Source organism: Aliiroseovarius sp. Z3 (assembly GCF_029105185.1).
GTDB lineage: Bacteria > Pseudomonadota > Alphaproteobacteria > Rhodobacterales > Rhodobacteraceae > Aliiroseovarius.
In genome coordinates this window covers 1-57,671 of the sequence record NZ_JAFMZK010000009.1, presented here as the reverse complement: position 1 = coordinate 57,671, position 57,671 = coordinate 1, and the positions used below count along the sequence as shown (strand labels likewise).

55 protein-coding genes and 2 tRNA genes (1 of these 57 running past the window's edge) are annotated in these 57,671 nt (G+C 59.3%); 29 read left to right on the top strand and 28 right to left on the bottom strand.

The genetic code is table 11. The features are described 5' to 3' along the window. The 10 genes from J3R80_RS14910 to J3R80_RS14865 form a co-directional block, all read left to right on the top strand. Window positions 1-659: the 3' portion of a glycosyltransferase family 2 protein gene (locus tag J3R80_RS14910; protein WP_275394590.1), read on the top strand. The gene continues 388 nt to the left of window position 1, outside the view; 659 of the gene's 1,047 nt are visible here — the last part of the coding sequence; its start codon lies beyond the left edge, outside the window; its stop codon occupies window positions 657-659. 110 nt (window positions 660-769) lie between these two features. Beyond that, the gene (locus J3R80_RS14905) at window positions 770-1,741 is read left to right on the top strand and encodes a phosphoadenosine phosphosulfate reductase (protein WP_275394589.1); all 972 of its coding nucleotides are present in this window, start codon (window positions 770-772) and stop codon (window positions 1,739-1,741) included. A 125-nt stretch (window positions 1,742-1,866) separates the two neighbouring features. Continuing rightward, window positions 1,867-2,907: a dihydroorotase gene (pyrC, locus tag J3R80_RS14900; protein WP_275394588.1), complete on the top strand. Its 1,041-nt coding sequence runs from the start codon at window positions 1,867-1,869 to the stop codon at window positions 2,905-2,907. Window positions 2,908-2,927: 20 nt separating this feature from the next. Continuing rightward, complete coding sequence (locus tag J3R80_RS14895; RefSeq protein WP_275394587.1) at window positions 2,928-3,608, top strand: orotate phosphoribosyltransferase; 681 nt, start codon at window positions 2,928-2,930, stop codon at window positions 3,606-3,608. A gap of 156 nt (window positions 3,609-3,764) precedes the next feature. Next, window positions 3,765-5,261 carry a replicative DNA helicase gene (locus J3R80_RS14890; RefSeq protein WP_275394586.1) on the top strand — a complete coding sequence of 499 codons (1,497 nt, stop codon included), beginning with the start codon at window positions 3,765-3,767 and terminating at the stop codon, window positions 5,259-5,261. Beyond that, entirely contained in the window at window positions 5,261-5,668 is a 408-nt protein-coding gene (locus J3R80_RS14885) for a VOC family protein (protein ID WP_275394585.1), read from the top strand. The genes J3R80_RS14890 and J3R80_RS14885 overlap by 1 nt, the downstream gene beginning before the upstream one ends. A 142-nt stretch (window positions 5,669-5,810) precedes the next feature. Further along, on the top strand, window positions 5,811-7,118 hold the full coding sequence (gene purB / locus J3R80_RS14880) for an adenylosuccinate lyase (RefSeq protein ID WP_275394584.1): 1,308 nt from the start codon (window positions 5,811-5,813) through the stop codon (window positions 7,116-7,118). A gap of 76 nt (window positions 7,119-7,194) precedes the next feature. Then, the gene (locus J3R80_RS14875; protein ID WP_275394583.1) at window positions 7,195-7,356 is read left to right on the top strand and encodes a hypothetical protein; all 162 of its coding nucleotides are present in this window, start codon (window positions 7,195-7,197) and stop codon (window positions 7,354-7,356) included. A 34-nt stretch (window positions 7,357-7,390) separates the two neighbouring features. Beyond that, the gene (locus J3R80_RS14870; RefSeq protein WP_275394582.1) at window positions 7,391-8,545 is read left to right on the top strand and encodes a FliG C-terminal domain-containing protein; all 1,155 of its coding nucleotides are present in this window, start codon (window positions 7,391-7,393) and stop codon (window positions 8,543-8,545) included. Between the two features lie 49 nt (window positions 8,546-8,594). Then, window positions 8,595-9,542 carry a lauroyl acyltransferase gene (locus J3R80_RS14865; protein ID WP_275394580.1) on the top strand — a complete coding sequence of 316 codons (948 nt, stop codon included), beginning with the start codon at window positions 8,595-8,597 and terminating at the stop codon, window positions 9,540-9,542. Window positions 9,543-9,569: 27 nt separating this feature from the next. Here J3R80_RS14865 and J3R80_RS14860 read toward each other — a convergent pair whose 3' ends face one another. Continuing rightward, the gene (locus J3R80_RS14860) at window positions 9,570-10,304 is read right to left on the bottom strand and encodes a DUF1223 domain-containing protein (RefSeq protein WP_275394579.1); all 735 of its coding nucleotides are present in this window, start codon (window positions 10,302-10,304) and stop codon (window positions 9,570-9,572) included. 230 nt (window positions 10,305-10,534) lie between these two features. Here J3R80_RS14860 and acnA point away from each other — a divergent pair, with 230 nt between their 5' ends. Further along, window positions 10,535-13,285: an aconitate hydratase AcnA gene (acnA, locus tag J3R80_RS14855; protein WP_275394577.1), complete on the top strand. Its 2,751-nt coding sequence runs from the start codon at window positions 10,535-10,537 to the stop codon at window positions 13,283-13,285. A gap of 485 nt (window positions 13,286-13,770) precedes the next feature. Here the strand turns inward: acnA and J3R80_RS14850 are convergent, their stop codons facing one another. From J3R80_RS14850 to yajC, 9 genes are all read right to left on the bottom strand, one after another. Continuing rightward, a complete protein-coding gene (locus J3R80_RS14850; RefSeq protein ID WP_275394576.1) occupies window positions 13,771-14,340 on the bottom strand; it encodes a DsbE family thiol:disulfide interchange protein in 570 nt (189 codons plus the stop codon). Next, window positions 14,333-14,488: a heme exporter protein CcmD gene (ccmD, locus tag J3R80_RS14845; protein WP_275394574.1), complete on the bottom strand. Its 156-nt coding sequence runs from the start codon at window positions 14,486-14,488 to the stop codon at window positions 14,333-14,335. The genes J3R80_RS14850 and ccmD overlap by 8 nt, the downstream gene beginning before the upstream one ends. Beyond that, on the bottom strand, window positions 14,481-15,215 hold the full coding sequence (locus J3R80_RS14840; RefSeq protein WP_275394573.1) for a heme ABC transporter permease: 735 nt from the start codon (window positions 15,213-15,215) through the stop codon (window positions 14,481-14,483). Before J3R80_RS14840 ends, ccmD begins: the two co-directional genes overlap by 8 nt. Before the next feature lie 67 nt (window positions 15,216-15,282). Further along, entirely contained in the window at window positions 15,283-15,939 is a 657-nt protein-coding gene (ccmB, locus tag J3R80_RS14835) for a heme exporter protein CcmB (RefSeq protein ID WP_275394572.1), read from the bottom strand. Then, window positions 15,936-16,577 (bottom strand): heme ABC exporter ATP-binding protein CcmA, encoded by a 642-nt coding sequence (ccmA, locus tag J3R80_RS14830; protein WP_275394571.1) that lies wholly within the window; start codon window positions 16,575-16,577, stop codon window positions 15,936-15,938. The genes ccmB and ccmA overlap by 4 nt, the downstream gene beginning before the upstream one ends. A 10-nt stretch (window positions 16,578-16,587) precedes the next feature. Then, window positions 16,588-16,941, bottom strand: coding sequence for an Mth938-like domain-containing protein (locus J3R80_RS14825; RefSeq protein ID WP_275394570.1), 354 nt, complete (start codon window positions 16,939-16,941; stop codon window positions 16,588-16,590). A 21-nt stretch (window positions 16,942-16,962) separates the two neighbouring features. Continuing rightward, the gene (locus J3R80_RS14820) at window positions 16,963-17,718 is read right to left on the bottom strand and encodes a sulfite exporter TauE/SafE family protein (protein ID WP_275394569.1); all 756 of its coding nucleotides are present in this window, start codon (window positions 17,716-17,718) and stop codon (window positions 16,963-16,965) included. After that, window positions 17,711-20,341 carry a protein translocase subunit SecD gene (gene secD, locus J3R80_RS14815; protein WP_275394568.1) on the bottom strand — a complete coding sequence of 877 codons (2,631 nt, stop codon included), beginning with the start codon at window positions 20,339-20,341 and terminating at the stop codon, window positions 17,711-17,713. The genes J3R80_RS14820 and secD overlap by 8 nt, the downstream gene beginning before the upstream one ends. Before the next feature lie 60 nt (window positions 20,342-20,401). Continuing rightward, window positions 20,402-20,731: a preprotein translocase subunit YajC gene (yajC, locus tag J3R80_RS14810; RefSeq protein WP_275394567.1), complete on the bottom strand. Its 330-nt coding sequence runs from the start codon at window positions 20,729-20,731 to the stop codon at window positions 20,402-20,404. Window positions 20,732-20,886: 155 nt separating this feature from the next. On the opposite strand from yajC, the gene serS reads away from it, so the two are divergent. Beyond that, entirely contained in the window at window positions 20,887-22,179 is a 1,293-nt protein-coding gene (gene serS, locus J3R80_RS14805; RefSeq protein WP_275394565.1) for a serine--tRNA ligase, read from the top strand. A gap of 128 nt (window positions 22,180-22,307) precedes the next feature. On the opposite strand, the gene J3R80_RS14800 is transcribed toward serS, so the two are convergent. The 5 genes from J3R80_RS14800 to J3R80_RS14780 form a co-directional block, all read right to left on the bottom strand. Next, on the bottom strand, window positions 22,308-23,153 hold the full coding sequence (locus J3R80_RS14800) for an ATP-binding protein (RefSeq protein ID WP_275394564.1): 846 nt from the start codon (window positions 23,151-23,153) through the stop codon (window positions 22,308-22,310). Next, on the bottom strand, window positions 23,150-24,055 hold the full coding sequence (gene tatC, locus J3R80_RS14795) for a twin-arginine translocase subunit TatC (RefSeq protein ID WP_275394563.1): 906 nt from the start codon (window positions 24,053-24,055) through the stop codon (window positions 23,150-23,152). Before tatC ends, J3R80_RS14800 begins: the two co-directional genes overlap by 4 nt. Continuing rightward, window positions 24,052-24,729, bottom strand: coding sequence for a Sec-independent protein translocase protein TatB (gene tatB / locus J3R80_RS14790; RefSeq protein WP_275394562.1), 678 nt, complete (start codon window positions 24,727-24,729; stop codon window positions 24,052-24,054). Before tatB ends, tatC begins: the two co-directional genes overlap by 4 nt. Window positions 24,730-24,754: 25 nt before the next feature. Then, on the bottom strand, window positions 24,755-24,976 hold the full coding sequence (locus J3R80_RS14785; protein WP_275394561.1) for a twin-arginine translocase TatA/TatE family subunit: 222 nt from the start codon (window positions 24,974-24,976) through the stop codon (window positions 24,755-24,757). A 208-nt stretch (window positions 24,977-25,184) separates the two neighbouring features. Then, complete coding sequence (locus J3R80_RS14780; RefSeq protein WP_275394708.1) at window positions 25,185-26,306, bottom strand: ABC transporter ATP-binding protein; 1,122 nt, start codon at window positions 26,304-26,306, stop codon at window positions 25,185-25,187. Between the two features lie 216 nt (window positions 26,307-26,522). Here J3R80_RS14780 and J3R80_RS14775 point away from each other — a divergent pair, with 216 nt between their 5' ends. The 5 genes from J3R80_RS14775 (at window position 26,523) to J3R80_RS14755 (ending at window position 32,080) form a co-directional block, all read left to right on the top strand. After that, entirely contained in the window at window positions 26,523-27,746 is a 1,224-nt protein-coding gene (locus J3R80_RS14775; protein WP_275394560.1) for an MFS transporter, read from the top strand. A 103-nt stretch (window positions 27,747-27,849) separates the two neighbouring features. Further along, window positions 27,850-29,568 carry a methionine--tRNA ligase gene (metG, locus tag J3R80_RS14770; protein WP_275394559.1) on the top strand — a complete coding sequence of 573 codons (1,719 nt, stop codon included), beginning with the start codon at window positions 27,850-27,852 and terminating at the stop codon, window positions 29,566-29,568. A 160-nt stretch (window positions 29,569-29,728) separates the two neighbouring features. Further along, window positions 29,729-30,208: an NUDIX hydrolase gene (locus tag J3R80_RS14765; protein ID WP_275394558.1), complete on the top strand. Its 480-nt coding sequence runs from the start codon at window positions 29,729-29,731 to the stop codon at window positions 30,206-30,208. Window positions 30,209-30,291: 83 nt separating this feature from the next. Continuing rightward, the gene (locus J3R80_RS14760; protein ID WP_275394557.1) at window positions 30,292-30,744 is read left to right on the top strand and encodes a DUF1178 family protein; all 453 of its coding nucleotides are present in this window, start codon (window positions 30,292-30,294) and stop codon (window positions 30,742-30,744) included. A 100-nt stretch (window positions 30,745-30,844) separates the two neighbouring features. Then, complete coding sequence (locus tag J3R80_RS14755; protein WP_275394556.1) at window positions 30,845-32,080, top strand: aspartate kinase; 1,236 nt, start codon at window positions 30,845-30,847, stop codon at window positions 32,078-32,080. Between the two features lie 256 nt (window positions 32,081-32,336). Here J3R80_RS14755 and J3R80_RS14750 read toward each other — a convergent pair whose 3' ends face one another. Next, window positions 32,337-33,311, bottom strand: coding sequence for a hypothetical protein (locus tag J3R80_RS14750; protein ID WP_275394555.1), 975 nt, complete (start codon window positions 33,309-33,311; stop codon window positions 32,337-32,339). 280 nt (window positions 33,312-33,591) lie between these two features. Here J3R80_RS14750 and J3R80_RS14745 point away from each other — a divergent pair, with 280 nt between their 5' ends. From J3R80_RS14745 to J3R80_RS14735, 3 genes are all read left to right on the top strand, one after another. Next, window positions 33,592-33,720, top strand: coding sequence for a hypothetical protein (locus tag J3R80_RS14745; protein WP_275394554.1), 129 nt, complete (start codon window positions 33,592-33,594; stop codon window positions 33,718-33,720). 140 nt (window positions 33,721-33,860) lie between these two features. After that, the gene (ptsP, locus tag J3R80_RS14740; protein WP_275394553.1) at window positions 33,861-36,128 is read left to right on the top strand and encodes a phosphoenolpyruvate--protein phosphotransferase; all 2,268 of its coding nucleotides are present in this window, start codon (window positions 33,861-33,863) and stop codon (window positions 36,126-36,128) included. Between the two features lie 79 nt (window positions 36,129-36,207). Then, window positions 36,208-36,486, top strand: a complete 279-nt coding sequence (locus J3R80_RS14735; protein WP_275394552.1) for a hypothetical protein — start codon at window positions 36,208-36,210, stop codon at window positions 36,484-36,486. Here the strand turns inward: J3R80_RS14735 and J3R80_RS14730 are convergent. Continuing rightward, window positions 36,458-36,976, bottom strand: a complete 519-nt coding sequence (locus J3R80_RS14730; protein WP_275394551.1) for an N-acetyltransferase — start codon at window positions 36,974-36,976, stop codon at window positions 36,458-36,460. The genes J3R80_RS14735 and J3R80_RS14730 overlap by 29 nt on opposite strands. A 71-nt stretch (window positions 36,977-37,047) precedes the next feature. On the opposite strand from J3R80_RS14730, the gene J3R80_RS14725 reads away from it, so the two are divergent. Further along, a complete protein-coding gene (locus J3R80_RS14725) occupies window positions 37,048-37,653 on the top strand; it encodes a flavin reductase family protein (RefSeq protein WP_275394550.1) in 606 nt (201 codons plus the stop codon). A gap of 99 nt (window positions 37,654-37,752) precedes the next feature. Then, a complete protein-coding gene (locus J3R80_RS14720; protein WP_275394549.1) occupies window positions 37,753-38,409 on the top strand; it encodes a CatB-related O-acetyltransferase in 657 nt (218 codons plus the stop codon). Here the strand turns inward: J3R80_RS14720 and J3R80_RS14715 are convergent. Continuing rightward, window positions 38,406-40,040, bottom strand: a complete 1,635-nt coding sequence (locus tag J3R80_RS14715; protein WP_275394548.1) for a SulP family inorganic anion transporter — start codon at window positions 40,038-40,040, stop codon at window positions 38,406-38,408. The genes J3R80_RS14720 and J3R80_RS14715 overlap by 4 nt on opposite strands. Window positions 40,041-40,198: 158 nt before the next feature. Between J3R80_RS14715 and J3R80_RS14710 the strand changes: the two genes are divergently transcribed. Further along, a complete protein-coding gene (locus tag J3R80_RS14710) occupies window positions 40,199-41,068 on the top strand; it encodes an S-methyl-5'-thioadenosine phosphorylase (RefSeq protein WP_275394547.1) in 870 nt (289 codons plus the stop codon). Between the two features lie 71 nt (window positions 41,069-41,139). Further along, window positions 41,140-41,679, top strand: coding sequence for an adenine phosphoribosyltransferase (locus J3R80_RS14705; protein WP_275394546.1), 540 nt, complete (start codon window positions 41,140-41,142; stop codon window positions 41,677-41,679). A 149-nt stretch (window positions 41,680-41,828) separates the two neighbouring features. Here J3R80_RS14705 and J3R80_RS14700 read toward each other — a convergent pair whose 3' ends face one another. The 10 genes from J3R80_RS14700 to coxB all read right to left on the bottom strand — a co-directional run bounded on the left by J3R80_RS14700 (window position 41,829) and on the right by coxB (window position 50,742). Then, the gene (locus J3R80_RS14700; protein ID WP_275394545.1) at window positions 41,829-43,241 is read right to left on the bottom strand and encodes an FAD-binding oxidoreductase; all 1,413 of its coding nucleotides are present in this window, start codon (window positions 43,239-43,241) and stop codon (window positions 41,829-41,831) included. An 18-nt stretch (window positions 43,242-43,259) separates the two neighbouring features. Beyond that, window positions 43,260-43,844: a GNAT family protein gene (locus J3R80_RS14695; RefSeq protein ID WP_275394544.1), complete on the bottom strand. Its 585-nt coding sequence runs from the start codon at window positions 43,842-43,844 to the stop codon at window positions 43,260-43,262. Continuing rightward, window positions 43,844-45,106 carry a pitrilysin family protein gene (locus tag J3R80_RS14690; protein WP_275394543.1) on the bottom strand — a complete coding sequence of 421 codons (1,263 nt, stop codon included), beginning with the start codon at window positions 45,104-45,106 and terminating at the stop codon, window positions 43,844-43,846. Before J3R80_RS14690 ends, J3R80_RS14695 begins: the two co-directional genes overlap by 1 nt. After that, entirely contained in the window at window positions 45,103-46,500 is a 1,398-nt protein-coding gene (gene thrC / locus J3R80_RS14685) for a threonine synthase (RefSeq protein ID WP_275394542.1), read from the bottom strand. Before thrC ends, J3R80_RS14690 begins: the two co-directional genes overlap by 4 nt. Window position 46,501: 1 nt before the next feature. Further along, window positions 46,502-47,200: an SURF1 family protein gene (locus J3R80_RS14680; protein ID WP_275394541.1), complete on the bottom strand. Its 699-nt coding sequence runs from the start codon at window positions 47,198-47,200 to the stop codon at window positions 46,502-46,504. 82 nt (window positions 47,201-47,282) lie between these two features. Continuing rightward, entirely contained in the window at window positions 47,283-48,083 is an 801-nt protein-coding gene (locus tag J3R80_RS14675; RefSeq protein ID WP_275394540.1) for a cytochrome c oxidase subunit 3, read from the bottom strand. A gap of 26 nt (window positions 48,084-48,109) precedes the next feature. Next, window positions 48,110-48,685: a cytochrome c oxidase assembly protein gene (locus J3R80_RS14670; protein ID WP_275394539.1), complete on the bottom strand. Its 576-nt coding sequence runs from the start codon at window positions 48,683-48,685 to the stop codon at window positions 48,110-48,112. Then, complete coding sequence (locus J3R80_RS14665; RefSeq protein ID WP_247034744.1) at window positions 48,682-48,846, bottom strand: hypothetical protein; 165 nt, start codon at window positions 48,844-48,846, stop codon at window positions 48,682-48,684. Before J3R80_RS14665 ends, J3R80_RS14670 begins: the two co-directional genes overlap by 4 nt. Beyond that, window positions 48,846-49,787 carry a heme o synthase gene (cyoE, locus tag J3R80_RS14660; RefSeq protein ID WP_275394538.1) on the bottom strand — a complete coding sequence of 314 codons (942 nt, stop codon included), beginning with the start codon at window positions 49,785-49,787 and terminating at the stop codon, window positions 48,846-48,848. Before cyoE ends, J3R80_RS14665 begins: the two co-directional genes overlap by 1 nt. A 97-nt stretch (window positions 49,788-49,884) precedes the next feature. Beyond that, window positions 49,885-50,742, bottom strand: coding sequence for a cytochrome c oxidase subunit II (gene coxB / locus J3R80_RS14655; protein WP_275394707.1), 858 nt, complete (start codon window positions 50,740-50,742; stop codon window positions 49,885-49,887). Window positions 50,743-50,951: 209 nt separating this feature from the next. Here coxB and tldD point away from each other — a divergent pair, with 209 nt between their 5' ends. The 5 genes from tldD to J3R80_RS14630 all read left to right on the top strand — a co-directional run bounded on the left by tldD (window position 50,952) and on the right by J3R80_RS14630 (window position 57,624). Further along, window positions 50,952-52,376 carry a metalloprotease TldD gene (tldD, locus tag J3R80_RS14650; RefSeq protein WP_275394537.1) on the top strand — a complete coding sequence of 475 codons (1,425 nt, stop codon included), beginning with the start codon at window positions 50,952-50,954 and terminating at the stop codon, window positions 52,374-52,376. An 88-nt stretch (window positions 52,377-52,464) separates the two neighbouring features. After that, window positions 52,465-53,643 (top strand): DNA-processing protein DprA, encoded by a 1,179-nt coding sequence (dprA, locus tag J3R80_RS14645; RefSeq protein ID WP_275394706.1) that lies wholly within the window; start codon window positions 52,465-52,467, stop codon window positions 53,641-53,643. Between the two features lie 154 nt (window positions 53,644-53,797). Continuing rightward, window positions 53,798-57,238 carry a pyruvate carboxylase gene (locus J3R80_RS14640; RefSeq protein WP_275394536.1) on the top strand — a complete coding sequence of 1,147 codons (3,441 nt, stop codon included), beginning with the start codon at window positions 53,798-53,800 and terminating at the stop codon, window positions 57,236-57,238. Window positions 57,239-57,427: 189 nt separating this feature from the next. Beyond that, window positions 57,428-57,502: transfer RNA gene (locus J3R80_RS14635), tRNA-Gly, on the top strand. A 47-nt stretch (window positions 57,503-57,549) separates the two neighbouring features. Next, a tRNA-Gly gene (locus J3R80_RS14630) sits at window positions 57,550-57,624 on the top strand. The last annotated feature ends 47 nt before the right edge of the window (window positions 57,625-57,671 follow it).

Below are 57,671 nucleotides of genomic sequence, written 5' to 3'. Positions count from 1 at the left end.
ACGGAGTGACCGATTATCTCGATCAACCCATTACCCGGCAGTTCACCCGTGCTGCGCCCGAGGTGATGACCTGGCCGTGGCGGGCGTTCCTGTTCAAAACGCTCTATCGCAATCGCGGGGCGTATCGAAAACTCGGGGTTCACCGTCCCCGGTCTCCGGTCGACGGGGTCGCCGAGACCACGCGATGGTACGACGGAAGCGGCCGCGAACTGGATGACAAATTTCAACGCAGCCGGATCTTCTCGGCCTTCAATCAGCCAAATTATGGATTGGTCCAACTGAACCATTATCCACTGGGCGCGATGGAGAGCTTCATTCTGAAATCTGATCGGGGACGCGTGAACCGGTCAGACAGCCCCATCGGAATGGATTACTGGTGCGAGCGAAACTGGTGCGAGGTCGAAGATTCTTCGATCCGGCAGACGGAAGCCCCGCGCCAAGCCCTGATTGCGGAATTCATGTCGGACCCGAAAGTGGCAGACCTTCATTACGCGGCGGTCAAGTGGCGCAAACAGCGCTTTCGTGACCTCATGCAGGACGAACCAAACCGCGCCCTTTTCGGGCGGCTTTTGATGACCCCACCTGCCCGTCCGATCCCCTTGGATGATGCGCAAAGAATATACAATTTCGCGCAAATCTCACGTGTTGCGGACGATTAAAATCCACCCGGAAACAATAGACTGATCTCTTTACCACTCTCCCCTTTATTGCCGCATTCCGCGCCAAAATCCGCCCGCTTTCGCACTGAAAGACAACAGTGGATGGAGCAATGAGTACCGAGGTGTGTGTGATGCAGGATGACCTGTCAGCGGGTAATTCAAAAGCCGATCGTGTCGGCATGCCTGATGACGCATGGCTTTCACAGCTTGAAGAGATTGGGGACGAACGGGGATATTTCGAACCGCTCGGGGCGGAACACTCGGCAATCCTGACAGACGAGGGGCGGACGCTTCTGGTCACGTTTGAAACGGTCCGCGATGTCCGCGACACCTCGCCCCTGCAGGAACCGCTGGGCTGGTCGCTCGTGCGGCAAAACGGCTGGTCCAACCTGTGTATTCTGGCGCATACGGACAGCTGGTTCCGTGACCGCGCCGTTTACGGATATTTCGACCGCCTGATCGAAGATGGATTCTTTGAAGAGTTCGACAAGGTGATCTTTTACGGTGCGGGCATGTGCGGCTATGCGGCGGCCGCGTTTTCTGTTGTGGCACCCGAGGTTATGGTGATCGCGGTCCAACCGCAGGCCACCCTTGACCCGAGCCGCGCCGAGTTTGACCGCCGTTTCCCCAAAGCGCGACGGCGCGACTTCACAAACCGCTATCACTACGCCCCCGAGATGGTCGAAATGGCACGCGGTGTATTCCTGTTTTTCGACCCAGCAATCACCGAGGACACCGTCCACGCGGCGATGTTCACCGGCGCACATATTCACCCCATCCACTGTCGTCATTTTGGCAGCACACTGCCGCAAGCGTTGTTTGACATGGGTGTCCTGCAGGACCTGATCGAGCACGCCGCGCAGGATACGATTACGTCGGTGGGCTGTTATCACGCATTGCGGGTCCGACGGCTGTACCGCCCCTACCTGCGCAGATTGCTGGCATCGGTCGAGGCACGGGGCAAGCCGCTGTTGGTCAAATGGTTGGCGGCGTTCGTGTCCTCGGGCCAACACGCCCCAAGGTTTCAACAAGCGCTGGAGCGTGCCGAGCAAGCATTGGCTGAGGGTTCGTTAACAAGCTAGACACGGCGCAGCGATCCGCGTGCAGCCGTTCTCGCGCAGCTTTGCGCGTCGCGTCGTCGATTAGCGAACAGGTTTCATCCGAATCATCTGGCACCATGTCCGATGCTGCGTTATGCCCTGTGCCGATGACCCAGACACTTACGATCCGCCGCCCCGACGACTGGCACCTTCATCTGCGCGACGGCGAGATGTTGAAAACCGTCCTGCCCGAAACCGCGCGCCATTTTGCCCGTGCCATTATCATGCCCAACCTTGTGCCCCCGGTTGTGACCAGTGCCGACGCGAAGGCGTATCGTGAGCGTATCATGGCAGCCCTGCCCGATGGCATGTCGTTCCAACCCCTGATGACGCTCTATCTGACCGAGGACACGGACCCCGAAGATCTGGCCGCCGCCCACGCATCGGGCCTGATCACTTCGGTGAAACTGTATCCGGCGGGGGCCACGACGAACTCTTCCAGCGGCGTGCAGGATTTCGACAAGGTGCGCCCTGTGCTGGAAAAGATGGCCGAGATCGGCTGCCCCCTCTGTGTCCACGGCGAAGTCACCGACCGTGACATCGACATTTTCGACCGCGAGGCTGTGTTCATCGACCGCGTGCTGGACCCGATCCGCCGCGCCACGCCCGAGCTGCGTGTGGTGATGGAGCACATCACCACCAAGGACGGCGCCGATTACGTCAAAGCGAACGAGACTAAATTGGGCGCGACCATCACCGTCCAGCACCTGATCCTTGACCGCAATGACATGCTGGTCGGCGGGATGCGCCCGCATTATTATTGCCTGCCGATCCTGAAGCGCGGCGAACACCGCGAGGCGCTGATGGCGGCAGCCACATCGGGCGATCCGCGCTATTTCCTTGGGACGGACAGTGCACCACACCCCACCCACGCCAAGGAAAGCGAATGCTGCTCGGCGGGCTGCTTCACCGCGCCGAACGCCCTGTCGATCCTTGCCGAAACATTCGAGGCCGACGGCGCGCTGGACAAGCTGGAAGGCTTCACCTCGCTGCACGGTCCCGCTTTCTATGGCCTCCCGGTGAACCAGGACACGATCACGCTCACCAAGGGCGACCCAATCACCTATCCTGCGACATTGCAGGCAGGCGAACATACTGTCACCACCTTCGACCCCGGCTTTCCGCTGCATTGGCGGGTTGACGCATAACAAGAACAAGGACGCTGCCCATGATCCCTTCGACCTTCCCCACCAAGGATGAAATTGCCCGCCTGACCGCGCGGATGCTTCTGGAAATCAAGGCTGTGAACTTCAACACGGACGAGCCGTACACGCTCGCCTCGGGCCTGCCCAGCCCATCCTATATCGACTGCCGCAAGCTGATCAGCTTCCCGCGCATCCGATCGACCCTGATGGATTTCATGGCGGTCGAAATCATGCGCGAAGCGGGTTTTGAGGCGTTTGACAACATCGCGGGCGGCGAAACGGCCGGCATCCCCTTTGCCGCCATGGTCGCCGAGCGTCTGGCCCTGCCCATGACCTATGTCCGCAAGAAGCCGAAGGGGTATGGCCGCAATGCCCGCATCGAAGGCGCGATGAGCGAAGGCCAGCGGGTGCTGCTGGTCGAAGACCTGACCACCGATGGCGGATCCAAGCTCAGCTTCGTCGACGCGATTCGTGACACCGGCGCGACCTGTGGGGCAACCGCCGTGATCTTTTATTACGACATCTTCCCCGAGACCGAAAAAACCCTGTCCGATCATGGCGTTCAACTGATCCACCTGTGCACATGGTGGGATGTTCTGGCCGAAGCCAAAGCTCAGGGCGCGTTTTCGACCGAAACATTGGACGAGGTGGAACGCTTCCTGAAGGATCCCCGCGCCTGGCAAAAAGCGCGTATGCAGGGCTGACGCCCCACCATCTATAGGTACCATTTTGCGGGATACCACCAAATCTGGTAGTATCCCGTGTGGTCTTCGACTTATCCACACGATAGCCACAAAAACATACATTTTGCCTTGGCCCCGCCCAAGGCGCTAAACACTCCCCAAAAGGGGCAGGCAGTCATGAACGAGATCAGCAGTATTCCGCAGGGCGCACAATCGGACGGTGCCGAAGGTGTGCAGGACTCCCTGCCCCATCACATCGAAGCCGAACAGCAGCTTCTGGGCGCAATCCTGACGAATAATGACGTCTATGACCGGGTCGCCTCGATCATCAACGCGGGTCATTTCTATGAACCCGTGCACGCCCGTATCTGGGAAATCGCCGCCAGCCGGATTTCGAAAAACGCGCTGGCCAGCCCCGTGACGCTGAAAGCATTCATGGAAGATGACGAGGGGCTGAAAGAACTTGGCGGCCCCGCCTATTTGGCGCGTCTGGCAGGGGCAGCAATTTCCAGCTTTGCTGCGCGTGACTACGCCCAGATGATCTACGACCTCGCCATTCGGCGCGAGTTGATCCAGCTCGGTCAGGACATTTCGTCCAAGGCACAAAAGGTCGACATCTCGTCCGAGCCGAAAGAACAGATCGTCGAGGCCGAACAGGCGCTTTATAAGCTGGGCGAAGCCGGGCAGACCGACAGCGGGTTTCAGAGTTTCCTGAAAGCCGTGACCGATGCGGTGCAGGTCGCCAACGCGGCCTATCAGCGTGAAGGGGGGTTGGCGGGCGTATCCACCGGGCTCGCGGACCTCGACAACAAACTGGGGGGGCTACACCCGTCTGACTTGCTGATCCTTGCGGGGCGCCCGTCAATGGGGAAGACCTCGCTCGCCACCAACATCGCCTTCAACGTCGCCAAAGCCTATAAGAAAGGCACGCGCCCTGATGGCAGCGAAGGCGCAATCGACGGCGGAGTTGTCGGGTTCTTCTCGCTTGAGATGTCGGCAGAACAGTTGGCTGGCCGTATTCTGGCCGAAGCGTCAGAAATCTCGTCCCACAAGATCCGCCAGGGCGACATGGACGAAGGCGAGTTTCGCCGCTTTGTCGACGCCGCAAAAGATTTGGAAAGCTGCCCGCTGTTCATCGACGACACGCCTGCGCTTCCGATCAGCCAATTGGCCGCCCGCGCCCGGCGCCTGAAACGCACCCATGGGCTGGACCTTCTGATCATCGACTATCTGCAACTTTGCCGCGGCACCGCCGAAAACCGGGTGAACGAGATTGCCGAGATTTCGATGGGCATGAAAGCCATCGCCAAAGAGCTGAACATCCCCGTCATCGCCTTGTCCCAGCTCTCGCGTCAGGTGGAAAGCCGCGACGACAAACGCCCGCAGCTGTCCGACCTGCGCGAATCCGGCTCGATCGAGCAGGACGCCGACGTCGTCATGTTCGTGTTCCGGGAAGAATACTATAAAGAACGGGAAAAACCCGGTGATCACGAGCTGGACAAGATGGCCGCCTGGCAGGACGAAATGTCCAACCTGCACGGCAAGGCCGAGGTTATCATCGGCAAGCAACGTCACGGCCCGATCGGTACGGTCGAGCTGTCCTTCGAAGCCCAGTTCACCCGCTTTGGCAACCTTGTGCAGAAATGGCAACAAGGGTCAGATGGCGGGTTCTGATGGCGATCACGGGGGTGAACCACATCACCCTTGCGGTGTCTGACCTTTCGCAGTCCGTTCAATTCTATACCGACATTCTAAGGGGACGTCTGCGCGCCGATTGGTCAGGCGGGGCTTATCTGGAACTGGGTGAATTGTGGCTTTGCCTCACCCTGTCCGACGATCCGATTGCGCCACGCGAAGACTATTCCCACATCGCCCTGTCCTGCGAACCAGATCAATTTCCCGCGCTTGCCTCCCGGATCAGCGATGCAACGACCCTTTGGCAAGAAAACGCGTCCGAAGGCGCATCTATCTATTTCCTCGACCCGGACGGTCACAAAATTGAACTGCATGACGGTGATCTCGCTGCCCGCCTTGGCCACTACCGTGCCCACCCAGAAAAGGGCGTCCAAATTTACGAGTGACCCCGGCTTCTTCTGGCCAAAAATATCCTGGGGTGAATGCGCGCATGCGCAGAGGGGCAACGCCCCTGCCCCTTTCTCTTGTTCGCTGCAACGCGGCAGTCTATGAAAGCGGCGACTGCTCTAAACCGAAAAAGGTCTGCCGATGATCCCTCGTTATGCCCGCCCCGATATGGTCGCCATCTGGTCGCCCGAAACCAAGTTCAAAATCTGGTACGAGATCGAGGCACATGCCTGCGACGCCATGGCCGACTTGGGCGTGATCCCGCGCGAAAACGCGGACGCCGTGTGGAAGGCCAAAGACGTCGAGTTCGACGTGGCCCGCATTGACGAGATCGAAGCCATCACCAAGCATGACGTCATCGCTTTTCTGACCCATCTGGCCGAACATGTGGGCTCGGAAGAAGCCCGTTTTGTCCATCAAGGCATGACCTCGTCCGACGTGCTGGACACCTGCCTGAACGTGCAGCTGGTTCGCGCCGCCGACCTGCTGCTGGAGGGTATGAACAAGGTTCTGGCCGCCCTGAAAAAACGCGCGTTCGAGCACAAGGACACCGTTCGCGTCGGCCGCAGCCACGGCATCCACGCCGAACCCACCACGATGGGCCTGACCTTCGCGCGCTTCTATGCCGAGATGGACCGCAACAAGAACCGTCTGGAAAAGGCCCGCTGGGAGGTCGCCACCGGCGCAATCTCGGGCGCGGTTGGCACTTTCGCCAATATCGACCCGGCCGTTGAAGAACACGTCTGCAAGAAGCTGGGCCTGCGCCCCGAGCCGATCAGCACGCAGGTGATCCCGCGTGACCGTCACGCCATGTTCTTCGCCACGCTGGGCGTCATCGCTTCGTCGATTGAAAACATTGCCGTTGAAATCCGCCACATGCAGCGCACCGAGGTTCTGGAAGGCGCCGAGTTCTTCTCGATGGGTCAGAAAGGCTCGTCGGCGATGCCGCACAAGAAGAACCCGGTTCTGACCGAAAACCTGACGGGTCTGGCCCGTCTGGTCCGCATGACCGTGATCCCCGCGATGGAAAACGTGGCGCTTTGGCACGAACGTGACATCTCGCATTCCTCGGTCGAGCGCGGCATCGGCCCGGACGCCACCGTCACGCTGGACTTCGCCCTGCACCGTCTGGCTGGCGTTGTCGACAAGATGCTGATCTTCCCCGACAACATGCTGGACAACATGAACAAATTCCCCGGTCTGGTCATGTCGCAGCGCGTTCTGCTCGCCCTGACGCAAGCTGGCGTTTCACGCGAAGACGCGTATTCGATGGTTCAGCGTAATGCGCTGAAAGTCTGGGAAGAACGTCTGGATTTCCGTGAATTACTGCTGGCGGACGAGGCCGTGGTCGAGGCACTTGGTGCCGACGCGATCAACGAGAAATTCGACATGGGCTATCACACCAAGCATGTCGACACGATCTTCAAGCGGGTCTTTGGCGAAGACTAAGCCGATGGCACCGCGTTTCCCGATTTGGGAATAGCTTTGTTTCATGCTATGCTGGGGCGTCCGAAAGGAGGCCCCAATGCACTTCAGAACCCTAATCTGCGCAGTTGTGCTGACTGTTTTGCCAACATTGTCCGTTGCGATGGGCTGTGAACGTGGCAAGCACACGGCCGCAAGCTGCGACACTGGCCAAACCTGGGACGACGCAACGCAAGCCTGCGTTGACGCCGTTTCCAGCTAAATCGCGGAGGCGGTAAGCTCGCCTTAACCCGACCGTGGCAATCTGGCACAAACCAGAGGAACGAGGCCACGCGTTGACCGCATTGGATATCGACCATACCGACATCATGCCGACAAGTGTCGAGGTGTCGCCGAAGGAAATTGTCCCTTCGAAAGGGATTGCAGCGCCGGGCCACGCATCGGCGGTGTCTACGTATTTATCGCGAAAACAGAAAGCTGCGATCATCGTGCGCCTGCTGCTGGCAGAAGGGGCCGTGTTATCGCTGCAGGATTTGCCCGAAGGGCTGCAGGCCGAATTGATCCGCCAGATGTCCGACCTGCGATATATCGACCGCGCCACGCTCAAATCCGTCATTGAAGAGTTCGTGCACGAGATCGAAGATATCGGGCTGGCTTTTCCGGGTGGAATCGAAGGCACGTTGTCGATCCTTGACGGGGCGATCAGCCCCTCAACCGCCGCCCGAATGCGAAAAATGGCGGGCGTCAAGCTGACAGGTGATCCCTGGGCGATGATCGCAGGATTGGAGCCGGACCTTCTGCTTAATATCCTTGAAACAGAAAGCACCGAAATTGCGGCGGTTCTGTTGTCCAAACTAAAAGTATCGGTGGCTGCGGATCTATTGGGCCAGCTGCCCGGCCCACGCGCGCGCAAAGTGGCCTATGCCGTGTCACAAACCAGCGCCATTGCCCCCGACGTGGTCGAACGGATCGGAAGATCACTGGCGGATCAACTGGGCACGCGCGCGCCGAAAGCCTTCGATGACGGGCCGGTTGAACGGGTGGGCGCAATCCTCAATGCCTCGCCAGCCGCCACCCGCGACGATGTGCTGGACGGGCTGGATCAGGATGACACGGCCTTTGCCTCTGCCGTTCGCAAGGCGATCTTCACTTTTGCCGACATACCCGCTCGTGTCACACCAACAGACATACCAAAAATCACACGGGATGTGGATCAGGCCGTTCTGGTCAAAGCTTTGGTCGCCGCCGTTGGTGAACTGGAGCCGGTCGCGGAATTCATCCTTGGGGCCATCTCAAAACGTATGTCCGAACAGATCAGGGAAGAGATGGTCGAGCATGGCGATGTGAAGCCGAAAGATGGTGAAGCGGCAATGGCCACCATCACCACACAGATTCGCCTGCTGGAGACGGCTGGCGAAATCACTTTGATTGCAGACGAAAACGACGAGTGACCGGCCATCCATGTGCGGCAAGAGCTTGCGAGCCCCCGCCCCCGATTGTATGTCTGAGCTTCGAAAGACGCAGCGCGCGCCGATTTTCGACGCCGCGCGACAGGAGACAGGCGAGATGGTGCAAGAAAAGCGGGGGGTCGGCCCCTATCTGACACATGTGGCGCTGTCTGCCGTACTAAATCTGCCTCGTCTTTTGCCGTATCGCTGGCGCCTGCCGGCGGTGGGCTGGCTGGCCGCACATGTCGTCGGTCCGATCGCCGGATACGACAAGCGTATTCGCAACAACCTGACACTGGCCTGTCCTGACCTTTCACCTGCTGAGGTTGACCGCTTGGTGCGCGACGTCCTGACCAATGCGGGACGCTTCCTTGCCGAGATGTGGTCGGGCAAAACCTTCTATGATCGGTTGAATTCAACCAAGCTGTCTGGTCCCGGATTGGATGCTCTGGAACAGGCAAAGGCAGAGGGCCGGCCGATCATCGCGATCTCTGGGCATTTCGGCAATTACGATGCCGCACGAGCCGTGACCATTCAGGCGGGCTTTAACACCGGCGCACTTTATCGTCCGATGTCCAACGCCTATTTCAATGAAAGTTACAAGGCACGGATGGAGGGATTCGAAGGAAAGGCATTTGAACAATCCCGCCGAGGCATGGCCGAGATGGTCAAGCATCTGCGTCAGGGCGGGCTATTGGCAATCCTTCTGGACCAGCGCGAAGATCAGGGCGAGAAGCTCAGCTTTTTTGGTCAGCCTGCTATGACCACACTGGCGGTCGCGGAAATGGCGCTCAAATACGACACGCTGTTCATTCCGATGTTTGCCATTCGCAAAGAAAACGGCGTCGATTTCGATGTGATCGTCGAAGACCCCATCGCCCACAGCGATGCGAAAACCATGATGCAGGAATTCAATGATCGGTTCGAGGCCCGGGTGCGTCAGCACATGGATCAGTTCCTGTGGATCCATAACCGCTGGCAATTGCCCGAGGCAGACTAGATCCGCGCCGTCGGCGCTTATCGCGGGTTAATCCAGCTTGATTGCGGCCAGAATTTCGCCCGGATATCCGCCCTTTCTGGCGGCTTGCAGGACGATCGCCGCAGATTGTCCTTCCGCCGCGATGGGATTGGGAAGTTCAAATTCAACTGCTTCCTGACCGTCCCAGACACCAAAGCCCTGAATATCCAAGACCACATTGGTCGACGTGATCGACAGGCCGGCATTTTCGCCACGGCTGATGTCCACATGTGCTTTGGGTACAAAGCGCACGATCTGGACCAGCATCTGGGCTGGAAGCGCGCGGTGAGTCATACGTTCGACCCGCAGCCGCGGAACCGCAATATCGGCACGTATCGTCTGCAACGCCACCTGCTGCGGTTTGGCCTGATGGCGGTGGATCACGTCCATCACCTCGACCACATGGCTGCCCACGGCCTGATCGACCCCTCCGATCACCATTTGCGGCGTATAGATGGACCGCGTGCCGAAACTATAGGCATAGGCCTTTTGCCGCTTCGTATGCGCCGCCTGCGCAAAAGTGTCCTTCCAACCAATGTAGTCCCAGTAATCGACGTGCAGCGCCAACGGCAGGATATCGTCATATTCGGCCAGCTTCCCCAACAGCGCATCAGCGGGCGGGCAAGATGAACATCCCTGCGATGTAAACAGTTCGACAACCGTTACCGGACGCTCTTGAGCGTTTGCGGGGGAGGCGCCAAACCAGGTGGCGCATATCAGGATCAGGGGCAGAACTGCTCTCATCACGTTTCTTTTCCGTTTGGGTCAACCTCTAGATAGCGCGCCCACTAAGTCGCTTCCAATCAAGGTTTTGCGAGGGGTTTGTTACAGTTTTCGCTGATAGGTTGGGATTTGGGTCGATTTATGGTGTGCAATCGTATACAAAGCGCGGGAATCTCCTTGCGTCGACCCCTGTTTTTAGGGCAAATGCAAGCCAGCCCAACCCTGTATCCTATCCATAAGGGAGCCATTCCATGACCATTATCGTAGGTTCAGACACCGCCAAGACGCGCACGTCGCTGACGGCTGGTGGCTCGACCATCGCATATTACTCGATCCCCGCTGCCGAAGCCGCTGGCCTTGGCAATTTCTCGCGCCTGCCCGCCGCGCTGAAAGTCGTTCTGGAAAACATGCTGCGCTTTGAAGACGGCGGCCGCACCGTCAGCGTAGACGACATCAAAGCCTTCTCGGAATGGGCCGACAAGGGCGGGAAAAACCCGCGCGAGATCGCCTATCGCCCTGCCCGCGTGCTGATGCAGGACTTTACCGGCGTACCGGCCGTGGTTGACCTTGCCGCCATGCGTGACGGCATTAAGGCACTGGGCGGTGATGCCCAGATGATCAACCCGCTGAACCCGGTTGATCTGGTGATCGACCACTCGGTCATGATCGACGAGTTTGGCAACCCGCGCGCATTCCAGATGAACGTGGATCGCGAATATGAACGCAACCTTGAACGCTACACCTTCCTGAAATGGGGTCAGTCGGCGTTTAACAACTTCCGCGTTGTCCCCCCCGGCACCGGCATCTGTCACCAGGTGAACCTTGAGTATCTGGCCCAGACTGTCTGGACCGACGAAGACCAGAACGGCGAACAGGTTGCCTATCCTGACACACTGGTCGGCACTGACAGCCACACCACCATGGTGAACGGTCTGGCCGTTCTGGGCTGGGGTGTTGGCGGTATTGAAGCCGAAGCTGCGATGCTGGGTCAGCCGATTTCGATGTTGATCCCCGAGGTGATTGGCTTTGAGCTGACCGGCGAAATGGTCGAAGGCACCACAGGCACCGACCTTGTTCTGAAAGTTGTGGAAATGCTGCGCGCCAAGGGCGTGGTCGGCAAATTCGTCGAATTCTACGGCGAAGGTCTGGATCGCCTGCCACTGGCTGACCGGGCGACCATTGCCAACATGGCACCAGAATACGGTGCCACCTGTGGCTTCTTCCCGATCGACAATGAAACCCTGCGTTACCTGCGCACCACGGGCCGTGACGAAGACCGCATTGCGCTGGTTGAAGCCTATGCCAAGGAAAACGGGTTCTGGCGCGGCGAAGACTATGCGCCCATCTACACGGACACGCTGTCGCTGGACATGGGCACCATCGTTCCCGCCATCTCGGGTCCGAAACGTCCGCAGGACTACACCCCGCTGGATCAGGCCGCGAAAGCCTTTCTTGACGTAGTGAATGAATATCGCGGTATCGACGATGACCCGGAAGCGGCCAAAATGGCGGCGGAAGGCCCGACGCCCAAGGCGCCAGCCGACCCACGCAAATCGGGTGCCGTCGAAGGCGAAGACTATAAGCTTCGTGACGGATCAGTTGTGATTGCTTCGATCACCTCGTGCACCAACACGTCGAACCCTTATGTGATGATCGGGGCCGGTCTTGTGGCACGCAAGGCGCGCGCGCTGGGGCTGAACCGCAAGCCTTGGGTGAAAACCTCGCTTGCCCCCGGCTCGCAGGTGGTGTCCGCCTATCTTGAGGCCGCTGGCCTGCAGGAAGATCTGGACGCCGTCGGTTTCAACCTGGTCGGTTATGGCTGCACCACCTGTATCGGCAACTCCGGCCCGATCCAGAAAGAGCTGTCGGAAGCCATTGCCGAGAACGATCTGATCGCCACTTCGGTTCTGTCGGGCAACCGCAACTTCGAAGGCCGCATCTCGCCTGATGTGCGTGCAAACTATCTGGCATCACCGCCCCTGGTGGTCGCCTATGCACTTGCTGGTGACATGAACATCGACATCACCAACGATCCGATCGCACAGGATAAGGACGGCAATGACGTCTATCTGAAAGACATCTGGCCGACGACACAGGAAGTCGCGGAACTGGTCGAACAAACCGTTACCCGTGACGCGTTCCAGTCGAAATATGCCGATGTGTTCAAAGGCGACGAGAAATGGCAGGCGGTCGAAACAACCGATGCTGAGACCTATGATTGGCCCGCCACGTCGACCTATATCCAGAACCCGCCCTATTTCCAGGGCATGTCCAAGGATGCAGGCGTAATCTCGGATATCGAAGGCGCGAAAGTGCTGGCGGTGCTGGGTGACATGATCACAACGGACCACATCTCGCCCGCCGGGTCGTTCCCCGTCACATCGCCTGCCGGTCAGTATCTGACCGAACGCCAGGTTGCCCCGCGCGAGTTCAACTCCTACGGCTCGCGTCGCGGCAACCACGAGGTCATGATGCGCGGCACCTTCGCCAATATCCGCATCAAGAACGAAATGCTGGAAGGTGTTGAAGGTGGCTACACCAAGGGCCCGGATGGCAAGCAGACGTCGATCTATGATGCCTCGATGGCCTATCAGGACGTCGGCACCCCGCTGGTCGTCTTTGGTGGTGAACAATATGGCGCAGGCTCGTCGCGCGACTGGGCGGCCAAGGGCACCAGCCTTCTGGGTGTCAAGGCCGTGATCGCCGAGTCGTTCGAGCGTATTCACCGTTCGAACCTGGTTGGCATGGGCGTGATCCCGTTCGAGTTCACTGGCGGTGACACGCGCAAATCACTGGGTCTGACCGGCGATGAAACCGTGTCGATCAAAGGGTTGGCCGGGGATCTTAAACCCCTGTCGAACGTACCGTGCGAAATCACATTCGCAGATGGGTCGACCAAAACGATCGAACTGAAGTGCCGGATCGATACCGAAGTCGAGATCGAATACGTCGAAAACGGCGGCGTGCTGCACTATGTGCTGCGCAATCTGGCCAAGTCGTAAACGACCCTGATCAACAAATCAAAACGCGCCCTCTGCAGGGCGCGTTTTTTTGGGGTTCTTGATCTGAGTGAGCATCCCGAAGCAATTACCTGAAAAGCATCAATAGATGTGATCGAAAACACATCCAGATCCAGAAACGTCACATAGTTTTATGGCAGAACATCTGGTTTTTTTCGGCAGATTGAATTGTCTCGCCCAGCCAAAAAATGCTAGAGTTCCTTACGGTCGGAATATTTCTCTGACCGGTTTGAAACGTATATTAGATCGCTATTGGACCCGTCTATTTCATGTATAATTTCTTGCGCCAATTCCCGCTCCCACTTCTGGAAACAGTCGCCTTCAGCGCGTTCATCCTGCTGCTGAACGCCGCCGGATAAAGCGTTTCGCCTTTAACCTGAGACATCAGCTAAAGGCGAAACGCGCACAACATTGACAGGTCGCGCGCGTTTCTTGAAATCGGTGATTCAGGTTATTCGTAAAACGCTTTAACGGCTGGCGGCGTCTGCGATCGCGGGGCGGATCACGCTTTCCAAAATGCTTTCGGTGATTGGACCGGCAAAGCGTTTCACGACCGTGCCGTCGGCGGCAATGATGAAGGTTTCCGGCACGCCGTAAAGCCCCCATTCAAGCCCGGTGCGCCCGTCCGCGTCGGCCATCAGCTTGGCGAACGGGTCGCCCAGTTGGGTAAGAAAACGGCGCGCATTGGCCGGATCGTCTTTGTAGTTGATCCCATTGATCACCACACCTTCTTCGGCCAGTGTTTCAAGCTGCGGGTGTTCCGCACGGCACGGGGCGCACCAACTGGCCCAGAAGTTCACCAGCTTCACACCGCCCGAGGTCAGGTCGTCCTGGGTGAACCCTTCGGCCCCTTCGAACGCGGTCAGGTGCAGCGCGGGCACCATGCCACCTTCACGGGTCGACGGCAGGGCGTTCCTGTCGTCCTGTTTCATGCCCCACATGAACATGACCGCCAGCCCGATAAACAGGATGGGCGGCAACATCATCAGCCACGAGATACCTTTTTTCTTTTCAACGACCACGTCATCTTCAGCCATCTTTGGACGCCCTTTTTTCCGCCGCATGCAGTGCTTTCTTCACTTGGACCGAACGGCGCCAGGTGACAAGGACCAGTGCGATCAAAAGCGCGAGAGTGATCCCCCACGACGACAGGATCGCATCGGCATATTTGCCCAGATCAAGCATCTTTCATCCTTTCGCGAATTTCCAGACGGTGCAGGCGCACAAGGCGCAGCTCGGTCCGGGTGCGGATCAACACAAGGGCCACGAACAGCAGGATGAAGCCGGCGATGCACAGAAGCAGCGGCAGGTAATAGACATTGGCGACATGCTCTTCCCGATCCATGGACAATGACGCCCCCTGATGCAGCCCCTGATTCCAGAAATTCACCGCATAGCGGCTGAGCAGCGCAAACACCGACCCGACGATGCACAGGACCGATGTCAGGTCGGCGGCGGTATCCGGGTTCTCGATCGCGGCCCACAGGGCCATGTAACCCAGATAGAACAGGAACAGGATCAGGAAGCTGGTCAGGCGCGGATCCCATGCCCAATAGGTGCCCCACATCGGTTCACCCCAGATCGCGCCGGTGATCAGGGCGATCACCGTCATGGTCACGCCGATCAGGGCGGCCGCCTTGGCGGCCCGCACCGAAACATGGTGACGGCGAACGATCCATATCAGCGACGTGACAAGCATCATCACCCATATGTTGATCGCCATCATCGCGGACGGCACGTGGATATAGATGATCTTGACCGAGTTGCCGAAGTTCGTGGCCTCTGGCGTGAAGAAGAAACCCCAGATCAGACCCGGTATCAGCGTCAGCGCAGCAAGCCCGATCACCCAGGGCAAAACCTTGCCGCTGAGCGCCATGAACTTGACGGGGTTTGCGAATTCCCAAAGTGACATTTGCTTCCTCTATTCGGTGGCTATGATTTGCGCAAGCATAGCGGGGCTAACTTCACGGCGACTTGACTTATCTCAGATTAACACGCAATGCGGCGGCGGCGGCGAACGGAAGCAGGGCTATGGATCCGGCGGTGATCCCCGCCATCATCAAAAGCGGTGTGAGGGCAGACAGACCTGCGGTGCCGCGTGTCGCGGCCTCTGCTCCGAAGATCAGCGTGGGGATGTAAAGCGGCAAAACCAGCAGAGACAGCAAAAGCCCGCCGCGTTTCAGCCCAACCGTCAGCGCCGCGCCAAAGGCACCGATCATCGACAAAGCCGGTGTGCCGATCAGAAGCGTGATGAAGATCCAGTAATGACCCGGCGATTGCAGGTTCATCAGTGCCCCGAAAGCGGGTGCCGCCAAGGTCAGGGGCAGCCCGGTCACAAGCCAATGCGCCAGCGCCTTGATCGCCACTGTGCCTTCCATCGGGATCGGCGCAGTGGCCAGAAGGTCCAGCGATCCATCCTCGAAATCCAGCTGAAAAATGCGATCCAGCGACAAAAGGCAGGCCAGAAGTGCGCCCACCCACAGGATTCCGGGCGCGATCCGCGACAGGATCGCGGCCTCGGGTCCAACGCCAAAAGGGACGAGGGTCGAGACGATCAGGAAGAACGCCAACCCCAGACCAAATCCACCGCCTGCGCGCATCGCCAAGCGCATGTCGCGAACCAACAGCGCGATCATGTAAACGCCTCGTCAAAATCGGCATAGCGGTCGCGTTGCGGGCTGGGTGTTGCGCGGTCGCCATTGGCGCGGTAGGGGCTGATGTCAAAGGTCTCTGCCTGCAAACCAAGGTCAATATGGGTCGCGATCAGGGCTGTCCCCCCGCCCGCCACATGGGCACGCACCGCGTCGGCAAACAGCCCGACAGATGCCGTATCGAGCGAGACCGTGGGTTCATCCAGCAGCCAGATCGGCCGCCCGGTGACCAACAGACGCGCCAGGCCCAGCCGACGTTTCTGACCAGCCGACAGGTTGCCCGCCGGGCGATGGGTCAGACCGGTCAGGTTGAACCCCTGCACCGCCGCATCAATGCTGTCGATCCCATGCACCGAGGCCCAGAATCGCAAATTCTCCTCGACCGTCAGGGTCGCTTTCAACCCGTCGGCGTGGGCGCCATAGGTGATGTTCTCAGGATCTGCCGATACGTGACCGGCGATCGGCGGCTGCAGACCTGCCAAAGTGCGCAAAAGTGTCGTTTTGCCCGACCCGTTGGGCCCGCGCAGGATCAAGACATGTCCGGCAGAAAGGGTGAAATTCACACCTTCCAGAACTGGCACGCCGCCGCGCGCGACGGACAGGTTATCGACCCTCATTTCCATGTCAGAAGCCTTAGACCGGAAGGGCGGCCAGCGCAATGCGCCGTCCTTCCGAGACCAGCACATTATAGGTGCGGCAGGCTGGCGCAGAGGCCATCGTCTCGACCCCGATCCCGGCCTCCTCCAGAGCTGTGCGCAAATCGGCAGGCGGATGCGCAGGTTCGGCGCCCGTGCCGTAGAACAGCACGTCGATCTTGCCCGCCAGCGCCAGCAGCGGCGCAGGATCGTCGGGGCCATCCCAACTGATCGCCATGTCTTCGGTCACAAGGATCGCACCGTGGATCACCTCACCCGCCACGCGAAAGAAACCGGGGCCATAGCTGTCAACGGGCTGAGCACTGTCATACCTGACTTCGTGAAACTGCATTTCGGATCCCCGTGGGTTTGGTCAATGTAGCGCGGCGAAAAGCCCGGACAGGCTGGAGGCCGCGATGATCAGATAGGCCACGTAACGATAAAGGGATTCGTATCTCGGATTAAAGACCATGCCGCCCGCCAAATTACCCAGCAGATTTGGCACCATGATAAGCAGCCCAAGGATCAATGGCGGGCCGACAAGCCGCCCGGCAAAGGCAAAACCGATCAACATCATCACGTCAAAGAAAAAAAGATAGGCGGTTGTGTTGGCACGGATCACCCGTGCGGGAAGGGATGACGCCATGTAAAGCAATATGACAGGCGGGCCGGGAATACCCACTGCGCCGCCCAGCATCCCCGCGATACCACCGGTGGTCCATACGATGGGGGGCGTGACCTCTCCTTGATACCGCTTTCCCGACATCAGGGCGGCAAGCATGATCAGGCTGATCACAGATACCGCCAGCTTGAACAGCTGCGGATCGACCGTAAACAGCGCCGCCATCCCAAAGGGCAAGGCCAGCGCTGTCGCCACGACAAGTCGCATCAAATCTTTGGGATGTCCGTCTTTCAGGGCGCGGGGAATGGCCGGGGCCGGTCCGGCCAGATCCATCACGATCAGAACCGTCACCGCCCAAACCGGATCAATGATCTGGGCGGCCACCGGCAGGAAGATCAGCGCCGTTCCAAACCCGGCAAATCCCCGCACCAATCCAGCGACAAATGCAATGATAACAAGCCAGCCAAGCCCTGGTAGCGTCAGGGCATCGGCCAGCAGATCAGGCATCTATGTTGGCGAACTGATTGCCTGCATTGGCATCCGGCTTCGACCAGTCGCGCTTCACGCCCAACTTCAACAAGATCACGGAAGCCACAAAGATCGACGAATAGGTCCCGACAATCACACCCCAGATCATTGCGAAGACAAACCCGCGGATCACGTCGCCACCCAAAACGTAAAGCGCAATCAGCGCCAGTAGCGTGGTCAGTGAGGTCATCATCGTACGCGACAAGGTCTCGTTGATCGAAAGATTCAACACCTCTTTCAAATCCATCTTCTTGTAGCGACGCAGATTCTCACGAACGCGGTCAAAGACAACCACCGTATCGTTCAGCGAGTAACCAACGATGGTCAGAAGCGCCGCGATGATTGCCAGATCGAACTTGATGCCCAGAAGGCTGAAAATCCCGATGGTCAGCACCACGTCATGCACAAGGGCCGCAACCGCGCCCAAGCTGAACTGCCATTCAAACCTGAGCCAGATATAGACCAGAACCGCTGCAATCGCCGCAACAACGGCCAGCACGGCGGTTGTCACCAGCTCGCCCGACACTTTCGGGCCGACACTTTCAACACTGGGGAAGGTGATCGCAGGATCAACCTGCGTCAGCGCTTGCTCAATCACCTGTATCGTTTCCGGCGTAATCGCTTCCTGCCCCTCTTGGGCTTCAATGCGGATCTGTGCGACGTGCTGATCTTCTGCGAAGTTCACGTCATAGACCTGTGCGATCGAGATGTCGCCCAGCCCAAGCGGGGCCAGCGCGTCACGATACACACCCACATCGACGGCCTGTGTGCTTTCGGTGCGGATCGTCGTGCCACCCCGGAAATCGATGCCGAAGTTCAGCCCGACGATCAGAAACAGAAGAACCGACGCGACCATCGCCAGCCCGGATGCGCCAAGGGTCACGATGGTGCTGCGGAAGAAATCGAACACCCGGTTTTGCGGCGCGATGCGAATACCCTTGACCTCAAGTGTCCGGGGACGTTTTCGCTCAAACCATATGACCAGCATCAACCGGGTAAGATATATTGCGGTGAAAACCGAGGTCAGAATGCCCAGCGCCAACGTGACCGAGAACCCGCGCACGGGCCCCGACCCCATGATGAACAGGATGACGGCGGTGATGAAGGTGGTGATGTTGGCGTCCAGAATGGCCGACAAGGCTTTTTCATAGCCAAGCTCAATGGCACGCGCCGGGCCGCGACCGGATTTCAGCTCTTCCCGGATACGCTCGAACACCAGCACGTTGGCGTCAACGGCCATTCCGATGGTCAAGACGATCCCCGCAATACCCGGCAGGGTCAGCGTGGCCCCGATCATCGACAAAAGCCCGAAGATCATGCCCACGTTCAAGACAAGCGCCACATTGGCGATCACACCGAACCAGCCATAGGCAGCAACCATAAAGACCAGCACGCCCAGAAACGCGACCACGGAGGCGATTTTGCCCGCGTCAATACTGTCCTGACCCAGTTCCGGGCCAATCGTGCGTTCTTCGACATAAGTCAGTTCCGCCGGCAAAGCGCCCGCCCGCAGCAGAATGGCCAGATTGGTCGATTCTTCGATCGTGAAATTACCCGAGATAATGCCCGACCCACCGCAAATCTGTTCGTTGATGCGCGGCGCAGAAATCACTTCTTCATCCAGAACGATGGCAAACGGCGCACCAACATTGGCACCGGTATAGTCGCAGAACTTGCGCGCACCGGACACGTTGAAGCGGAAGTTTACTGCAGGCTGTCCATTCTGATCGAAAGCCGGTTGCGCATCGTTCAGCTCTTCACCGGTCACAACCGGGGTTTTTTCCAGCTCGTAGAAAGTGCCCTCCTCGTCGAGGGATGGATAAAGCACATTTCGTGGGCCAGGTGTTGCACCCGCATTGGTCGTCCGGCTGACCACCGGATGGAAGGTCAGCTTCGCGGTCTTGCCGATGATCTCTTTCAACTCCGATGCGCTGCCGATCCCCGGCACCTGAATCAGGATGCGCGCATCGCCCTGACGTTGGATCGTTGGCTCTCGGGTGCCAACCTCGTCGACGCGACGACGGATGATTTCAAGCGTCTGTTGGATGGTGCGGTCATCGGTGGCGACCCGTTCCGCTTCGGACAGGGTGACGACAAGCTCGCCTTCGCGGCCCGTATTCACTTCGATATCGGTTGATCCGACGCCGGACAGGCTGACGACAGGCTGCGCCAGCGATTGCACCAGCTCGATTGCGCGCGGCAGCCCTTCGGGCTGGGAAACCTTGACGCGCAACTCATTGTCCGCCCCATCCTGTCGACGGATGGTGCCGACCGTTGCACGTTCGTCGCGCAACACATCACGCACTTCAGGCCACAGAGCGTCCATCCGCGCGGCATAAACATCTTCGACCTGAACTTCGGCCAGAAGATGCGCGCCCCCGCGCAAATCAAGACCCAGATTGACCAATGAGTTGGGTGCCCAGTCTGGCCACGCCGACCGATCCGCCTCTAGTTCAGCGGTGGTCCCGGTTGTCTCGATCTTCGAGACAGCATCATTGTGTTGCTCCACCCGGGTATAGAACCCGTTGGGTGCCGCGAAATACAAGCCAAGGGCCGTCAGCCCCCAGATCACAAGACGTTTCCAAGTCGCGATTTGAAGCATCAGCCCCTGCCTTATAAGCGTTTGATGTCGTTGTTTTATGGCGGTTGAACCGCCTGCCGGTCAGCTTTCGACCGGCTCGGTCTTGCCGATCACCTTGACGATGGTCGCGCGCACGACGCGCACTTTGACACCGGTTGCGATCTCGACCTCAACCTCGGAGTCATCCTTGACCTTAAGAACCTTGCCGATCAGGCCACCCTGCGTGACCACCTGATCGCCTTTGCGCAGGGCCGCCAGCATCGCCTGATGCTCTTTCATCTTCTTTTGCTGCGGGCGGATCATGAAGAAATACATGATCGCGAATACCAGCAACATCGGAACCAGCATTGAATTCAAAAGCCCACCGGTGGGCGCGCCTGCGGCCTGTGCAAATGCAGGAGTGGCAAACATGTGGATATCCCTTCTCAAGCGGGCCTCGGCCCCAAACGTTGGCGCACCCTATATGGGGGTCTTGGGGTTGTCCAGCAAGCGGGTGATCATCATTCCCCCTTCCCCCCCGCGCCCGCTTCTGGCATATGCCGGACAAGAAAACCGAGGAAGCCCACATGCATGATATTCGTCTGATCCGCGACAATCCCGAAGCCTTCGACGCAGGAATGGCCCGTCGTGGTCTGTCGCCTATGTCAGACGACATTCTGGCAATCGACGAAGCCCGCCGGGCCTCGATCCTCGCCGCCGAAACCGCACAGGCCGAGGCCAACAAGGCCGCCAAGGCAGTCGGCGCGGCGAAGGCGTCGGGTGATGAAACGGAATTTGAACGACTGCGCGCGCTGGTTGGTGAAAAGAAAGCCGAGATCGCGAAGCTGAACGATGACGCCAAGGCGCTTGACGCCAAGCTGACCGATCTTCTGATGGGGCTGCCCAACATTCCGGGCGACGACGTTCCCGATGGAGCGGATGAGAACGACAATGTCGAGATCAACCGGTGGGGCACCCCTGCCACGTTCGACTTCAAACCGCTTGAGCATTACGAGCTGCCCGCGGTGAAATCCGGCATGGATTTTGAAACCGCGGCGAAGCTGTCCGGTTCGCGCTTCATGCTGCTGTCCGGCGCCGTGGCCCGCCTGCACCGCGCGCTGGCGCAGTTCATGATGGACGTGCACACCGAAGAAAACGGCCTGACCGAAACCTGGACCCCGGTTCTGGTCAAGGAAGATATGATGTATGGCACCGGGCAACTGCCCAAATTCGGCGAGGACAGCTATCAAACCACCAATGGCTGGTGGCTGGTGCCGACCGCCGAAGTCACGCTGACCAACATCGTGAATGGCGTCACCGTCGATGACGGCTATCTGCCCCGCCGCTATGTCGCGCACACCCAGTGTTTCCGGTCCGAAGCGGGTTCGGCGGGACGCGACACCGCCGGCATGCTGCGTCAACACCAGTTCGAAAAGGTCGAAATGGTGTCGATCACGCGCCCAGAAGAATCTGAGGCTGAACATAAGCGCATGACGCGACTGGCCGAGGATATTCTGGAGCGTCTGGGTCTGCCCTATCGCACCGTGGTGCTCTGTACCGGCGATCTGGGCTTCGGCATGAAACGCACCCACGATATCGAGGTCTGGCTGCCCGGCCAGAACCAGTATCGCGAAATCAGCTCGGTTTCGGTTGCCGGAGATTTTCAGGCCCGCCGCATGAATGCGCGCTATAAGCCCGCAGATGGCGGCAAGCCACAATTCGTTCATACGCTGAACGGCTCGGGCCTTGCCGTGGGCCGCGCGCTGATTGCTGTCTTGGAGAACGGTCAGCTCGAAGATGGCTCTGTCCTGCTGCCACAAGCTCTGCACCCGTATCTGAATGGGAAGACTCGGATCACCGCAGACGGCGACCTCGTCTGACACTCGGCTTTTTCTGGCTAAAAATATCCTGGGGGTTCAAGGGCTTCCCGGAAATGGTCCAGTGGACCATTTCGCCCGCAGAACGGGCGGAGCCCTGCGCACGCGCAGAGGGGCAACGCCCCTTCCCCCTAGCTCAGCGCAACACCCTTGCGTCCGGCCAAATCTACAAAATATTGCCAAGCCACCCGGCCTGACCTTGCGCCGCGTGTGGCCTGCCACTCAATCGCCTCTGCGCGCATCGTATCGCTGTCGATCGTCACACCATAAGCATCGCAATAGCCTTGGATCATGGCGAGGTATTCATCCTGATCGCAGGGGTGGAAGCCCAGCCAAAGCCCGAACCGGTCCGACAAGGACACTTTTTCTTCAACCGCCTCGGACGGGTTGATCGCGGACGAGCGTTCATTCTCGATCATATCGCGCGGCATCAGGTGGCGGCGGTTCGACGTGGCATAGAACACGACATTCTCGGGCCGCCCCTCGATCCCGCCATCCAGCACCGCTTTCAGGCTTTTGTAATGCTCGTCATCATGGCTGAAGCTCAGATCGTCGCAAAACAGCAGGAAGCGATAGGGCGAATTGCGAAGAAGCCCCAGCAAGCGACTGATCGTCGGCAAGTCTTCGCGCTGCACCTCGACGATTTTCAATGCTTCGCCCCGGCGCAGCACCTCGGCATGGACCGCTTTGACGAGCGAGGATTTCCCCATCCCGCGCGCGCCCCACAGAAGCGCGTTGTTCGCGGGCAAACCGCGCGCGAACTGCAACGTGTTCTCAAGCAAGGTGTCGCGGGACCGATTGACACCAATCAGAAGCTCGATAGCGACGCGATTGACCTTCGGCACAGGCTCCAGCCGGTCAGGTGCGGTGTGCCAGACGAACGCGTCCGCAGCACCGAAATCAGGGGCGGACAAAGGCGCAGGCGACATCCGCTCCAGCGCATCGGCGATGCGCGTCAGGGCGTCCGCGTCGCTCATTCCCCCTTCTCCACCTGTCCGGGATCATCGTCCTCATCCGCGTCGAACTCGGCCATCAACTCGTCCTCGTCGGCTTCGCCTTCGTCATCTTCGAACCATAGCCCTTGTGCCCGCAGATCGGCTTCGCGCTTCTTCTCGACCCGTTTCACAAGCTGGATCGAGATTTCATAAAGCCCGTAGACCACGACAAACAGGATCACCTGGGTGATCACGTCAGGCGGCGTGACAAGGGCGGCCAGCACCAGAATGCCCACAACCGCGTATTTACGCACATCCGCCAGACCCTGCGCGCTGACCAACCCGGCTTTGCCCATCAGGGTCAACAATACCGGAAGCTGAAAACACAGGCCGAAAGCGACGATGAACTTGATCGTTAGGCGCAGATATTCCTGCACCGACCCCTGAAAATCAATCGAGGCTTCAACCCCCGTATCCGCCACGTCGCCCGCTTGCTGAAAGCCCAGAAAGAAGTCGAAGGCCAGCGGCATCACAACATAGAACGCAAAGGATGCCCCGATGAAGAACATCACGGGGGACGCAATCATGAAGGGCAGGAACGCGTTCTTTTCCGACTTGTAAAGCCCCGGCGCCACGAAGCGCCACAGCTGATAGCTGATGAACGGGAAGGACAACACCAACCCACCAAACAGCGAGATCGAGATTGCGACGAAGAAGCCTTCTTGCAGCTTGATCAGGATCAGGCCGCACTGGTCCTGCCCGCGCTCTGCCATGGTTGAACAAAGTGGATCGGTCAAAAAGTTGAAGATCGGGTTCCACACGGTGAAACAGATCACCATGGCGATGATGAAGGCGATGGCGGAATGAATCAGCCGTGTGCGTAGCTCGGCCAGATGCTCGATCAGCGGGGCCGAGCTGTCTTCGATCTCGTCAGTGTCGCTCATGCGTCAGATGTGTCCGTAGGTTTGCGCTTTGGGGCGGCCTTTGGCTTTGCTTTGGACGCCGTCGCCTGCGTCTTGGCAGGTTTCTTTGCCGCCGATTTCTTCGCTGCAGGTTTGCGAGCCGGCGACTTTGCTTTTGTCGTTGCCGGGGGCTTGGTGTCGGTCGCGTCACCAACGTTACGTTCCGAGGGACGTTTCGATGGCGGTCGCTTGACCTTCAACATCTCGGCTTTGCGGGCCTCGTCCGCGGCTTTGCGATCTGCGGCCGACGTTGCAGTGGCGTCTTGAATTTTTCGCCCCGCAGCATCACCAGCCTTGTCAGCCAACGATTTCTCGTCGCTATGCTGGCCGTCCGTCTTTGCTTTCGCATCCGGTTTTTTCGAATCGCGCAGGGATTTCGCGGGATCCCATTTTTCGAACCCGTCCGCCGCCTTGTTCAGAGCATCCAACCCCATCGCCTTGGGCGAGGTCGCGGATTTGAACGTATCGGCAATATCCTTGGCGCCGGCCTCGTCGGCGGCTTCGTTCATCGCCTGGCTGAATTCCCGGCCCATCTGGCGCGCGCGCGCAGTAAATCGGCCCAGCGTGCGAAACATACCCGGCAGGTCCTTGGGACCAACCACGATCAGGGCCACAACCCCGATCACGAGAAGTTCGGAAAACCCGATATCAAACATGGGCTGCGCCCCCTAGCGGTCGGGCTTACGCCTTTTCCTTATCTTTTTCTTCTTTCGGAGTGACATCCTTGGCGATGTCAGCAGCCTGATCTTCGATCTCTTTCTTGCCGTCATCAACGCCTTTCTTGAACGCAGTGATGCCTTTGCCAACTTCGCCCATCAGCGACGAAATCTTGCCGCGACCGAACAGAACCAGCACGACGACGGCAATCAGAAGAAGGCCCGGAAGGCCGATATTGTTGAGCATGTTATTCTCCCTCACTGGACCGGCAAGGTGCCCGCCCACATGTATAGCGCCTGAAACATTTATTGCTTTGCGGGACAAGTTCAAAGCCCCAAAGCGAAAAACTGGCGGGAAAATGATGTGCAACAAGCGCGCAGGTGCGTTTTCTTGCCCATCAGGGGCGTTTACGCTCCTGCATTTTTACGCTCAACGCGAAAGGCTGGCAAATTGGCTATGGGCTGGGCGCATCCGGCCCCAGCCTATCGCTGTGCCGAAAGACAAAGCACCTGTCACGCCGAATCGCGATCCAAAGCGGCGTGCCGGGTTGGGGCAGAAACACCGAAGGAACCGAAGCGGTCAGGATTGATCCATCGCCTTCCATCCGGAAATCCACCAGGCTTTCCTTGCCGATGAAACGTGCACGGTCCACCAACGCGCGGGCCCAGACGCCATGGTCCTGGGTCGGGCTTGGCCCTTTCCCACCACGGTCAAAGTCGATCTTCAGGTGCTGCGGCCGGATCACGATGTCCACCTTGGCACCATCAGGCACACCGGGGGCCAGAAACTGCCCGAAAGCCGTTTCGGTCAATGCGCCCTCAACCACCCCTGAGATCACATTCACGTCCGAGAAAAACGCCGCCGCTTTTAGATCAACCGGCGCATTATAAAGGTTGTAGGGCGCGCCGCATTGTACGATCCGACCGTCCCGCATCAAGGCAATCTCGTCTGCCATGCGCATCGCTTCTTCCGGCTCATGCGTCACCAGAAGCACGGCTGCGCCTTCGTCTTTCAGGATACCAAGCGTTTCGTCCCGAATGCCGTCGCGCAGTCGGTTGTCCAGGCCCGAGAACGGCTCGTCCATCAGCATGATCGACGGGCGCGGGGCAAGCGCACGTGCCAGCGCCACCCGTTGCTGTTCGCCGCCCGACAGTTCATGCGGAAAGCTGTCGATGAACCGAACCAAGCCGACTCTTTCCAAGAGTTCACGCACACGCAGACGCTTTTCCGTGCGCGAGCCTTTCAACCCGAACGCCACGTTGTCGGCGACTGACAAATGAGGAAACAGCGCGAAATCCTGAAACATCAGGCCGATCTGGCGTTTTTCAGGGGGCAGGAACACGCCCGGGCCCGCCACCTGCCGTCCGTCGATCCACACTCCACCCGACGTCTGCTGATCCACCCCCGCAATGATCCGAAGCGTCGTAGATTTCCCGCATCCAGACGGGCCAAGCAGCCCCGTCACCTGCCCAGCCTGTAAGGACAGCGACACACCGCGCACAACGGGGCGACCACCGAAATCGCGGTGCAGGTCGCGTATCTCTAACCGCGCGTTGTTCACAGTGGCCCCATCCATCGTCGCAAGGTCGGTCCTTCGCTTGGCCCGCGAGGGCGGGCGATACCCGATGAATTTCATCGGATTTTCAAAAAAGGGCATATCAGCCCCGATTCTGACCCGCAAGCCCAACACCGGTTTTGTCGCAGATGCGACACAGCCCGCCCCCAGTCCGTCGCTTTCGGCCTAGCGTTGGCAGCCAAATTCCCGATGCTGGTCTCAATCCCCGAGGTTCCGATGCGTTTTTTGATATCCTTTGCACCGCTTCTTTTATCCGTCATCCTGTTGCAGTTGAGTTCGGGGGGCGTCGGGCCACTGGATGCCGTGTCAGGGCTGGGGCTGGGCTTCAGCAAGGCCGAGATCGGTTTGCTTGGTTCGGCACATTTCGTCGGCTTCTTTGTGGGCTGCTGGTGGGCGCCGCGCCTGATGGGCAGTGTCGGGCACGCGCGCGCCTTTGCCGGGTTCACCGCCATGGGCGCGATTGGCCTTCTGGCACATATGCTGTGGATTGCGCCCGTGCCGTGGGCGGTCATGCGAATCGCCACGGGCCTTAGCATCGCAGGTGCCTATACCGTGATCGAAGCATGGATGAATGCACGCATCACCAACGAAACCCGCGGTCGCGCGATGGGCGGCTATCGCCTTGTCGATCTGGGCGGATCGCTGGCCGCACAGCTGTTGATCGGTGTTTTAGAGCCCGCCCACTACGTGTCCTACAACGTGCTGGCCTTGACCTGTTGCGCGGCAATCCTGCCACTTGCGCTCACCCGCACACCACAACCCGTAACCCCCAGCGCGCCGCGGCTGCGACCCGCTCTTGCCTGGATCTGTTCACCTCTGGCCGTCGCCGGAGTGATCGTGGCAGGGATCACCTCGGCGGCGTTCCGAATGGTTGGCCCGGTCTATGGGCAAGAGGTCGGGCTGGCGACCGGGCAACTGGCGTGGTTCCTGGCGAGTTTCGTTCTGGGGGGCGCCTTGGCACAACTTCCCATCGGCTGGCTGGCCGACCGCTATGACCGCCGCTGGGTGCTGATTTGGCTGTCCGCCGCTGCGATCGCAAGCTGTGCTGTCACCGTCATGGCATCCGGGATAGGGCAAAGCGTCGCGTTCGTTACGGCGGGGCTGTTTGGCTTCACAACCTTCCCGATATTCTCGATCTCGGCGGCCCATGCCAACGACTTTGCCACCAGCGAACAACGGGTCGAACTGTCTGCAGCATTGATGTTTTTCTATGCGGTTGGTGCCATCGCCTCGCCATTGATGGCGTCCGGATTGATCGACAAGTTTGGCCCCCCGGCCCTGTTTGCGTTCATCGCTGTCGGGCATCTGGGCTTGATCATCTTCGGGCTGGCCCGCACCCGTCAGCGTCCAACGCGCGAGGTCCGCACACCCTACACCTATACGCCACGCACCTCGTTTTTCATGGGGCGGCTGTTCGGAAAGCTGCGCGACCGAACCTGACCCGACGCAACCGGCCCACATAACGCCGACCCTCTGGCAAAGCTGGGGGCCATGGCGTATACGGCGCAAAACCGTCTGATACCACCGCAGAACCGGAGCCCACATGAACCGCGTCCTTATCACCTCGGCGATCCCATACATCAACGGGATCAAGCACCTCGGCAATCTGGTTGGCTCGCAACTGCCGGCTGACCTTTACGCGCGCTACAACCGTGGTCGGGGTCGCGAGGTCATGTTCATCTGTGCGACCGACGAACACGGCACCCCCGCCGAACTGGCCGCCGCCAAGGCTGGCAAACCGGTGGCCGAGTTCTGCGCCGAGATGCACGCGGTACAATCGGAAATCGCAGATGGATTCCGCCTGTCGTTCGATAATTTCGGACGATCCTCGTCAGACCGGAACCACAAGCTGACCCAGCATTTCGCGGGAAAACTGGCCGAGAATGGTTTGATCGAGGAAGTCAGCGAAAAACAGGTCTATTCCAACGCCGACGGCCGTTTCCTGCCGGATCGCTATATCGAGGGCGAATGCCCCAACTGCGGCTATGACGGCGCGCGTGGCGACCAGTGCGAGAACTGCACCAAACAGCTGGACCCGACCGACCTGATCAACCCGCGCTCGGCCATTTCAGGGTCGACCGATCTGGAAGTGCGCGAGACCAAACATTTGTATCTGCGCCAGTCGAAGCTGAAGGACAAACTGGATCAGTGGATCGACACCAAGACGGACTGGCCCGTTTTGACCACGTCCATCGCCAAGAAATGGCTGCATGATGGTGACGGTCTGCAAGACCGGGGCATCACCCGCGATCTGGACTGGGGTGTGCCCGTCAAGAAGGGGGACGAGGATTGGCCCGGCATGGAAGGCAAGGTCTTTTATGTCTGGTTCGACGCCCCGATTGAATACATCGCGGCAACCGCCGAACTGGCCGACAAGCTGGGGGAAGGCGACGATTTCTGGCAGCGTTGGTGGCGCACCGACAAGGGTGCCGACGACGTGCGCTACGTGCAGTTCATGGGCAAGGACAACGTACCCTTCCATACATTGAGCTTCCCCGCGACCATCATGGGGTCGGGCGAGCCGTGGAAGCTGGTCGATTACATCAAATCGTTCAACTATCTGAACTATGATGGTGGGCAGTTCTCGACCTCCAAAGGTCGCGGCGTGTTCATGGATCAGGCGCTGTCGATCCTGCCCGCAGACTACTGGCGCTGGTGGCTCTTGAGCCACGCGCCGGAAAACTCGGATGCCGAGTTTACGTGGGAGAATTTCCAGACCAGCGTAAACAAAGATCTAGCCGACGTGCTGGGCAATTTCGTCAGCCGCGTGACCAAGTTCTGCCGCTCGAAATTCTCGGAAGCGGTGCCGGAAGGTGGCAGCTATGGTGATCTGGAAAGCGCACTGATAGCCGATCTAACCGCCAAAACCCGTTCATATGAAGCGCATATGGAAGCCATGGACGTGCGCAAAGCGGCGCAAGAGCTGCGCGGCATCTGGGTCGCGGGCAATGAATATCTGCAGACCGCTGCGCCGTGGACGACTTTCAAGACCAATCCTGATCAGGCAGCGGCTCAAATCCGTCTGGCCCTGAACCTGATCCGGTTCTACGCCGTGCTGTCTGCGCCCTTCATTCCGGATGCCGCCCAAACGATGCTCGCGGCAATGAATACCCAAGATGACAGTTGGCCCGACGACGTGCCCGCGGCCCTTGGTGCGCTGCCCGCCGGGCACAGTTTCACCGTGCCGGAGAACGTGTTCGCCAAGATCTCGGACGAGGATCGGGAAAGCTGGCAGGAACGCTTCGCTGGCACGCGCGATTGATCGTCCTGCCCCAAGCATACCGGATGTGGCGGGCGTAATGCGCGCTCGCACTACATCTGGCTTTTCACTTTCTTTTCCACCCAAACCGGTTATCTTTATCAAAGCATAACAATAACCGGGTATCTGCACCGGAACGATGAGCAGCAAGGGCAGCAAGAAATTGACGATCGCGAAGGGCAAGCCACGGCCGATACGGCTTTCACTCAGTGACAAGCGGTCAGTGCGCACCCAGTTTGGCGCGCTTCCCTATCGTCTGAAAGACGGCAAGGTCGAAATCTTGTTGATCACCACGCGCGGGTCGGGTCGTTGGATTCTGCCCAAGGGTTGGCCGATGGACGGCGAAACACCGGCTGGCTCCGCTGCGACGGAAGCATTCGAAGAAGCCGGAGTGGAAGGGAAGCTGAGCCACGATGTGCTGGGGTTCTATTCCTATTCGAAATCGCATGAAGGCGAGCGGTTGCCGTGCGTCGTCGCGGTCTTTCCCCTCAAGGTCAAGAAACAGCACAAATCCTTCCCGGAAAAGGGTCAAAGGCGGCGCAAGTGGGTATCGCAGAAGAAAGCCGCACAGCTGGTTTGGGAACCCGAACTGCGCCGCATCATCCGCACTTTCGACCCGTCGGGCGCCAAACAAGCCCGGTAAAGATTGCCGGATTATCTGCCGTGGCTTGCACCGATCGATCAGGATCGCCATATATAGTTAGCTAGGAAACTTCGGAAGAGATAATGATCCGATACGCCTTGAAATGCGACCAGAACCACACTTTTGAAAGCTGGTTCCAGAACGCCGCAGCCTTTGATGGGTTGCGCGCGGCAGGGCATGTCACCTGCCCGGATTGCGGGTCAGCCAAGGTGGAAAAAAGCCTGATGGCCCCCAAGGTGCGCCCGGCACGGGCGGCGGCCATGGCGCCAGTTCAGGCCAAACCCGGTGCACCAGCGTCGCTCGCCTCCCCCAATGCCGAAATCGAAGCTGAAATCGCCAGGCTGCGCGCCAAGGTGGAAGCTGAAAGTGAGTATGTCGGGGGATCGTTTGCCCGCGAAGCGCGCGCCATGCATCTGGGCGATGCCCCCGAACGATCCATCTATGGCGAAGCGAAACTGGCAGACGCCAAGGAATTGCTGGAAGATGGTGTGCCAGTGATGCCCCTTCCCTTTACGCCAACGCGTAAGGCGAACTAGGCCACCGACCCCACGACGTGTCACACGCAGTCTTGCGCTTTGTCCAATCACACCCTAAACACGCGCGAACACAGGAAAACGGACGAGATTTGGGGCCAAGATGCCAATTCTGGTGATGAAATTCGGCGGCACTTCGGTCGCCACTCTGGATCGGATTCACCGGGCCTCGAAACGGGTCGCGCGTGAAGTGGCGAATGGCTATGACGTGATCGTCATCGTGTCTGCGATGTCAGGCCGCACCAACGAACTGGTCGGATGGGTCGAAGAAACCTCGCCGCTGTTTGACGCCCGTGAATATGACGCCGTTGTCAGCTCTGGCGAGAACGTGACCGCAGGGCTGATGGCACTGCGCCTGCAGGAAATGGATGTTCCGGCCCGCAGCTGGCAGGGATGGCAGGTTCCGGTCAAGACCTCCGGCGTCCATTCGGCGGCGCGCATTAGAGACATCCCGAACGACAACATCATGGCGAAGTTCGGTGAAGGCATGCGCGTGGCTGTGGTGGCCGGATTTCAGGGCATTGCCGACGACGGACGCATCACCACCCTGGGACGTGGTGGATCGGATACGACGGCCGTGGCCTTCGCCGCCGCATTCAACGCCGAACGCTGCGATATCTATACCGATGTGGATGGCGTCTATACCACTGACCCGCGCATCTCGGATAAAGCCCGCAAGCTGGACCGCATTGCGTTCGAAGAAATGCTGGAACTTGCGTCGCTGGGTGCCAAAGTTCTGCAAACCCGTTCGGTCGAACTGGCAATGCGTTATAAAGTGAAGCTGCGGGTGCTCTCGAGCTTTGAAGAATATGACCCGGAAGCAGGCACACTGGTCTGCGACGAGGAGGATATCGTGGAAAGTAAAGTTGTTGCAGGCGTCGCCTATCAGCGCGACGAAGCCAAGATGACCCTGATCTCGGTGGCCGACCGCCCCGGCATCGCCTCGGCCATCTTTACCCCGCTGGCCGAAGCTGGCGTGAACGTCGACATGATCGTTCAGAACATCTCGGAAGAGGGTCGCACCGACATGACCTTCTCGTGCCCCGTCGATCAGGTCGCCCGCGCCGAAAAGGCAATGACAGACGCCAAGGCACGTGGTGATATCAACTTCCACGACATCGTGGCCGACAAGGACGTGGCCAAGGTGTCGGTCGTGGGTATCGGCATGCGCAGCCATACCGGGATCGCGGCCAAGATGTTTGACGTGCTGTCGAAAGAAGGCATCAACATCAAGGTCATCACCACCTCAGAGATCAAGATCTCGGTGCTGATCGACCGCAAATACATGGAACTGGCCGTGCAGGCACTGCATGATGCGTTCGAGTTAGAGAAAGCCTGATCCGCAACCGTTTGCCGTTCAGGCAAAGGAACCGCGACACATAGAACTTCCATTTTCGGTAGCATTTTCCATTTTATTCAGGATGGAGGGGCTGCGGGGTTTGTGGCGAACGGTCAGCGGTCCTTCGCGCGATGCGCCGCGAAGGTCGGGATTGAGCCCAAAGCGCGCTCTTACTGATATGCAGCGCATGTCGGCAAAGTCTGAATTGATACTTCAATAGAGCCCCCGCTCAAACTAGCGAACCATATACGCTGCCCTAACTTATCAAATCTAGGATCGATCTGGCAGGTATCAGCACTGGTCGCAGATAGTTTGGCAGTAAGTAGCGAGGACTGGAAACGTTAACGGAATAGCAGGGCCGAATGATTACGCGAGTCTCTTCCTCGTTTTTGAAGTGTAAAGGTTTTGTGAATGCTGACTCATCGATAGCCAAATGCGTCGTTCTTATACTATCTTCATCTTCGCATTGGGGCAGAATAATTTTGTCACTATATTTTACATCCTGAATGTCATCAAACATCGACAATCTTAACCCACGCATCTTGGGTACGCCAAATCCTGGCAATCCTGTAGGTCCAACTGTATCCTCGGAAATGTAGTTACCACCCACTACCTCACCCCACAATTCTCGAGTGATCGCTTGTAGAAACGAAGACATATTTTCAGGTTTAAGTGACCAACATGAGTCATATGAGGAATCGTTAATCACACTGTCTTGCGATCGGCTAAAGCTTAATACCCAAGCGTCAGCGCCTTCAAAGAGTATATCCAAGCAGCCCTCTATTTGAGTGCGATCTTCGAAAACATCTTGCAATTCAAACTGCCCTGTCGATGATACCATCCCGACGGTTCTGGTACCAGAAACTACTTTAGTCACGATATTCTGGGAGACTTTTGACCCGAACGGTATTGTTCCGAAAGTCAATCTGTTGAGCCAGGTTTTGGAAACCTCCATACGATCTTTGAACTTCAAGCTCACCCGAAATTTACCTTCGTATTCATCACGAACCGCACGATTTTCGTTAATGCGATATTCCGAAAGTGTCCCAATTCGAATACTAGTATCTTGAGCAGGTAGGTGAATTGATTTGCAGTGCTTGTAGAGCGTACCAAGGCGAAAGACATTGTCTCCTTTTGGCAATATTGGGTTAGCGTTTGACCCATCAATAATCATATTCTCTGAAAATATTCTCAAAACTATGGCCTTTCTTAATATGAATAAACGAGCCACCCTAACTCAATATTGGCAAGCGCACGGCCTTGGCATCTCTCCCAAGATGCTCAACCACGACCAGCGCCAGCGCCCAGTCGGGAGCTTCTGCAACCATGCTTAATGCAAGCATTGCCATTAGAAATACATTAAGCAATATCCTTCTTCTCCATTGATACAGTGAGGAGTTTGATAGGTTCGGTAGGTGGCCAAAATTCAATCCGACGCGTGAGCCACGATATCTACACTAGGCTTTAGCTACGATGGACAGTAAAGCGGCCATTGGCAGCTTGCACAGCGAATGGGAGCTATCGTCCGCACATCGGCCACTCGCCCCAAAGATCATCCAGCCTGCGGACAGGTGCAAACTGCCAAACCCATTGGCAAATTGCTGAAATGGCGCACAATTGCGCGACATGTCGCCACCTGAGCGAATTTAGGTGAAAAGAGCGCAAGGACTTTCTGGAAAATGTAATGCGCAGACATTACGGTAGGGTTCGTCCAAGTGGTTGGACGGGTTGCCCAATTGCGGGTGCCCGAAAGCGCCCACAGGAACAGGGAACGGTGAGAATGGCAGAAAGCCAGCAAACTGACAGTCGCAAGCTTCTGGTTAAGCTGCGCGAGACCCTTGCCTCTGCCTCGCAGGGTCAGGAACGTCTGGACAGAATCACGTCGTTGATTGCCGAAAGCCTTGGGGTCGAGGTGTGCTCGATCTATCTGTTCCGGGACAGTGAAACATTGGAGCTTTGCGCCACCGAAGGTTTGAAAGCCGAAGCGGTTCACCAGACACGCCTGCGCGTTGGTGAAGGTCTTGTCGGTCGCGTCGCCCGGCGCGGTCGCCCGATCAACACCAAGAACGCCCCGTCCGAACGTGGGTTCCGATACATGCCTGAAACAGGGGAAGAGATTTATTCCAGCTTCCTGGGCGTGCCGATCCAGCGTCTGGGCGAAAACCTTGGCGTACTGGTCATTCAGTCCAAGGACGAACGCGAGTATTCGGCGGACGAACTTTACGGGCTCGAAGTTGTCGCCATGGTGCTGGCCGAAATGACCGAGCTGGGTGCCTTTGTTGGCGAAGGCGAAGCGATGGGGGCCCTGCACCAACGCGCCACCACTTTCACCGGTGGCATCGGACAAGAAGGTGCTGCCGAAGGCCATGTCTGGCTGCATGACCCGCGCGTTGTCGTGACCAACCCTGTCGCCGATGACCCGGACGCGGAAAAGGCGCGCCTGCACGACGGCATTGGGCAATTGCGGGTGTCGGTCGATGAGCTTCTGGCCAACACGCTGACCAAGGACAAAGACCAGATGCAGGTCCTTGAGGCCTATCGGATGTTTGCCAACTCGAAGGGCTGGCAACGCCGGATGGAAGAAGACATTGATCGCGGCCTGTCCGCCGAAGCCGCCGTCGAAAAAGAGCAATCCGCCGCCCGCGCCCGGATGAGCCAGGTGCCAGACGCCTATCTGCGCGAACGCCTGCATGATCTGGACGACCTGTCCAACCGGCTGCTGCGCATCCTGACGGGCCAAGGCAAGGAAACCGGCGCGGAAATGCCCGAGAACCCGATCCTGATCGCCACCAATATCGGCCCCGGCGAGTTGCTGGAATATGGGCGCGGGTTACGCGGGATCGTGCTTGAGGAAGGTTCGATCGCCAGCCACGCGGCCATCGTTGCCCGCGCGCTCGCAATTCCGCTGATTGTGCAGGCGGGCCGTATCTCGACCGAAGCCCTGAATGGCGATCATATCCTTGTGGATGGGGAAAACGGGATCGTCCACCTGCGCCCGGAAGAGACCGTGGTGACCGCCTTCCGTGACAAGATGGCGATGGAGGCGGCGCAACAGGAACGTTATCGCAGCCTACGGGACAAACCCGCCATGGGCCTGTGTGGCACCGAGGTGCAACTGCATATGAACGCAGGGTTGATGGCCGACCTGCCCTCGCTTGAAAACTCTGGCGCTGCCGGCGTGGGCCTGTTCCGAACCGAGCTTCAGTTCCTGACCGTGGATCGCGTGCCCCGTCGCGGTGATCTGGCCGCCACCTATGCCCGTGTTCTGGACGCCGCCAAGGGCAAACGGGTGGTGTTTCGCACGCTGGACATCGGGTCGGACAAAGTGCTGCCCTACATGAACCCCTTGGACGAACCTAACCCCGCCCTTGGCTGGCGGGCCATCCGGGTCGGGCTGGACAAGCCCGGCGTCATGCGGATGCAGTTGCAGGCGCTGATCCGGGCTGCTGCCGGTCGCAATCTTAGCGTGATGTTCCCGTTCATTGCCCAGACTGACGAGTTTCGTGACGCCCGTGAAATGGTGCTGGCCGAGATCGAACGTGAACGCGCGCTTGGCCACATCCTGCCCGAAAAAATCGAGATCGGCGCCATGCTGGAAACCCCCTCGATGGTGTTTGCCCCACAGCAGTTCTTTGAGATGGCCGATTTCATCTCGGTTGGCGGCAATGATCTGAAGCAGTTCTTTTTCGCGGCTGACCGCGAGAACGAGCGTGTGCGCCGCCGTTATGACACCCTGAATGTGTCCTTTCTGAACCTGATCGAAGAAATTGTCACCCGATGCGACGCCGCCCGCACACCGCTCAGCTTTTGCGGAGAAGACGCAGGTCGTCCCATTGAAGCAGTCTGTTTTGCTGCTTTGGGTATGCGGCACCTGTCCATGCGCCCGGCTTCGATCGGACCGGTCAAGCATTTGATACGGCGAACAAATCTTCTTGAGCTTCGCGATGTCATCGACGAAGCACGCCTGTCCGGGGCACAATCTGTCCGCCCGGCAGTGCTGGAACATTTGACGCGCAAGAAACCGGCCCGACCTTCAGTCGCCGTCTAAGGATTGATGAAAATTTTCGGCAGTTATCACTTTGTTCACCAGTTTGGAACAAAACTGGAACAGAACAAGGAGAACCCTCATGCCGATCAGTCTTATCATCACCGGAATATTCACTGGAACCGCGGCGGCGGCGCTCGCACTCAGCTTTGACATAGGGGCGGTCTGGGCGTTTTTGTCCTATGCGCTGTCCGGCGCCCTTGCCGTGCTGGGCGCAGCGGTCATCACGTCGGTTCGGCGCAACATCTGGCCGCGCAAAACCTGGCATGATCGGCTGACCCGAATGGCCAGCCAGTCCGGCGGCACTCATCAGGTCGATCTGTTCGCTGCCGTCAAGCGGGACCGTCAGGTGCGGATGTGATCCGCATGACCTTGCCGGTGACGCCGTCCCAGGTGCCATTCTGTAAACGATAGGCCAAAACGCGATCCGGGTTGGTCGGGGGCGGCATCTCAACATCCCTGAGCTTCGAGAAACCGAACCGGGAATAATACGGTGCGTCCCCCACCAGCATCACCCGCTCCATCCCCAGATCCTGTGCCACCAAAAGGCTTTCCCGGATCAGGTGCCCCCCCAAACCTTCACCCTGCCGGGTGGGGTGAACCGCAACCGGCCCAAGCAACAATGCGTCATGCGCTTCGTGATCTCCAACAATCGAGACGGGCCAATACCGGATCGCACCTGCCAGTATTCCCGCGTCATCACGCGCAACCAAAGACAGACGCGCCACGGGGGCGACCCCGTCCCGCAGGCGATAGGATGACAAGGCCTCACGCCCCGGTGCGAAACACAGATCATAAAGTGCTTCGACGTCCCACCAGTCTTCGTCGGTTTCTTCTGTCAGGTGGTACACCCGCTGCCCCTCGCCTTCTGTCGTCCTTTGCTGCTATCACGGCATGACGCGGAAAAGGAAGGGAGAAGCGGGTGTTCTATGAACCGAAAAACGGGCACGGGCTGCCCCATAACCCATTCAACGCGTTGATTGTCCCGCGTCCCATCGCGTGGATATCCACGCGCGGGGCAGATGGGTCCGAGAACCTTGCACCCTATTCCTTTTTCAACGGGGTCGCGTATGACCCGCCACAAGTGATGTTTGCGTCGACCTCGGGCAAGGGCGACCGCGATCTGGGCAAGGATACGTTGGACAATATCAATGCGACCGGTGTGTTCTGCGTCCACATGGTTGGCGCAAATCTGACAGACGCGATGAACACCTCCTCGGGCAGCTATCCACGCGATACAGACGAGATTTCGCTGACGGGGCTGGAACGGGTCGAATGCACGACGATCGCCGCCTCGCGCCTGCCCGCAGCGCCCGCTGCACTTGAATGCAAGCTGACCCAGATCACCCGCCTGCCGGGTGAAGAAAACCTCGTCTGTTTCGGCGAGGTTACGGGTATTCATCTGCGCGACGACTGCATGGTGGACGGGATGTTTGACATCACACGTGCCCGCCCATTGGCGCGGCTTGGTTATCGCGACTACACGGTGGTGGAAGACAAGTTCACCCTGAACCGTCCAGGCGAATAGACGCGGGGACACCCACCTGATATGCTGACACTCCAACCATGGAGGGTGACATGAACAAAACGGCCTGATGTCTTCATTTCTTATCTTGTAGGAGGTCACATGCCGTTTTCTCTGCCTGACGCCGCGCGCGTCCATCCCGTCACCCTGCCCGATGGATCCATCCATGAAGGCACGGTGTTCCTGTCAAACGTCATAGATCGGCCCAATATTGAGGTGGGCGATTTCACCTATGCCTCGGATTTCGATCCGCCGCCGGCTGACGGCTGGGCTGCACGACTGGCCCCGTATCACTTCCCGATGTCCGCGGGGCGGTTGATCATCGGCAGGTTCTGCCAGATCGCCCACGGGGTGCGCTTCATCACGGCTGCGGCCAATCACGCCTATGCCGGGCTGACCAGCTTTCCCTTCGGCATCTTTGCACTGGATCAGGAAATCATGGCGCAGCCCGACAGCCGCGACACGAAGATCGGTCACGATGTGTGGCTGGGCTATGGCGCGATGGTCTGCCCCGCCGTCACCATTGGCAACGGTGCCATCATCGGCACGGGGGCTGTCGTGCGTGACGATGTGCCCGATTATGCGATTGTGTCTGGCAATCCGGCTCAGCTTGTCAGGATGCGCCTGTCGCCTGCGGATATCGACCGGATGAACCGGCTTGCGTGGTGGGACTGGCCGGTCGAGCAGATCGCCCGCGCGCGGGATGCGCTGGAAGCGGGCGATCTGGACGCATTGGAGGCGCTGGCGCCGAAGCCTTAGTGGCTGCCCAGAATACCCGTGCGCACCGAATAGTCGACGGCGACCTCGTAATCGGGGTCGTCGTCGCTGTCGATCATCAGGTGCCCCGCCTTGGTCAGTAACCGGTGACAATCGCGGCTGAGGTGGCGCAGTTGGATCTTCTTGCCCGCCGCTTCGTATTTCTGCGCCACGGCCTCGATTGCCTGCAACGCGGACTGGTCGACAACACGCGACCGCTCAAACTCGATCACCACCAGATCGGGGTCGTTTTTCACGTCGAACAGCTCGATGAACCCGTCGGACGAAGCAAAGAACAACGGCCCTTCGATCTCATAGACCTTTCTGCCGCCTTCATCGCGCGTCACGGCATGAATTCGTGCTGCCGCGTTCCAAGCATAAGCCAGCGCCGACACGATCACGCCCACAACCACGGCCACAGCAAGGTCTTCGTAAACCGTTACGGCCGTGACCAGAAGGATAACGAACGCGTCGGTCTTGGGCACCCGGCGCAGGATGGTCAGAGAGTTCCAGGCAAACGTGCCGATCACCACCATGAACATCACGCCAACAAGGGCGGCAAGCGGGATCATCTCGATCCACGAAGACGCCGCCACGATGAACAGCAACAGGAACAGCGCCGCCGCGATCCCCGCGATGCGCGTGCGCCCGCCGGACTTCACGTTGATCATCGACTGCCCGATCATCGCGCAGCCGCCCATGCCGCCGAAAAAGCCGGTGACAACATTGGCGGTGCCCTGCGCGATACATTCCTGCGAGGCCCCGCCGCGATGGCCCGTCATCTCGCCCACAAGGTTCAGGGTCAGCAGGCTTTCGATCAGGCCAATCGCAGCAAGAATCACCGCATAGGGCAGGATGATCCACAAGGTCTCAAGCGTGAAAGGGGCCAGCATGGCGGGCGGATAAATCCCTTCGCCGGTGCCAAACGGGATGTGGAAGCTGGGCAAGCCGCCCTTGATCGACGCCATGTCGCCCACCGTGGGCACGTCGATCCCGAAGGCAATCACGATCCCGGCAACGATCCCGATCCCGGCCAGCGGGGCGGGAACGAACTTGGTCAGCTTGGGCATCCCCCAGATGATCAACATGGTCAGCCCGACAAGCCCCAACATGCTGTAAAGCGGCAGGCCGGTCAGCCATTCGTCGGTGTTGTCGGGGTTCTTGAACTGGGTAAGCTGGGCCAGGAAAATGACGATCGCCAGCCCGTTCACGAAGCCCAGCATCACCGGATGCGGCACAAGGCGGATGAACTTGCCCCAGTGCATGACACCGGCAAACACCTGCAGAAGTCCCATCAGGATCACCGTGGCAAACAGGTATTCGACCCCATGTTTTGCCACCAGCGCCACCATGACCACGGCCAAGGCACCCGTCGCGCCCGAGATCATGCCGGGCCGCCCGCCGATCACAGCGGTGATCAGACCGACCAGAAACGCCGCATAAAGCCCCACCAGCGGATGCACCCCAGCCACGAAGGCAAACGCCACGGCTTCCGGCACAAGGGCCAAAGCCACGGTCAGGCCCGACAGCACCTCGATCTTGATCCGGTTGGGCGTCAGGTCTTCGGATTGCGACAGGCGCAGATCGGGACGTTCAATTCGATTGGCAAATCTTGCCAGCAGGGCACGGGCCACGGGTCACCTCGTTTGGGGAAATCTGTTCGCGATGCGCGCTGACTACAGGCATTCGGGGTCGTAAACAATGCCTCTTGCGGGAAACCGCCCTGCATTTGCCGCATGGCAACAGGAACAAGCGCAGGATAATGTGACCCCAACTGCGGAAGGAGACAGGCATGAACACGCATATCGGGATCATCGGCGGGTCCGGCATTTACGAGATCGACGGGCTGGACAGCGCCGGTTGGCACAGCGTCGACAGCCCTTGGGGCACCCCGTCCGACCACATCCTGACCGGGCATCTGGACGGGGTGAAGATGTCCTTTCTGCCCCGCCACGGGCGCGGCCATGTTCATGCGCCGTCCGATGTGCCCTATCGCGCCAATATCGACGCGCTGAAGCGGCTGGGCGTGACCGATGTGATCAGCGTGTCGGCCTGCGGGTCGTTCCGCGAGGATATGGTGCCGGGCGATTTTGTGATTGTGGATCAATTCATTGACCGCACCTTTGCCCGGCCGAAAAGCTTCTTCGGCTCGGGCTGTGTGGCGCATGTGGGCTTTGCCCATCCCACCTGCCCGCGCCTGTCCACGGCCTGTGCAAGCTCCGCCCGTGCGGCGGGTGTCACGGTGCATGAGGGTGGCACCTATCTGGCCATGGAAGGCCCGCAGTTCTCCACGCTGGCCGAAAGCCGTCTGTATCGCGACCAGTGGGGCGCGGATGTGATCGGCATGACCAACATGCCCGAGGCCAAGCTCGCTCGCGAGGCCGAGCTTTGCTATGCCTCGGTCGCGATGGTCACGGATTACGACTGCTGGCACCCCGACCATGACGAAGTTGACGTGGCACAGGTCATCGCCACCCTGACCGGCAATGGTGACAAGGCAAAGCGCATGGTGGCCGGATTGCCGGGGCTGCTGGGGACGAAGCGTGCGCCCTGCCCACATGGTTGCGACCGGGCACTTGACATGGCGATCATGACCGCACCTGACAAGCGCGACCCTGCCTTGTTGGACAAGCTGGACGCCATCGCCGGGCGGGTACTGTGACCACGCGCCGCTTGCGTCATTGACCGGATTGCGCCACACAAATGGCGACCAAATCAGCGAAGGGCGTTCCCATGAACAAGGGCAAGACCGTCAAGGATTACATCCGCACCATCGTCGACTTCCCGCACGAAGGCATCCTGTTTCGCGATGTGACCACCCTGTTTGCGGATCCACGCGGCTTTCGTATGGCGGTCGATCAGATGCTGCACCCCTATGCTGGCGAACAGATCGACAAGGTGATCGGGCTTGAGGCACGCGGCTTCATTCTGGGCGGCGCGATTGCGCACCAACTGACGCTTGGTTTTGTGCCGATCCGCAAAAAGGGCAAATTGCCCGGCGCCACGCTGTCGCAAGCCTATACGCTGGAATATGGCGAGGCGGTCGTGGAAATCCATGACGACGCGATCCAGCCCGGTGAGAAAATTCTGCTGGTCGATGACCTTCTGGCCACTGGGGGCACGGCTGAAGCCGGGATCAAACTGATCGAGCGACTGGGCGGCGAGATTGTTGGATGCGCCTTCATCGTTGACCTGCCTGAACTGGGCGGGCGCAAATTGCTTGAGAGCATGGGCATGGATGTCCATGTCCTGTGCGAATTTGAGGGGGTGTAACCTCTTGTTTACCCTCAGACGTTAGTGTCGTCCGCGCCTGACAGGGTTCAGGCGCTGCTTGCTGGCATGATAATTCGTGCAATGCCCTGCCCTACCCAGGCAGGGCATTTACTTTTGCTGCAAATTGGTAGCTTTTTGAAAGCGCTCGCCTAGTTAAAGATCACGCCGGGATTCATGATCTCCATTGGGTCAAGCGCATCTTTGATCTTGCGCATCGCAGCCAATCGCGCGGGATCGCCATAACGCCTTAACTCTGCCGGCTTCAGGCGACCGATACCATGCTCGGCGCTGAACGATCCGTCGAACTGTTGCACCAAACCATAGACGATGTCGCGAATCTGCTGCCGCATCGCAATGAAATCTGCAGCCACCTGGCCGTCGGGTGGAAACACGTTGTAGTGCAGATTGCCATCGCCAAGATGGCCAAAAGCGTTGACCCGAAACGTGCCAGCGCGCGCCAGATCCGCGTCAGCCTTATGCAGAAAATCCGCGATTGCCGACAGGGGAAGAGAGATATCGTGCGAGCTGATCGCGCCGACGGCCTTGTTGGCCAGCGGGATTTCCTCGCGCAGCTTCCAAAGCGCCGTGCGCTGACCGTCGCTTTGGGCGATCACGCCATCATCGGTCAGCCCGGCGCTTTCGGCATCGACGAACAGCGTCGCCAACTCGGCTTCCGGGTCTTGCCCCGGCCCCAGCCCCAACTCGATCAGGACCGACCAGTCGGGGCGGGCGGTGAACGGTTGCGGTCCGCCCATGCCCGCAGCGGCAAGAAAATCCAGCCCGGTTCCCTTGATCAGTTCAAATGCGCTGATCCCCTGCCCCAACCGATCCTGTGCCAAGGCCAACAGATCAAGTGCCGCAGCCGGATCGCGGACGTTCAGGAACGCAGTGCCCTGCCGCGCTGGTTTGGGAAAGAGCCGCAGGCTCGCGGCAGTGATCACACCCAGCGTTCCCTCGGCACCGCATAAAAGCGCACGCAGGTCAAACCCGGTATTGTCCTTGCGCAGTCGCCTCAGACCATGGTGGACCGATCCGTCAGGCAACACGGCCTCGACCCCAAGGCACAGATCGCGGGCCGATCCATAGCGCAGCACGTTCACCCCGCCTGCATTGGTGGACAGACACCCGCCAATGCGGCACGATCCCTCGGACGCCAACGACAGGGGGAAAAGCCGTCCCGCCGCACCAGCCGCCGCCTGAACATCGGCGAGGATCGCCCCTGCCTCGGCCACCAACACGTTCTCTGACGGGTGCACGGCGCGGATGCGGGTCATCCGCTCAAGGCTCAGGATCACTGGCGCCCCGCCGGGCATGATCTGCCCGCCCACCAGTCCGGTGCCACCACCGAAAGGCACCACCGGCACGCGGGCCGCAGCGCATTCGCGAACGATCGCCGACACCTCGTCCACCGAGGATGGCGCAAGCACCAATCCACCCTCACCGTGAAACAACCCGCGTGGTTCTTCCTGATAGGTTGGGGTCAAGGGACGAAACACCTGATCGGGCAGCAAAGCGCGAAGCCTTGTCTCGAACGCACTGTCCACTGACTTCAGATCGCCCATGATCGCCCCGTTGCTGAGTTATCCGGCCTGCGTGCGTCCCCGCCGGTCCGACCGAAGGTTGGCATAGAGCACATGATTGCGCCAGCGCCCGTTGATCTGCAGGTAGCTTTGCGCCACGCCCTCGTATTTATAACCGACCTTTTCCAGAACCCCACGCGACGCGGCATTTTCAGGCAGGCATCCCGCTTCCAGTCGCGACAAATCAAGCTCGTTGAACGCGTAATGGACCACGGCTTCAAGCCCTTCGCGCATATAGCCTTGCCGCGCAAAGCGTTCGCCAACCCAATATCCGGTCGTTCCGGCCTGCGATGGCCCGCGTCGGATGTGATCCAGCGTCACCGCCCCGACCAACGCATTGTCAGCGCGGCGAAACATGAAAAGTGGAAGCGCCGTGCCGCCCTGAATCGACCGATTGGCCCAGTAAACGCGATTGGTGAAACTTTTGCGGCTCAGATGGTCCTGCGCCCAGATCGGTTCCCACGGCGTCAGAAATTCCCGGCTGGCGGTGCGCAATGCGGCCCAGCCGCGAAAGTCGCCATGCGCTGGTGGGCGCAGAGTCAGCCGTTCGGTTTCGATCCTGACCTTCTTGGAGCGTCCCAGCATCAGGCAACGCGCCTTTCGTTCAAGACATCAAGGCTCAGCGCGTTTTCTGCCGGTCCATAGACCGCCATCGCCATATCACCTTTTGTCAGGCTCGCGCCGAAACTGCGCAAATCGGCCAGTGTTACTGCGTCAATCTTCTCGACCGTTTCAGAAAGCGACGGCACACGCCCCCAGATGGCGACCAGACGCGCCATCCGCTCGGCCCGTGATGACGGGCTTTCCAGCCCCATCAACAACCCCGCCTTCATTTGCACACGCGCACGATCCAATTCGCGTTCAGTGATATCACTGCCAGCCCGCTTCATCTCGTCAATGCACAGGCGGGACAGATCGGCAATGTCGTCGCCCGACGTGCCGGCATAGATCGTCATCATTCCCGTATCGTCATAGGCCCCAAGCTGCGAGAAGATCGAATAGCACAATCCGCGCTTTTCGCGCGCCTCCTGAAACAGGCGCGAAGACATGCCCCCACCCAGAGCCGAGCTGAACAGCTGCGCGGCATAGAATGCATCATCGCGATAGCTTGGTGCCTCCAGCCCGAGCGTGAAATGCACCTGTTCCAACCCGTTGCGCACCTCGATGCGTGCACCGCTGGACCAGCGTGCGACATCTGTCAGGCGCGGTCTGCTTGGTTTCAGATGCCCAAAGGCGGCTTCTGCCAGACGCAGGATCTGATCGTGATCGACAGCGCCTGCGGCTGACAGGATCAACTGGTCCGGCCCATAGTGCTGATCGACAAAGGTCGAAAGATCATCGCGCCCAAAACTTTGCACCCGCTCGGCCGGACCAAGGATGGTGCGGCCCATCGGCTGATCGGGGAACGCGGCCTCTTGCAGCCAATCAAAGACCACATCGTCAGGTGTATCCAACGCCTGACCGATTTCCTGAAGGATCACGCCGCGCTCGATCTCGATCTCGCTGGTATCGAACACCGGGTTCAGCACGATGTCCGAGATGACATCAAGCCCCAGCGCCACATCGTCTTTCAGGACCCGCACGTAATAGGCCGTCACCTCGCGCGAGGTATAGGCGTTGATATAGCCACCCACATCCTCGATCGCTTCGGCAATCTCAAGTGCTGAGCGCCTTTCGGTGCCCTTGAACGCCATGTGTTCCAGAAAATGTGCGATGCCGTTCTGAGCGGGGGTTTCATGGCGACCGCCCGCCGTGACCCACACCCCGACCGAGGCGCTTTCCAGCCCCGGCATATGCTCGGTCACGACGCTGACGCCGTTGGAAAGTCGGTCCAGACGCACGCTCATGCAGGAATGACCTTTCCGGTGCGCTCGCAGATCAGCGCCTTAAGTGCTTCCAGATCATTCGCCACGCGCGTCGAGCGTTCTTCGCGATCAAACAGGTCCGCCATATGCGGCGGCAGCGGTGCATCCTGTCCACAGGCATCTTTGACGGCCGCCGGGAATTTCGCCGGATGTGCCGTTGCCAGCGTAATCATCGGGCTTGCGCCCAGATGTTCGTTCGCGACTTTCACTCCGACCGCTGAATGCGGGCACAGCACTTCGCCAGAATGCAGGAAAGAAGACTTGATCTGCGCCATCGTCTCATCCTCGGACGCGCGCCCGCTGTCAAAGGTTTCACGCAGGAATTGCATCGCACCCTGACTGATCTTGAAACCACCGCCGGACAGGTCCGCCATTTGATCAGCCACGACCTTGCCATCGCGCCCATAGGCGTCGAACAGCACGCGTTCGAAGTTTGACGACACCTGAATATCCATCGACGGGCTGATCGAAGGCGTCACGCCTGCCTTGGTATAGGCCCCTGTTTCCATGGTGCGATGCAGGATGTCATTTTGGTTCGTGGCAATCACCAGCTGGTCAATCGGCAAGCCCATTTTCTTGGCGATATAGCCTGCAAAGATGTCGCCAAAATTGCCAGTGGGAACCGTGAAACTGACCGCGCGATGCGGCGCGCCCAAGGCAACGGCCGAAGAAAAGTAATATACCACCTGCGCCAGCACCCGCGCCCAGTTGATCGAATTCACGCCCGCAAGTTTTACCGCGTCGCGGAAGGTGAAATCATTGAACATGTCTTTCAACCGGGCTTGGCAATCATCAAAATCGCCATCAACCGCCAGCGCGTGCACGTTGGCCTCAGCCGGGGTCGTCATCTGGCGGCGCTGCACCTCGGACACGCGGCCATGTGGAAACAGGATGAACACATCGACGGCGTCCAGCCCCTTGAACGCCTCGATCGCCGCGGACCCGGTGTCGCCGGACGTGGCGCCGACGATGGTCACTTTCTCGCCCCGGCGACTAAGCGCGACCTGAAAAAGCTGACCGATCAGCTGCATGGCGAAGTCCTTGAACGCCAGCGTTGGACCGTGGAACAGTTCCAGCAGGAAATGGTTCGGGCCAAGCTGAACCAGCGGCGCGCGGGCGTCGTGGTTGAAGTCAGCATAGGCCTTGGCGATGATCTCGCGAAACTCGTCTTCGGTGAACGTGTCGCCCACGAAGGGGCGCATCACGCGAAACGCGACTTCTTCATAGGAAAGCCCGGCCAACGCGGCGATGTCGCCTGCGCTCATCGTCGGCACCGTTTCCGGCACATAAAGGCCACCGTCGCGGGCCAGACCTGTCAGCATCGCATCTTCAAAGCTCAGAACCGGGGCGTCACCACGGGTAGAGATATAGCGCATTTCAGTCGCTCCTTGGGGCGAGAGTGTCACGTGTCCGGCGTTTCATACGCCAAAGCGCAAAGCCTGTCATCACCACCCATGTCGCAGCCATCAAAAACCATGTGACGGCATATTCAAGATGGTCGTTCGGGATACCCGCGCTGGTGACGGGCATCGGCAGAATACCCTGCTCGGCCGGGGTGGTTTGACGCGCGATGATCAGAATTGGGCGGGTTTCCAGAACCTCGGCCATCTGGTCGATATCGCGGGCAAACCATGTGTTGGTGGACAGATCGTTTTCCGGCGTCGCGCTGTTGCGGTCATCTGGCCAATGCAAGTTGCCCACCACGGTGATCGCGCCTTCGGGCACCGGGGGCATCGGGTCAGCGACACGGATGAACCCGCGGTCAACTAGCACCGCACCTTCGGCCGTGTGAAGCGGAGAGATCAGCCGATATCCCGCCCCGGCGTCCCGGCTGCTGACCAGCACACGAAGCGTATTCGCGCCCATCATGCCCGTCACCGTGACCGGCAGATACTTGTCGCGTTCCGGGTCCGGTTGCGCGGGCAGGCCCACGGGGGCTGCTGCGATGCGGCGGTCGATCTCGGCCAACACGCCCTGTTTCCACTTAAGCCGGTCCAACTGCCATTTTCCAAGGCCCAGGAACACCGCCAGAATGGCGATGCTGAGCGTGGCAGTCAGGATCAGGCGAAAGCTCATGGACACGTCCGGATGCGGGTCAAGTGAAAGGGGCGCGAAGGTTTCCCCTCGCGCCCCGAATAGGACTATTTTCGGGTCGGGTTCAACCGCCCCAGATATAAACGGCGGCGAACAGGAACAGCCACACAACGTCGACGAAGTGCCAGTACCAGGCCGCGGCCTCGAAACCGACATGGCTTTCCGGGGTGAAGTGCCCCTTCATCGCGCGCAGCAGACAGACGAACAGGAAGATCGTACCGACGATGACGTGGAAGCCGTGGAAACCTGTCGCCATGAAGAAGTTCACGCCATAGATATTGCCCGCGAAATCAAAGGCCGCGTGACTGTATTCATACGCCTGAAAGATGGTGAAAAGCACACCCAGAATCACGGCCAGCGCCAGCCCCGACACCAGATCCTTTCGGTTGTTTTCATGGGCAATCGCGTGGTGTGCCCAAGTGACGGCCGCGCCCGACAGAAGCAGAATCAACGTGTTGATCAACGGCAGGTGCCACGGGTCGAAAGTCTCGATCCCCTCAGGCGGCCATACGCCGTCGATTGCGGGCGACCCTTCGGTCATCGGATAAAGCGCGTGTTTGAAGAAGCTCCAGAACCACGCCACGAAGAACATCACCTCGGACATGATGAACAGGATCACGCCATAGCGCAGACCGATTTTCACAACCGAGGTATGATCACCGGTTTCGCCTTCATGCACGACATCCGTCCACCACGCGTACATGACGTAAAGGACACCGGCCAACCCGATAAGGAAAATCCATGGAATGCCGTTGGCCATCCACTGGACGGCTCCGAACAGCATGATGAAGCCGGAAACGGCCCCAAGGAACGGATTCACCGACGGGGGCAGAATGTGGTAATCGTGGTTTTTTGCATGTGCCATAAGCGTATAGTCCCTGTTCTTCTGGCTCAGTTTTGCACTGCCGGGGCGTCGGGCGCAAGCTGCGCAACCTCGTCCGGCAATTCTGTTTCGTGGAATGTGTATGACAGCGTGATGGCCTTGAGGTATTTCGCCTCGCGGTCATCAAGGATTTCCGGGTCGACATAGAAGGTGACGGGCATGGTCACGCGTTCGCCCGGTTGCAGCACTTGCTGTTCAAAGCAAAAGCAGTCGATCTTGGTGAAATAGCCGCCGGCCGCGAAAGGCGCGACGTTATAGCTGGCGGTGCCTGCGACGGGGCGGTCTGTGGGGTTGTACGCCTCGTAAAAGGCCAGCCCGGTTTCGCCCAGCTTGATTTCCATTTCATGCTGCACGGGTTTGAATTCCCACGGCATCCCGCGCTCTTTCGAGGCGTCGAAGCGGACCAGAACCTTCTGGTCCAGCACCACGTCGGACCCACGCTGCGCCACGGCGGTTTCGCCGCCGAACCCCGTCACACGACAAAACCAGTCATAGAAGGGGACAGAGGCCCAGCTGAGCGACCCCATCAGGATCACGACGCCCACCATCTTGGCGGCTGTTTTCTGCTGGCGGGTCAGGCTCATTCGCTGACCTCCGATGTTGCGGGGGCGGGTTTATAAAGGTCGCTGACCTTTGCCACCGTCAGGCCATAGACCAGCCCGACAAACAGAATCAGGGCCACGCCGACACCGATATTGCGGCTCAGGCGGCGCTTGTGCAGTTCATGATCGACCTTGATCGCCATCAGCCCCATCCTCCAAGCCCGAACGGTTTCAGCGACGCTTCGATCAGAAGCGCGCCGTAATGCAGGAACAGATACGCCAGAGACAGTTTGAACAATCCACGTTCGGCCTTGTGGGCGTCCGCGTCCGATGCGGCATCATCACGGCGGAACACGTCCCATGCGCCCTTGATGAACATGCCGTTCAGGATCAGCGCGACGGCCATATAGACCGGCCCCCCGATCGAGGTCAGGCCCAGCGCAATCGCAACGACAGCCAAGACCAGAGAATAACCTAGGATATGGGCGCGCGTCGCCTTGCGTCCGTGTGTCACCGTCAACATCGGCACGCCCGCATTGGCATAATCGCCCTTGGTAAACAGGGCCAGCGCCCAGAAATGCGGCGGCGTCCAGGCGAAGGTCAGCGCGAACATCAGCACGCTTTCGATGGAAATACCGCCAGTTGCCACAGCCCAACCGATCATCGGCGGGAAAGCCCCTGCGGCGCCACCGATGACGATGTTTTGCGGCGTCCAGCGTTTCAGCCACATGGTATAGATCACGACATAGAAGAAGATCGTGAAGGCCAGCAGCGCAGCCGCCATCAGGTTTGCGGCAAGGCCCAGCATGACGACGGCCATCGCCGACAGCGCCATTCCGATGGCAAAGGCCTCGCCCTCGGTCACTTTTCCCGATGGGATCGGACGTGATTGGGTGCGGCGCATTTTGCGGTCGATATCGGCATCCCACCACATATTCAGCGCGCCGGATGCACCACCACCCACGGCAATGAACAGGATTGACGCAAGCCCAACCACCGGGTTCACGCCAACCGGTGCCACCAGCAGACCCACCAAAGCGGTGAACACGACAAGCGACATCACACGCGGTTTTAACAGCGCAAAATAGTCGCCAAAGCCGGCTTCACGGCTGTCAGTGGTGCTTTGGATGCTGGCGTCGCTCATGGGTGTCTACGCGATCTGGCTAGTAGGGTTTTCAGTTCAAAAACACCGCCCCGGACGGGACGGTCGGGGCGCAGACATGCGCCTGCCCCCGCATTAATTATTCGGCGGCTGCAACCTGAACCGTGGGAAGCGAGTTCATGTTGCCCGCATACTCCTCGATCGCGCCTTTCAGCCAAGCGTCGTATTCTGCCTGGGTCACGGCTTTGACGGTGATCGGCATATAGGCGTGATCCTTACCGCACAGTTCGGAACATTGTCCGAAATAGATGCCTTCCTTGCCCTCGTCGACTTCGAACCACAGTTCGGCCAGACGTCCGGGAACGGCATCCTGCTTCACACCGAAGGCCGGAATAGTCCAGGAATGGATCACGTCTGCGCCGGTGACCTGAATGACGACCTTTTTGCCGGTTGGCACCACGACGGCGGTGTCCGTGGCCAGCAGATACTCGCTTTGGCTATAGCCATATTCTTCCAGCTCTTCCTTTGCCAGAAGGAAGCTGTCAAAGCCGAACTCATGCTCGGGATATTCATAGCCCCAGTACCACTGATACCCGGTCGCCTTGATCACAACGTCGCCCTTGGGGATCACCTGCTGCTGGAACAGCACGGGCAACGAGAACGCCCCGATGAACACCAGAATAACCACCGGCACCAGTGTCCAGATGATCTCGATCGGGGTGTTGTGGGTGAAGGTTGCGGGCTCGGGGTTCGCGCGCCGGTTGTAGCGCACGATTACGATGGCCAATAGAACGGTCACGAAGATCGTGATGGCGATGATGATATAGTTGATCATCCCATCCAGCCCGTGCGCCGCCTGTGCGACACTGGTTGCCGAGGGTTGGAACCCCATCGCGCCATCGACCGGTTTGCCGATGATTTCCAGATTTTCCTGCGCGAATGCCTGACCGGCAGTCAGAATAGCAGTTGCAGTGGCGAAAAGGCTGCTGAAACGCATCATGTTCGTCTTTCTCTTCCCGTGGCGGCGCGGCGTGATTGCTGACCCTTTGGTCAGCGCGGCAGCGGCTCGCTCATACCTCTCCCGTGCGCTTGCGCGGGATTCCTTGTTTCTCTTCGACGAGAAACCATATTAGAAAGCTGGGAACAAGGAAAAACCTTCTCAGGTTAAACAACAAAACCCACGTTTAGCGCTAATTCGAGGCCCCCATGACAGATGCCACATCGTTTCGCCCGTTTGAGACCCATCTGGACGCAGAAAGCGCCCAAAGCCTGCTTGCGGAGGTGACGGCCGGGGCGGATGATGGCGAGTTGTTTCTGGAGCGGATGCGATCCGAGGCGCTGGTCTTTGACGATGGACGCCTGAAAACCGCGAGCTATGACGCGTCTGAAGGGTTTGGGCTGCGCGCCGTCCGGGGGGACACAACAGGCTATGCGCACTCAACCGAGATCAGCGAAGCCGCCTTGCGACGTGCTGCCAGCACCGCGCGGCTTGCGGTGGGCGAAGGGGGTGGCGCATGGGCCGACGCACCCGCACGCACCAATCAAAAGCTATACACCGACGCCGACCCAATGGCCGATGCTGGCTTTGGCATAAAAATCGAAACCCTGCGTGAGATTGACGCCTTCACCCGCGACCTTGACCCGCGCGTGGTTCAGGTGTCGGCCACAATTGCCGCAAGCCTGCAAGAAGTTCACATTCTGCGCCCCGATGGCGCGTTGGTGTCCGACACACGCCCGATGACACGGCTGAATGTCTCGGTCATCGTCGAACAGGACGGGCGGCGCGAAAGTGGTTCATCCGGCGGTGGTGGACGCACGGGTTTGACAGGTTTGATGGCGCCCGACACATGGCAGGCCACTGCCCGCGAGGCCCTGCGCATCGCGCTGGTGAACCTTGAGGCGGTCCCAGCCCCTGCGGGTGTGATGGACGTTGTTCTGGGCAATGGCTGGCCGGGCATCCTGCTGCACGAAGCGGTGGGGCACGGGCTGGAAGGTGATTTCAACCGCAAGGGCACGTCCGCCTTTTCGGGGCTTGTGGGCACGCAGGTTGCCGCAAAGGGCGTGACCGTGGTCGATGACGGCACCCTGCCCGACCGGCGCGGGTCATTGTCCGTCGATGACGAGGGCACGCCGACGGGCCGTGCCGTCCTGATCGAGGACGGCGTGTTGGTCGGCTATATGCAGGACCGTCAGAACGCCCGACTGATGGGGGTCGCCCCCACCGGCAACGGGCGGCGCCAAAGCTATGCCCACGCCCCCATGCCGCGGATGACCAACACGATCATGGAAAGCGGCACCGCCAGCCCCGAGGAGGTGCTGGGTGAGCTGAAAGACGGCATTTATGCCGTCGGCTTCGGCGGCGGGCAGGTTGATATCACCAATGGAAAATTCGTGTTCTCATGCACCGAAGCCTATCGCGTCGAAGGCGGCAAGGTCGGCGCACCGGTCAAAGGGGCCACGCTGATCGGGGACGGCCCCGCCGCGATGAAACAAATCCGCGCAATCGGCAATGATATGGCCATGGACCCCGGCATCGGCACCTGCGGCAAGGCCGGACAGTCGGTGCCAGTGGGGGTCGGGCAACCGTCGCTGTTGATCGGTGGTCTGACGGTTGGGGGATCGGCGGCGTAGACGTGGGACAATCTGGCCAGACGCGTTAGGACGACATTAACCAAATGAGGTGCAAGGTTGATCTGCAAGAGACGGAATCAACATGCCCATGGACCTTTCACCTTCCCTGCTTCACCCCACCCCCTCCCCTCAGTCTGAGGAAGATGAACTGGCGTGGATCCGTCTCTTGCGCTCGCGCCGCGTGGGGGTTGCGACCTTCTTCCGGTTGCTGTCAGAACACGGCTCGGCGCAAGCCGCGCTTGCAGCCCTGCCGGATGTCGCCGCCGAGGCGGGGGTAAAGGACTATGCCCCCTGCCCGCCCGAAGTGGCAGAAGCCGAACTCCGCCGCGCGCGGTTTGCCGGGGCCAGTATGGTAACATGGGGCACGAAAGCCTATCCCGAGCTTCTGTCAGAAATCGCGGACCCGCCGCCCTTTCTGTGGGCGATGGGGGATGTGTCCCTGCTGCACCGCCCGATGGTGGCGCTGATCGGCGCGCGCAATGCGTCGTCGATCGGGTTGCGGATGGCCCGCAAACTGTCCCGCGACCTCAGCGAAGCCGGGTTTACCATCGTATCCGGGTTGGCGCGCGGTGTGGACACCGTGGCGCACGAGGTTGCGCTGGATGCGGGCAACACCGTGGCCGTGATGGCGGGCGGTGTTGATGTGATTTATCCCAAAGACAACACCGATCTTGCCGAAGACATCGCCCGCAAGGGTCTGCGCCTGTCCGAACAGCCCCCCGGCCTGACCCCGCAGGCCCGCCATTTCCCCCGCCGCAACCGTCTGATCTCGGGCCTTGCCCGTGCGGTCGTTGTCGTCGAAGCAGCGGCCAAGTCGGGTTCGCTGATCACCGCACGCAACGCGTTGGATCAGGGCCGCGATGTGCTGGCCGTGCCCGGCCACCCGTTCGACGCGCGCGCGTCGGGCTGTAATTTTCTGATCCGTGACGGGGCTGCACTGGTGCGTGGCGTGCAAGACGTGATCGACGCGATTGGCCCGGCTGCCACCCCACATGCAGATGACGCAAAATCCACCGCGCCTGTCGCGACACCGCAAGCGAACCAACGCAAACCGCAAGATAAAAGAACCCTGTCACAAACGGCTGACCTGCACAGCCAGATATTGGCCCGGCTTGGCCCAAGCCCCTTGGCCGAGGATCAGTTGATCCGGGATCTGGGCGACCAGACCGGTGCCGGGTCAGGAGATATCCTGCCCGAACTGGTCAATCTGGAGCTTGAGGGCCGAATCACACGCCAGCCGGGCGGTTTGCTATCCCGATCTCAGTAAGCAGGCGTTTCACTTGTGCAGATTTGGTAAGATTTTTTTACCAATTTTGACACCAACCTTGCCAAATTCTTACAAACCCTATTGCGCTGCAATGCAGCACCGCCTACGACTTCCACCCAAATCGGCATACTGGGCCTGATAAGGGGAGAGTGAAATGAGGGACTTCCAGAAAATCCTGATCGCCAACCGGGGCGAGATCGCCATTCGTGTTATGCGCGCCGCCAACGAGATGGGCAAGAAAACAGTCGCGGTCTATGCCGAAGAAGACAAGCTGGGCCTGCACCGCTTCAAGGCGGATGAAGCCTATCGTATCGGCGAAGGCATGGGCCCCGTGGCCGCCTATCTGTCGATTGACGAGATCATCCGGGTGGCCAAGGAATGCGGTGCCGACGCGATCCACCCGGGCTATGGCCTTTTGTCGGAAAACCCGGATTTCGTGGATGCTTGTGCGGCCAACGGCATCACCTTCATCGGTCCCAAGGCAGAAACCATGCGCGCCCTTGGCGACAAGGCCTCGGCCCGCAAGGTCGCGATCGCCGCTGGCGTTCCCGTCATCCCCGCCACCGAGGTGCTGGGCGATGACATGAAGGCGATCAAGAAAGAAGCTGCGGAAATCGGCTATCCCCTTATGCTGAAAGCCAGCTGGGGCGGCGGTGGTCGCGGCATGCGTCCAATCCACTCGGAAGATGAGGTAGAAGAAAAAGTTCTGGAAGGTCGCCGCGAAGCCGAAGCCGCTTTCGGCAATGGCGAGGGGTATCTGGAAAAGATGATCACCCGCGCCCGCCATGTCGAGGTTCAGATCCTCGGCGACAGCCACGGCAATATCTATCACCTTTACGAGCGCGACTGCTCGGTTCAGCGCCGCAACCAAAAAGTGGTTGAACGTGCGCCTGCCCCCTATTTGTCCGAAGCCCAGCGTGAAGAGCTGTGTGAGCTTGGCCGCAAGATCTGTAGCCACGTGAATTATGAATGCGCGGGCACGGTCGAATTCCTGATGGATATGGAAAGCGGTAAGTTCTACTTCATCGAAGTGAACCCGCGCGTGCAGGTCGAACACACTGTCACCGAGGAAGTGACCGGCATCGACATCGTGCAAGCGCAGATCCTGATCGCCGAAGGCAAATCTCTGGCCGAAGCCACCGGCAAAGCCAGCCAGTATGATATCCGTCTGAACGGCCACGCGCTACAGACCCGCGTGACCACAGAAGACCCGCAGAACAACTTCATCCCCGACTATGGCCGCATCACCGCCTATCGCTCGGCCACGGGCATGGGCATTCGCCTGGATGGTGGAACGGCCTATGCGGGCGGCGTCATCACGCGGTATTACGACTCGCTGCTGACCAAAGTGACGGCCTGGGCGCAAACCCCCGAGAAGGCGATCGCCCGCATGGACCGCGCGCTGCGTGAATTCCGTGTGCGCGGAGTGTCGACGAACATCGCGTTTGTTGAAAACCTGCTGAAGCACCCGACCTTCCTGAACAACCAATACACGACCAAGTTCATCGACGAGACGCCCGAGCTGTTCAAGTTCTCGAAACGTCGTGACCGGGGCACGAAGGTGCTGACCTATATCGCGGACATCACAGTAAATGGCCATCCTGAAACCCAGGGCCGCGCCGCGCCACCCAGCGATCTTAAACTGCCCAAACCCCCTGCCTTGCGGGCCAATCCAGCCGCGGGTACCCGAACAATGCTTGAGTCAGAAGGGCCGCAAGCCGTCGCGGATTGGATGAAAGCGCAGAAAAAGCTGCTGATCACGGACACCACCATGCGTGACGGTCATCAGTCGCTTCTGGCGACCCGGATGCGCTCGATCGACATGATCAAGGTCGCGCCCGCCTATGCCGCCAACCTGCCCGGGCTGTTCTCGGTCGAATGCTGGGGCGGGGCTACATTCGACGTGGCCTATCGCTTCTTGCAGGAATGCCCGTGGCAACGCCTGCGCGACCTGCGCGAGGCGATGCCCAACGTGATGACGCAGATGCTTCTAAGGGCATCAAACGGTGTGGGCTACACCAACTATCCAGACAATGTCGTGCAAGCCTTTGTGAAGCAGGCCGCTCTGACCGGCGTTGATGTATTCCGCGTGTTTGACTCACTCAACTGGGTCGAAAACATGCGCATCGCGATGGATGCGGTCATCGATGCCAACAAGATCTGCGAAGGGACGATCTGCTATACTGGCGATATTCTTGACCCTGATCGTGCGAAATATGATCTGAAGTACTATGTCGGTATGGCGAAAGAGCTTGAGGCCGCGGGCGCTCATGTGCTGGGTCTGAAAGACATGGCGGGGCTTTTGAAACCCGCCGCCGCCCGCGTTCTGGTCAAGGCGTTGAAAGACGAGGTCGGGTTGCCGATCCATTTCCACACTCATGACACTTCTGGTATCGCGGGCGCGACGATCCTTGCGGCAGCTGATGCCGGGGTGGATGCCGTGGATGCAGCGATGGACGCGTTCAGCGGCGGCACCTCGCAAGCCTGTCTGGGCTCAATCGTCGAGGCGCTGGACAACACCGACCGCGACACCGAACTGGATATTGGCGCGATCCGGGAAATCTCGAACTATTGGGAAGGCGTTCGGGCGCAGTATACCGCTTTTGAAAGCGGTCTGGCCGCCCCCGCCTCCGAGGTTTACTTGCACGAAATGCCCGGCGGGCAGTTCACCAACCTGAAAGCTCAGGCACGGTCGCTGGGGCTTGAGGAACGCTGGCATGAAGTGGCGCAGACCTATGCGGATGTGAACCGGATGTTCGGTGACATCGTGAAGGTGACCCCGTCTTCGAAAGTGGTTGGCGACATGGCTCTCATGATGGTCAGCCAAGGTCTGACCCGTGCCGAAGTCGAAGACCCCAAGACAGATGTCGCGTTTCCAGACAGTGTCGTGGACATGATGCGTGGCAATCTGGGCCAGCCGCCCGGCGGCTTTCCCAACGCAATTCTAAAGAAAGTGCTGAAGGACGAGAAACCCAACACCGAACGCCCCGGCAAACACCTGAAACCCATCGACCTGGAAGCCACCCGCGCAAACCTGTCGAAAGAGCTTGAGGGTCTGACCGTCGATGACGAGGATCTGAACGGATACCTGATGTATCCCAAGGTGTATCTGGATTATATGGGCCGCCACCGCCAATACGGCCCGGTCCGCACCCTACCCACGAAGACGTTCTTCTATGGGATGGAACCGGGCGAGGAAATCTCGACCGAGATCGACCCGGGCAAGACGCTGGAAATCCGTCTGCAAGCGGTGGGCGAAACCAACGAGGACGGCGAGGTCAAAGTGTTCTTTGAACTCAATGGCCAACCGCGTGTCATTCGCGTGGCGAATCGGCTGATAAAAGCAACGACCACCAAGCGCCCCAAGGCAGAGGACGGGAATGCCGCCCATGTGGGGGCACCTATGCCCGGCGTGGTGGCGACGGTTGCGGTCGTGGATGGACAGCCAGTGCACGAAGGCGACCTTTTGTTGACGATCGAGGCGATGAAGATGGAAACCGGCATCCACGCCGAGCGCGATGCCACGGTCAAAGCCGTGCATGTGCAACCCGGTGGACAGATCGACGCAAAGGATCTGATGATCGAACTGGAATAATCACGTCGCAATGCGTGTTTTGGGGCCGCCATCACTGGCGGCCTTTTCATTGTTGCCGTGTGGTTGTGGTGCCCCTGTTGCCAACAAAACACCACAAGGGTCCCCATAAGGTGCGAATTTCACCTTTTAGTGTGATTTTCCCCTTGCAGCCATGCGTCGGATTTCATATCTCACGGCTCACCGAAGGATGCGGGCGTAGCTCAGGGGTAGAGCATAACCTTGCCAAGGTTAGGGTCGGGCGTTCGAATCGCCTCGCCCGCTCCAATCGGTTACCCGGTTCGGCTTACCCGGTCGAACAAACCCATCAGGATGCGGGCGTAGCTCAGGGGTAGAGCATAACCTTGCCAAGGTTAGGGTCGGGCGTTCGAATCGCCTCGCCCGCTCCAATGGGATTTCTCGGACAGATTAAGCTTTGTCACGCGCAGGGCGCTGC

Coding starts and splice junctions, on each gene's coding strand:
- ccmD (WP_275394574.1), bottom strand. CDS start 14,488: ATGCTTGATCTGGGCAAATATGCCGATGCGATCCTGTCGTCGTGGGGG.
- tldD (WP_275394537.1), top strand. CDS start 50,952: ATGACAGATGCCACATCGTTTCGCCCGTTTGAGACCCATCTGGACGCA.
- thrC (WP_275394542.1), bottom strand. CDS start 46,500: ATGCGCTATATCTCTACCCGTGGTGACGCCCCGGTTCTGAGCTTTGAA.
- ccmB (WP_275394572.1), bottom strand. CDS start 15,939: ATGATCGCGCTGTTGGTTCGCGACATGCGCTTGGCGATGCGCGCAGGC.
- J3R80_RS14800 (WP_275394564.1), bottom strand. CDS start 23,153: ATGAGCGACGCGGACGCCCTGACGCGCATCGCCGATGCGCTGGAGCGG.
- J3R80_RS14865 (WP_275394580.1), top strand. CDS start 8,595: ATGTCTGAGCTTCGAAAGACGCAGCGCGCGCCGATTTTCGACGCCGCG.
- J3R80_RS14780 (WP_275394708.1), bottom strand. CDS start 26,306: ATGGATGGGGCCACTGTGAACAACGCGCGGTTAGAGATACGCGACCTG.
- J3R80_RS14825 (WP_275394570.1), bottom strand. CDS start 16,941: ATGCAGTTTCACGAAGTCAGGTATGACAGTGCTCAGCCCGTTGACAGC.
- J3R80_RS14640 (WP_275394536.1), top strand. CDS start 53,798: ATGAGGGACTTCCAGAAAATCCTGATCGCCAACCGGGGCGAGATCGCC.
- J3R80_RS14705 (WP_275394546.1), top strand. CDS start 41,140: ATGAACAAGGGCAAGACCGTCAAGGATTACATCCGCACCATCGTCGAC.
- J3R80_RS14840 (WP_275394573.1), bottom strand. CDS start 15,215: ATGTCACTTTGGGAATTCGCAAACCCCGTCAAGTTCATGGCGCTCAGC.
- J3R80_RS14785 (WP_275394561.1), bottom strand. CDS start 24,976: ATGCTCAACAATATCGGCCTTCCGGGCCTTCTTCTGATTGCCGTCGTC.
- J3R80_RS14670 (WP_275394539.1), bottom strand. CDS start 48,685: ATGAGCCTGACCCGCCAGCAGAAAACAGCCGCCAAGATGGTGGGCGTC.
- purB (WP_275394584.1), top strand. CDS start 5,811: ATGATCCCTCGTTATGCCCGCCCCGATATGGTCGCCATCTGGTCGCCC.
- J3R80_RS14665 (WP_247034744.1), bottom strand. CDS start 48,846: ATGGCGATCAAGGTCGATCATGAACTGCACAAGCGCCGCCTGAGCCGC.
- J3R80_RS14690 (WP_275394543.1), bottom strand. CDS start 45,106: ATGAGCGTGCGTCTGGACCGACTTTCCAACGGCGTCAGCGTCGTGACC.
- J3R80_RS14675 (WP_275394540.1), bottom strand. CDS start 48,083: ATGGCACATGCAAAAAACCACGATTACCACATTCTGCCCCCGTCGGTG.
- J3R80_RS14680 (WP_275394541.1), bottom strand. CDS start 47,200: ATGAGCTTTCGCCTGATCCTGACTGCCACGCTCAGCATCGCCATTCTG.
- ptsP (WP_275394553.1), top strand. CDS start 33,861: ATGGCAGAAAGCCAGCAAACTGACAGTCGCAAGCTTCTGGTTAAGCTG.
- J3R80_RS14755 (WP_275394556.1), top strand. CDS start 30,845: ATGCCAATTCTGGTGATGAAATTCGGCGGCACTTCGGTCGCCACTCTG.
- J3R80_RS14890 (WP_275394586.1), top strand. CDS start 3,765: ATGAACGAGATCAGCAGTATTCCGCAGGGCGCACAATCGGACGGTGCC.
- acnA (WP_275394577.1), top strand. CDS start 10,535: ATGACCATTATCGTAGGTTCAGACACCGCCAAGACGCGCACGTCGCTG.
- J3R80_RS14820 (WP_275394569.1), bottom strand. CDS start 17,718: ATGCCTGATCTGCTGGCCGATGCCCTGACGCTACCAGGGCTTGGCTGG.
- J3R80_RS14735 (WP_275394552.1), top strand. CDS start 36,208: ATGCCGATCAGTCTTATCATCACCGGAATATTCACTGGAACCGCGGCG.
- tatB (WP_275394562.1), bottom strand. CDS start 24,729: ATGTTTGATATCGGGTTTTCCGAACTTCTCGTGATCGGGGTTGTGGCC.
- J3R80_RS14710 (WP_275394547.1), top strand. CDS start 40,199: ATGAACACGCATATCGGGATCATCGGCGGGTCCGGCATTTACGAGATC.
- J3R80_RS14745 (WP_275394554.1), top strand. CDS start 33,592: ATGGGAGCTATCGTCCGCACATCGGCCACTCGCCCCAAAGATCATCCA.
- metG (WP_275394559.1), top strand. CDS start 27,850: ATGAACCGCGTCCTTATCACCTCGGCGATCCCATACATCAACGGGATC.
- dprA (WP_275394706.1), top strand. CDS start 52,465: ATGGACCTTTCACCTTCCCTGCTTCACCCCACCCCCTCCCCTCAGTCT.
- secD (WP_275394568.1), bottom strand. CDS start 20,341: ATGCTTCAAATCGCGACTTGGAAACGTCTTGTGATCTGGGGGCTGACG.
- J3R80_RS14775 (WP_275394560.1), top strand. CDS start 26,523: ATGCGTTTTTTGATATCCTTTGCACCGCTTCTTTTATCCGTCATCCTG.
- J3R80_RS14695 (WP_275394544.1), bottom strand. CDS start 43,844: ATGCTGGGACGCTCCAAGAAGGTCAGGATCGAAACCGAACGGCTGACT.
- J3R80_RS14760 (WP_275394557.1), top strand. CDS start 30,292: ATGATCCGATACGCCTTGAAATGCGACCAGAACCACACTTTTGAAAGC.
- coxB (WP_275394707.1), bottom strand. CDS start 50,742: ATGCGTTTCAGCAGCCTTTTCGCCACTGCAACTGCTATTCTGACTGCC.
- pyrC (WP_275394588.1), top strand. CDS start 1,867: ATGACCCAGACACTTACGATCCGCCGCCCCGACGACTGGCACCTTCAT.
- ccmA (WP_275394571.1), bottom strand. CDS start 16,577: ATGGAAATGAGGGTCGATAACCTGTCCGTCGCGCGCGGCGGCGTGCCA.
- J3R80_RS14720 (WP_275394549.1), top strand. CDS start 37,753: ATGCCGTTTTCTCTGCCTGACGCCGCGCGCGTCCATCCCGTCACCCTG.
- J3R80_RS14895 (WP_275394587.1), top strand. CDS start 2,928: ATGATCCCTTCGACCTTCCCCACCAAGGATGAAATTGCCCGCCTGACC.
- tatC (WP_275394563.1), bottom strand. CDS start 24,055: ATGAGCGACACTGACGAGATCGAAGACAGCTCGGCCCCGCTGATCGAG.
- J3R80_RS14875 (WP_275394583.1), top strand. CDS start 7,195: ATGCACTTCAGAACCCTAATCTGCGCAGTTGTGCTGACTGTTTTGCCA.
- yajC (WP_275394567.1), bottom strand. CDS start 20,731: ATGTTTGCCACTCCTGCATTTGCACAGGCCGCAGGCGCGCCCACCGGT.
- cyoE (WP_275394538.1), bottom strand. CDS start 49,787: ATGAGCGACGCCAGCATCCAAAGCACCACTGACAGCCGTGAAGCCGGC.
- J3R80_RS14905 (WP_275394589.1), top strand. CDS start 770: ATGAGTACCGAGGTGTGTGTGATGCAGGATGACCTGTCAGCGGGTAAT.
- J3R80_RS14885 (WP_275394585.1), top strand. CDS start 5,261: ATGGCGATCACGGGGGTGAACCACATCACCCTTGCGGTGTCTGACCTT.
- serS (WP_275394565.1), top strand. CDS start 20,887: ATGCATGATATTCGTCTGATCCGCGACAATCCCGAAGCCTTCGACGCA.
- J3R80_RS14850 (WP_275394576.1), bottom strand. CDS start 14,340: ATGGCTGAAGATGACGTGGTCGTTGAAAAGAAAAAAGGTATCTCGTGG.
- J3R80_RS14860 (WP_275394579.1), bottom strand. CDS start 10,304: ATGAGAGCAGTTCTGCCCCTGATCCTGATATGCGCCACCTGGTTTGGC.
- J3R80_RS14700 (WP_275394545.1), bottom strand. CDS start 43,241: ATGGGCGATCTGAAGTCAGTGGACAGTGCGTTCGAGACAAGGCTTCGC.